The organism is Sphingomonas sp. ABOLH (assembly GCF_003951715.1).
GTDB lineage: Bacteria > Pseudomonadota > Alphaproteobacteria > Sphingomonadales > Sphingomonadaceae > Sphingomonas > Sphingomonas hankookensis_A.
Window position 1 is genome coordinate 57,672 of sequence record NZ_QQWV01000002.1, and the last position, 54,929, is coordinate 112,600.

At 67.3% G+C, this 54,929-nt stretch carries 58 protein-coding genes, 1 other RNA gene and 1 pseudogene (2 of these 60 cut by a window edge); 29 read left to right on the forward strand and 31 right to left on the reverse strand.

The window, feature by feature from the left end; all coding sequences use genetic code 11:
* The 9 genes from CA237_RS01210 to CA237_RS01250 all read left to right on the forward strand — a co-directional run.
* Positions 1-29: the end of a P-II family nitrogen regulator gene (locus CA237_RS01210; protein ID WP_066692331.1), read on the forward strand. It extends 310 nt beyond the left edge of the window; 29 of the gene's 339 nt are visible here — the last part of the coding sequence; its start codon lies beyond the left edge, outside the window; its stop codon occupies positions 27-29.
* A gap of 11 nt (positions 30-40) precedes the next feature.
* Positions 41-1,405 carry an ammonium transporter gene (locus CA237_RS01215; protein ID WP_066692804.1) on the forward strand — a complete coding sequence of 455 codons (1,365 nt, stop codon included), beginning with the start codon at positions 41-43 and terminating at the stop codon, positions 1,403-1,405.
* A gap of 328 nt (positions 1,406-1,733) precedes the next feature.
* Positions 1,734-2,528, forward strand: coding sequence for a thymidylate synthase (locus CA237_RS01220; protein WP_066692334.1), 795 nt, complete (start codon positions 1,734-1,736; stop codon positions 2,526-2,528).
* A complete protein-coding gene (locus tag CA237_RS01225; protein WP_066692336.1) occupies positions 2,525-3,004 on the forward strand; it encodes a dihydrofolate reductase in 480 nt (159 codons plus the stop codon). The genes CA237_RS01220 and CA237_RS01225 overlap by 4 nt, the downstream gene beginning before the upstream one ends.
* A gap of 43 nt (positions 3,005-3,047) precedes the next feature.
* Positions 3,048-4,319, forward strand: a complete 1,272-nt coding sequence (locus CA237_RS01230; protein WP_126012448.1) for a dipeptidase — start codon at positions 3,048-3,050, stop codon at positions 4,317-4,319.
* 9 nt (positions 4,320-4,328) lie between these two features.
* Positions 4,329-5,255: a bifunctional riboflavin kinase/FAD synthetase gene (locus CA237_RS01235; RefSeq protein WP_126012451.1), complete on the forward strand. Its 927-nt coding sequence runs from the start codon at positions 4,329-4,331 to the stop codon at positions 5,253-5,255.
* A gap of 428 nt (positions 5,256-5,683) precedes the next feature.
* Positions 5,684-8,638: an isoleucine--tRNA ligase gene (gene ileS, locus CA237_RS01240; protein WP_126012454.1), complete on the forward strand. Its 2,955-nt coding sequence runs from the start codon at positions 5,684-5,686 to the stop codon at positions 8,636-8,638.
* Positions 8,635-9,144, forward strand: coding sequence for a signal peptidase II (gene lspA, locus CA237_RS01245; protein ID WP_066692346.1), 510 nt, complete (start codon positions 8,635-8,637; stop codon positions 9,142-9,144). The genes ileS and lspA overlap by 4 nt, the downstream gene beginning before the upstream one ends.
* Positions 9,137-9,541 carry a DUF3035 domain-containing protein gene (locus CA237_RS01250; RefSeq protein ID WP_066692349.1) on the forward strand — a complete coding sequence of 135 codons (405 nt, stop codon included), beginning with the start codon at positions 9,137-9,139 and terminating at the stop codon, positions 9,539-9,541. The genes lspA and CA237_RS01250 overlap by 8 nt, the downstream gene beginning before the upstream one ends.
* 367 nt (positions 9,542-9,908) lie before the next feature.
* Here CA237_RS01250 and CA237_RS01255 read toward each other — a convergent pair whose 3' ends face one another.
* The 4 genes from CA237_RS01255 to CA237_RS01270 form a co-directional block, all read right to left on the reverse strand.
* Positions 9,909-10,739 (reverse strand): TorF family putative porin, encoded by an 831-nt coding sequence (locus tag CA237_RS01255; protein WP_126012457.1) that lies wholly within the window; start codon positions 10,737-10,739, stop codon positions 9,909-9,911.
* 320 nt (positions 10,740-11,059) lie between these two features.
* Positions 11,060-11,524: a RidA family protein gene (locus CA237_RS01260; RefSeq protein WP_055757447.1), complete on the reverse strand. Its 465-nt coding sequence runs from the start codon at positions 11,522-11,524 to the stop codon at positions 11,060-11,062.
* Between the two features lie 31 nt (positions 11,525-11,555).
* Entirely contained in the window at positions 11,556-12,179 is a 624-nt protein-coding gene (locus CA237_RS01265; RefSeq protein ID WP_126012460.1) for an HAD family hydrolase, read from the reverse strand.
* Complete coding sequence (locus CA237_RS01270; protein ID WP_066692357.1) at positions 12,176-12,448, reverse strand: DUF3572 domain-containing protein; 273 nt, start codon at positions 12,446-12,448, stop codon at positions 12,176-12,178. The genes CA237_RS01265 and CA237_RS01270 overlap by 4 nt, the downstream gene beginning before the upstream one ends.
* Positions 12,449-12,490: 42 nt before the next feature.
* On the opposite strand from CA237_RS01270, the pseudogene CA237_RS01275 reads away from it, so the two are divergent.
* Positions 12,491-12,850: pseudogene (locus tag CA237_RS01275) on the forward strand (response regulator); the annotation flags it as partial.
* A 170-nt stretch (positions 12,851-13,020) separates the two neighbouring features.
* On the opposite strand, the gene CA237_RS01280 reads toward CA237_RS01275, so the two are convergent.
* Positions 13,021-13,677 (reverse strand): YoaK family protein, encoded by a 657-nt coding sequence (locus CA237_RS01280; RefSeq protein WP_066692360.1) that lies wholly within the window; start codon positions 13,675-13,677, stop codon positions 13,021-13,023.
* A 184-nt stretch (positions 13,678-13,861) separates the two neighbouring features.
* Between CA237_RS01280 and CA237_RS01285 the strand changes: the two genes are divergently transcribed.
* Entirely contained in the window at positions 13,862-14,491 is a 630-nt protein-coding gene (locus CA237_RS01285) for a trimeric intracellular cation channel family protein (protein ID WP_066692362.1), read from the forward strand.
* A gap of 385 nt (positions 14,492-14,876) precedes the next feature.
* Here CA237_RS01285 and CA237_RS01290 read toward each other — a convergent pair whose 3' ends face one another.
* The 4 genes from CA237_RS01290 to CA237_RS01305 all read right to left on the reverse strand — a co-directional run bounded on the left by CA237_RS01290 (position 14,877) and on the right by CA237_RS01305 (position 19,546).
* Entirely contained in the window at positions 14,877-15,440 is a 564-nt protein-coding gene (locus CA237_RS01290) for a GNAT family N-acetyltransferase (RefSeq protein WP_066692364.1), read from the reverse strand.
* On the reverse strand, positions 15,437-17,320 hold the full coding sequence (gene sppA, locus CA237_RS01295) for a signal peptide peptidase SppA (RefSeq protein ID WP_066692366.1): 1,884 nt from the start codon (positions 17,318-17,320) through the stop codon (positions 15,437-15,439). Before sppA ends, CA237_RS01290 begins: the two co-directional genes overlap by 4 nt.
* A 156-nt stretch (positions 17,321-17,476) precedes the next feature.
* A complete protein-coding gene (gene dnaN / locus CA237_RS01300) occupies positions 17,477-18,589 on the reverse strand; it encodes a DNA polymerase III subunit beta (RefSeq protein WP_066692368.1) in 1,113 nt (370 codons plus the stop codon).
* 300 nt (positions 18,590-18,889) lie between these two features.
* Complete coding sequence (locus CA237_RS01305; RefSeq protein WP_066692371.1) at positions 18,890-19,546, reverse strand: outer membrane beta-barrel protein; 657 nt, start codon at positions 19,544-19,546, stop codon at positions 18,890-18,892.
* A gap of 134 nt (positions 19,547-19,680) precedes the next feature.
* On the opposite strand from CA237_RS01305, the gene CA237_RS01310 reads away from it, so the two are divergent.
* The 3 genes from CA237_RS01310 to rlmN all read left to right on the forward strand — a co-directional run bounded on the left by CA237_RS01310 (position 19,681) and on the right by rlmN (position 22,160).
* On the forward strand, positions 19,681-20,346 hold the full coding sequence (locus tag CA237_RS01310) for a histidine phosphatase family protein (RefSeq protein ID WP_066692376.1): 666 nt from the start codon (positions 19,681-19,683) through the stop codon (positions 20,344-20,346).
* Positions 20,343-20,786 (forward strand): hypothetical protein, encoded by a 444-nt coding sequence (locus CA237_RS01315; protein ID WP_066692378.1) that lies wholly within the window; start codon positions 20,343-20,345, stop codon positions 20,784-20,786. The genes CA237_RS01310 and CA237_RS01315 overlap by 4 nt, the downstream gene beginning before the upstream one ends.
* A gap of 177 nt (positions 20,787-20,963) precedes the next feature.
* Positions 20,964-22,160, forward strand: a complete 1,197-nt coding sequence (gene rlmN, locus CA237_RS01325; RefSeq protein ID WP_066692806.1) for a 23S rRNA (adenine(2503)-C(2))-methyltransferase RlmN — start codon at positions 20,964-20,966, stop codon at positions 22,158-22,160.
* Between the two features lie 54 nt (positions 22,161-22,214).
* Here the strand turns inward: rlmN and CA237_RS01330 are convergent, their stop codons facing one another.
* A complete protein-coding gene (locus tag CA237_RS01330) occupies positions 22,215-22,778 on the reverse strand; it encodes a hypothetical protein (protein WP_126012466.1) in 564 nt (187 codons plus the stop codon).
* A 137-nt stretch (positions 22,779-22,915) separates the two neighbouring features.
* On the opposite strand from CA237_RS01330, the gene CA237_RS01335 reads away from it, so the two are divergent.
* The gene (locus CA237_RS01335; protein ID WP_066692383.1) at positions 22,916-23,674 is read left to right on the forward strand and encodes a TSUP family transporter; all 759 of its coding nucleotides are present in this window, start codon (positions 22,916-22,918) and stop codon (positions 23,672-23,674) included.
* Between the two features lie 66 nt (positions 23,675-23,740).
* Here the strand turns inward: CA237_RS01335 and CA237_RS01340 are convergent, their stop codons facing one another.
* Positions 23,741-24,346: a flavin reductase family protein gene (locus CA237_RS01340; RefSeq protein ID WP_066692386.1), complete on the reverse strand. Its 606-nt coding sequence runs from the start codon at positions 24,344-24,346 to the stop codon at positions 23,741-23,743.
* Between the two features lie 78 nt (positions 24,347-24,424).
* Here CA237_RS01340 and CA237_RS01345 point away from each other — a divergent pair, with 78 nt between their 5' ends.
* Positions 24,425-25,117 carry a cytochrome b/b6 domain-containing protein gene (locus tag CA237_RS01345; RefSeq protein ID WP_126012469.1) on the forward strand — a complete coding sequence of 231 codons (693 nt, stop codon included), beginning with the start codon at positions 24,425-24,427 and terminating at the stop codon, positions 25,115-25,117.
* Positions 25,114-25,866 carry a molybdopterin-dependent oxidoreductase gene (locus tag CA237_RS01350; protein ID WP_066692392.1) on the forward strand — a complete coding sequence of 251 codons (753 nt, stop codon included), beginning with the start codon at positions 25,114-25,116 and terminating at the stop codon, positions 25,864-25,866. The genes CA237_RS01345 and CA237_RS01350 overlap by 4 nt, the downstream gene beginning before the upstream one ends.
* A 391-nt stretch (positions 25,867-26,257) precedes the next feature.
* Here CA237_RS01350 and pnp read toward each other — a convergent pair whose 3' ends face one another.
* From pnp to rimP, 10 genes are all read right to left on the reverse strand, one after another.
* Positions 26,258-28,582 (reverse strand): polyribonucleotide nucleotidyltransferase, encoded by a 2,325-nt coding sequence (pnp, locus tag CA237_RS01355; RefSeq protein WP_126012472.1) that lies wholly within the window; start codon positions 28,580-28,582, stop codon positions 26,258-26,260.
* A gap of 251 nt (positions 28,583-28,833) precedes the next feature.
* The gene (gene rpsO, locus CA237_RS01360; RefSeq protein WP_056455357.1) at positions 28,834-29,103 is read right to left on the reverse strand and encodes a 30S ribosomal protein S15; all 270 of its coding nucleotides are present in this window, start codon (positions 29,101-29,103) and stop codon (positions 28,834-28,836) included.
* Between the two features lie 12 nt (positions 29,104-29,115).
* Positions 29,116-30,123 carry a tRNA pseudouridine(55) synthase TruB gene (truB, locus tag CA237_RS01365; protein ID WP_126012475.1) on the reverse strand — a complete coding sequence of 336 codons (1,008 nt, stop codon included), beginning with the start codon at positions 30,121-30,123 and terminating at the stop codon, positions 29,116-29,118.
* Positions 30,123-30,698: a thymidine kinase gene (locus CA237_RS01370; protein ID WP_066692399.1), complete on the reverse strand. Its 576-nt coding sequence runs from the start codon at positions 30,696-30,698 to the stop codon at positions 30,123-30,125. Before CA237_RS01370 ends, truB begins: the two co-directional genes overlap by 1 nt.
* Positions 30,699-31,109: a 30S ribosome-binding factor RbfA gene (gene rbfA, locus CA237_RS01375; protein ID WP_198158594.1), complete on the reverse strand. Its 411-nt coding sequence runs from the start codon at positions 31,107-31,109 to the stop codon at positions 30,699-30,701. It abuts the gene before it with no gap.
* Entirely contained in the window at positions 31,110-31,622 is a 513-nt protein-coding gene (locus CA237_RS01380; RefSeq protein ID WP_126012478.1) for a hypothetical protein, read from the reverse strand.
* An 89-nt stretch (positions 31,623-31,711) separates the two neighbouring features.
* Positions 31,712-34,573 (reverse strand): translation initiation factor IF-2, encoded by a 2,862-nt coding sequence (gene infB, locus CA237_RS01385; RefSeq protein ID WP_126012481.1) that lies wholly within the window; start codon positions 34,571-34,573, stop codon positions 31,712-31,714.
* Between the two features lie 4 nt (positions 34,574-34,577).
* Entirely contained in the window at positions 34,578-35,276 is a 699-nt protein-coding gene (locus CA237_RS01390) for a DUF448 domain-containing protein (RefSeq protein WP_241215409.1), read from the reverse strand.
* A gap of 37 nt (positions 35,277-35,313) precedes the next feature.
* Positions 35,314-36,936, reverse strand: a complete 1,623-nt coding sequence (nusA, locus tag CA237_RS01395; protein WP_126012487.1) for a transcription termination factor NusA — start codon at positions 36,934-36,936, stop codon at positions 35,314-35,316.
* A gap of 1 nt (position 36,937) precedes the next feature.
* Positions 36,938-37,498 (reverse strand): ribosome maturation protein RimP, encoded by a 561-nt coding sequence (rimP, locus tag CA237_RS01400; RefSeq protein ID WP_126012490.1) that lies wholly within the window; start codon positions 37,496-37,498, stop codon positions 36,938-36,940.
* A 187-nt stretch (positions 37,499-37,685) separates the two neighbouring features.
* Here rimP and CA237_RS01405 point away from each other — a divergent pair, with 187 nt between their 5' ends.
* Positions 37,686-38,852, forward strand: coding sequence for a PQQ-dependent sugar dehydrogenase (locus CA237_RS01405; protein ID WP_198158590.1), 1,167 nt, complete (start codon positions 37,686-37,688; stop codon positions 38,850-38,852).
* Between the two features lie 7 nt (positions 38,853-38,859).
* Complete coding sequence (locus CA237_RS01410) at positions 38,860-39,276, forward strand: DUF6508 domain-containing protein (protein ID WP_066692422.1); 417 nt, start codon at positions 38,860-38,862, stop codon at positions 39,274-39,276.
* Here the strand turns inward: CA237_RS01410 and CA237_RS01415 are convergent.
* Positions 39,259-39,678 carry a DUF1810 domain-containing protein gene (locus CA237_RS01415; RefSeq protein ID WP_066692425.1) on the reverse strand — a complete coding sequence of 140 codons (420 nt, stop codon included), beginning with the start codon at positions 39,676-39,678 and terminating at the stop codon, positions 39,259-39,261. The two genes, CA237_RS01410 and CA237_RS01415, sit on opposite strands and share 18 nt — an antisense overlap.
* Before the next feature lie 114 nt (positions 39,679-39,792).
* Between CA237_RS01415 and CA237_RS01420 the strand changes: the two genes are divergently transcribed.
* The gene (locus CA237_RS01420) at positions 39,793-40,335 is read left to right on the forward strand and encodes a hypothetical protein (RefSeq protein ID WP_066692428.1); all 543 of its coding nucleotides are present in this window, start codon (positions 39,793-39,795) and stop codon (positions 40,333-40,335) included.
* A gap of 132 nt (positions 40,336-40,467) precedes the next feature.
* Here the strand turns inward: CA237_RS01420 and ubiG are convergent, their stop codons facing one another.
* The gene (ubiG, locus tag CA237_RS01425; RefSeq protein WP_126012493.1) at positions 40,468-41,235 is read right to left on the reverse strand and encodes a bifunctional 2-polyprenyl-6-hydroxyphenol methylase/3-demethylubiquinol 3-O-methyltransferase UbiG; all 768 of its coding nucleotides are present in this window, start codon (positions 41,233-41,235) and stop codon (positions 40,468-40,470) included.
* A gap of 53 nt (positions 41,236-41,288) precedes the next feature.
* Between ubiG and CA237_RS01430 the strand changes: the two genes are divergently transcribed.
* On the forward strand, positions 41,289-42,536 hold the full coding sequence (locus CA237_RS01430; RefSeq protein ID WP_066692430.1) for an aspartate kinase: 1,248 nt from the start codon (positions 41,289-41,291) through the stop codon (positions 42,534-42,536).
* Between the two features lie 158 nt (positions 42,537-42,694).
* Here the strand turns inward: CA237_RS01430 and CA237_RS01435 are convergent, their stop codons facing one another.
* Positions 42,695-43,111 (reverse strand): secondary thiamine-phosphate synthase enzyme YjbQ, encoded by a 417-nt coding sequence (locus CA237_RS01435; RefSeq protein ID WP_126012554.1) that lies wholly within the window; start codon positions 43,109-43,111, stop codon positions 42,695-42,697.
* An 89-nt stretch (positions 43,112-43,200) separates the two neighbouring features.
* Here CA237_RS01435 and CA237_RS01440 point away from each other — a divergent pair, with 89 nt between their 5' ends.
* Positions 43,201-44,187, forward strand: coding sequence for a nitronate monooxygenase (locus CA237_RS01440; RefSeq protein ID WP_084401733.1), 987 nt, complete (start codon positions 43,201-43,203; stop codon positions 44,185-44,187).
* 445 nt (positions 44,188-44,632) lie between these two features.
* On the opposite strand, the gene CA237_RS01445 is transcribed toward CA237_RS01440, so the two are convergent.
* Positions 44,633-45,025, reverse strand: coding sequence for a hypothetical protein (locus CA237_RS01445; RefSeq protein WP_066692436.1), 393 nt, complete (start codon positions 45,023-45,025; stop codon positions 44,633-44,635).
* Positions 45,026-45,120: 95 nt separating this feature from the next.
* Positions 45,121-46,134 (reverse strand): polyprenyl synthetase family protein, encoded by a 1,014-nt coding sequence (locus CA237_RS01450; RefSeq protein ID WP_066692439.1) that lies wholly within the window; start codon positions 46,132-46,134, stop codon positions 45,121-45,123.
* Positions 46,135-46,239: 105 nt separating this feature from the next.
* On the opposite strand from CA237_RS01450, the gene CA237_RS01455 reads away from it, so the two are divergent.
* The gene (locus CA237_RS01455; RefSeq protein WP_066692442.1) at positions 46,240-46,530 is read left to right on the forward strand and encodes a chorismate mutase; all 291 of its coding nucleotides are present in this window, start codon (positions 46,240-46,242) and stop codon (positions 46,528-46,530) included.
* Positions 46,527-47,636: a glycosidase gene (locus tag CA237_RS01460; RefSeq protein ID WP_126012496.1), complete on the forward strand. Its 1,110-nt coding sequence runs from the start codon at positions 46,527-46,529 to the stop codon at positions 47,634-47,636. The genes CA237_RS01455 and CA237_RS01460 overlap by 4 nt, the downstream gene beginning before the upstream one ends.
* A gap of 184 nt (positions 47,637-47,820) precedes the next feature.
* Here CA237_RS01460 and CA237_RS01465 read toward each other — a convergent pair whose 3' ends face one another.
* Complete coding sequence (locus tag CA237_RS01465) at positions 47,821-48,594, reverse strand: TSUP family transporter (RefSeq protein ID WP_066692445.1); 774 nt, start codon at positions 48,592-48,594, stop codon at positions 47,821-47,823.
* Positions 48,595-48,806: 212 nt separating this feature from the next.
* Positions 48,807-49,216: a transfer-messenger RNA gene (ssrA, locus tag CA237_RS01470) on the reverse strand.
* 44 nt (positions 49,217-49,260) lie between these two features.
* Here ssrA and CA237_RS01475 point away from each other — a divergent pair.
* Entirely contained in the window at positions 49,261-49,692 is a 432-nt protein-coding gene (locus CA237_RS01475; protein ID WP_055759141.1) for an Rrf2 family transcriptional regulator, read from the forward strand.
* 90 nt (positions 49,693-49,782) lie between these two features.
* Here CA237_RS01475 and mscL read toward each other — a convergent pair whose 3' ends face one another.
* Positions 49,783-50,244, reverse strand: coding sequence for a large conductance mechanosensitive channel protein MscL (gene mscL / locus CA237_RS01480; protein WP_126012499.1), 462 nt, complete (start codon positions 50,242-50,244; stop codon positions 49,783-49,785).
* A gap of 76 nt (positions 50,245-50,320) precedes the next feature.
* On the opposite strand from mscL, the gene CA237_RS01485 reads away from it, so the two are divergent.
* From CA237_RS01485 to CA237_RS01500, 4 genes are read left to right on the forward strand one after another with little or no spacing between them, the layout of a single operon-like run.
* On the forward strand, positions 50,321-50,914 hold the full coding sequence (locus CA237_RS01485) for a LemA family protein (protein WP_066692450.1): 594 nt from the start codon (positions 50,321-50,323) through the stop codon (positions 50,912-50,914).
* Between the two features lie 11 nt (positions 50,915-50,925).
* The gene (locus CA237_RS01490) at positions 50,926-51,807 is read left to right on the forward strand and encodes a TPM domain-containing protein (protein ID WP_066692452.1); all 882 of its coding nucleotides are present in this window, start codon (positions 50,926-50,928) and stop codon (positions 51,805-51,807) included.
* Positions 51,807-52,475 carry a hypothetical protein gene (locus CA237_RS01495; protein WP_084401704.1) on the forward strand — a complete coding sequence of 223 codons (669 nt, stop codon included), beginning with the start codon at positions 51,807-51,809 and terminating at the stop codon, positions 52,473-52,475. The genes CA237_RS01490 and CA237_RS01495 overlap by 1 nt, the downstream gene beginning before the upstream one ends.
* Entirely contained in the window at positions 52,472-52,996 is a 525-nt protein-coding gene (locus tag CA237_RS01500) for an NUDIX hydrolase (protein WP_066692456.1), read from the forward strand. Before CA237_RS01495 ends, CA237_RS01500 begins: the two co-directional genes overlap by 4 nt.
* Before the next feature lie 330 nt (positions 52,997-53,326).
* Here the strand turns inward: CA237_RS01500 and CA237_RS01505 are convergent, their stop codons facing one another.
* On the reverse strand, positions 53,327-54,097 hold the full coding sequence (locus CA237_RS01505) for a methyltransferase domain-containing protein (protein ID WP_241215406.1): 771 nt from the start codon (positions 54,095-54,097) through the stop codon (positions 53,327-53,329).
* Positions 54,087-54,929 carry the 3' portion of a peptide chain release factor 2 gene (gene prfB / locus CA237_RS01510; RefSeq protein ID WP_066692462.1) on the reverse strand. 285 nt of this gene lie beyond the right edge of the window, so 843 of the gene's 1,128 nt are visible here — the last part of the coding sequence; its start codon lies off the right edge, out of view — the gene reads right to left on this strand; it ends in the stop codon at positions 54,087-54,089. The genes CA237_RS01505 and prfB overlap by 11 nt, the downstream gene beginning before the upstream one ends.

Below are 54,929 nucleotides of genomic sequence, written 5' to 3' on the forward strand. Positions count from 1 at the left end.
CCGGCGAAACCGACCTGACCGCGCTGTGATGGGGGGCATCATGCAACATCCGAAGAAACTGATCGCCGGCATGGGCCTCGGCCTGTTCGCGGCGCTGCCCGCCTGGGCACAGGACGCCGCGCTGCAGGCACCCGCCGCCGCCGCCGCGCCGGTCGCGACCGTGAACAAGGGCGACACCGCGTGGATGATGGTGTCGACGGTCCTCGTGCTGATGATGATCGTGCCGGGCCTCGCGCTATTCTATGGCGGCCTGACGCGGACCAAGAACATGCTGTCGGTGATGACGCAGATCGGCGCGGTCGCGGCGCTCGCGATGCTGATCTGGGTCATGTACGGCTACTCGCTGGCCTTTGGTCCCGACGTGTCGAGCGCCACGCTGGCGAACTTCATCGCCAGCCCGGGCAAGGCGTTCCTGGCGGGCGTCACCTCGGCGTCGCAGGCGGCGACCTTCACCGCCGGGGTCGAAATCCCCGAATATGTCTTCATCAGCTTCCAGATGACCTTCGCCGCGATCACCATCGCGCTGGTGCTGGGGTCGGTGGTCGAGCGGATCAAGTTCGCTGCGGTGATGGTCTTCGCCATCGTCTGGCTGACGATCACCTATTTCCCGATCGCGCACATGGTGTGGGCATCGAGCGGCTATTTCTTCAAGGCGGGTGCGCTCGACTTCGCCGGCGGCACGGTGGTGCACATCAATGCCGGCGTGTCGTCGCTGGTCCTCGCCATCCTGCTGGGCAAGCGGCTGGGCTTCCCGACCGAGCGCATGGCGCCGCACTCGCTGACGCTGACCATGGTCGGCACCGGGCTGCTGTGGGTGGGCTGGTTCGGGTTCAACGCCGGGTCGGCGCTGGAAGCCAATGGCACCGCCGGTCTGGCGATGATCAACACCTTCGTCGCCACCGCTTCGGCAGGGCTGTTCTGGATGCTGGCCGAGAAGTTCTCGGGGCATAAGGGTTCGGCGCTGGGCTTCTGCTCGGGCATCATCGCCGGCCTCGTCGCGGTGACGCCGGCGGCGGGCAATTCGGGTCCGTTCGGCGCGATCGTGCTGGGCGCCGTCGCCTCGGTCGTGTGCTTCTTCGCAGTGACCGTCGTGAAGCCCAAGCTCGGCTATGACGACTCGCTCGACGCGTTCGGCATCCATGGCGTCGGCGGCATCATCGGCGCGATCGGTACGGCGGTCGTCTATGCCCCGTCGCTGGGCGGTCCGGGTGCGGCCGACTACGACATGGGCGCCAAGCTCGGCGTGCAGATATTCGCGGTGCTGGTCACCATCGTGTGGGCATCGGTCGGCACGACGATCGCATGGTTCGTCGCCAAGGCGCTGACCGGTGGCCGGGTGTCGAAGGAAGTCGAGCTGGAAGGCCTCGACCTCGGCGAACATGGCGAGCGCGCCTACAATTACTGAGTTTCCCTACCGGGCGGCGGCCTAGTCCCCTGCCGCCCGGAACCACAGTTTCCTCCTGCGGAAAAACCCCTGGGCCGGTGCGGTGACGCATCGGCCCTTTTTTTGGTTTCCGGTGCCCGGGAAGAAGAAGGGAGGGGTTCACGCGGAGGCGCGGAGACGCGGAGGGGTTTCGCACGCTGGCCCGTTACCCGCGCCAGCGGCCTTATCCCAGTTGACGGCGGAGGAACGGAAAGCGCTGACGCGCGACGGCACCCCCTCCGCGGCTCCGCGTCTCCGCGCGAACCTCTTCCTTCTTCCCAGCCCACAACCCGCAGCCTAAGACGCCCCCATGACCCCTTATCTCGATCTGATGCAGCGCGCCCTGAACGATGGCGTACCGACCGACGACCGCACCGGAGTCGGCACAAGGTCGGTGTTCGGGCACCAGATGCGCTTCGACCTGTCGGCCGGCTTTCCGGTGCTGACCACCAAGAAGCTGCATCTGCGCTCGATCATCATCGAGCTGTTGTGGTTCCTGCGCGGGGATACCAATGTGCGCTGGTTGCAGGAGCAGCGGGTCAGCATCTGGGACGAATGGGCCGATGCGAACGGCGACCTCGGCCCGGTGTACGGCAAGCAGTGGCGCGACTGGGTGGCGGCGGACGGGCGGCATATCGACCAGATCGCCGAGCTGATCCACACCATCCGCACCAACCCGGCCTCTAGGCGACAGATCGTGACCGCGTGGAATCCGGGCGAGCTGCACGCCATGGCGCTGTCGCCCTGCCATTGCCTGTTCCAGACATACGTCGCGAACGGGAAATTGTCGTTGCAGCTGTACCAGCGCAGCGCCGATATCTTTCTGGGCGTGCCGTTCAATATCGCGAGCTATGCGCTGCTGACGCATATGCTGGCGCAGCAATGCGATTTGGCGGTCGGCGAGTTCATCTGGACCGGCGGCGACTGCCATTTGTACGAGAATCACCTCGATCAGGCCCGCGAGCAGCTGTCGCGCACCCCCGGCCCCCTGCCCCGGCTGGAGATCGTGCGGAAGCCCGAGGCGATCGACGGCTATGCGCTCGAAGATTTCGTGCTGCATGACTATGTCGCCCAGCCGCATATCAAGGCGGCGGTGGCGATATGATCGACGCGATCCTCGCGCGGGCCGACAATGGCGTGATCGGGGTCGATGGGCAGCTGCCATGGCACCTGCCCGCCGACCTCAAGCGGTTCAGGGCGCTGACCATGGGCCGGGCGATGGTGATGGGGCGCAAGACGTTCGAGAGTTTTCGCTCCCCCCTGCCCGGCCGGCGCCATATCGTGCTGACCCGCGACCGCGACTGGCGGTCGGACGGGGCGGAGGTGGTGCATGATCCGGAGGCCGCGCTGGCGCTGGCCGGTGGGCAAGCCGCAGTCATCGGCGGGGCGGAAATTTTCGCCCTGCTCCTGTCGCGGATCGAGCGGGTCGAGCTGACCGAGGTCCATGCGACCCCGGCGGGCGATGCGTTCGTCCCGCCCTTTACCGGCTGGGTCGAGGCGTGGCGCGAGGACCACAGTGCCGAGGGAGAACGTCCGGGGTACAGCTTCGTCACATTGCTCCGTCAGCCCACGACCGCGTAAGGGGCGGCAGCGCCGGGCAACGGCGCGTGGGGGAACGGAGCGGATGCGCAGGGCGATCTGGTGGGGCGTGGCATTGCTGGCGATTCTGGCCGCCGGCTTCTTTGCGTTGGCGCCCGGCATCGTCGAGCGGTCGATGAACAAGGTCGAGCCGACGCCGGCGATCGAGCAGCGCATGGGCGCCGATATCGATCCGGACGCGCTCGCCCGGGAACTGGCCAAGCCGACCCCCGAACCGGTTTTCGCCGACCCGATCGTGGATTTGCATGCCGACACGCTGCTGTGGTCGCGCGACCTGTTGACGCTCGGCACGCGGGGTCAGGTCGACCTGCCACGGTTGCAGCGGGGCAATGTCGCGCTGCAGGTCTTTTCGTCGGTAACCAAGACGCCACGCGGGCAGAATTACGACTCGAACGGCGACGACAGCGACAATATCACCCCGCTGGTGATCGCACAGTTGCAGCCGGTCCGGACCTGGGGATCGCTGCTCAACCGGTCGCTGTGGCACGCGACGAAGCTGCGCCGCGCGGCGCGGGCATCGAACGGGGAATTGCGGCTCATCACCAGCCCGCGCGAGCTGGACGCATTGCTGGTCGCGCGGGCGAATACGCGGCCTTGCCCGCATCATGCTGCGCCCGATTTCCCCTGCGTCAAACCGACCGGTGCGCTGCTGTCGATCGAGGGGCTGAACGGGCTGGAGGGGAGCCTGGCCAATCTCGACCGGCTGTATCGCAGCGGGTTCCGCATGGCCGGCCTGACCCATTTCTTCGACAATGAGATTGCCGGGTCGATGCATGGCCGGGCCAAGGGCGGCCTGACCCCGTTCGGGCGACAGGTGGTCGCGCGGATGGAGGACAGGGGCATGATCGTCGATGTCGCGCATCTGAGCCATGCCGGCATCGCCGACGTACTGAAGGTCGCAAGGCGGCCGATTGTCTCCAGCCATGGCGGGGTGCAGGCGACGTGCCGAGTCAACCGCAACCTGACCGATGACGAGGTGCGCGGCATCGCCCGGACCGGCGGGGTGGTCGGCATCGGATATTGGGCGGGCGCGGTGTGTTCGACCGATCCCAAGGCGATCGCGAAGGCCATCGTCCATGTCCGCGACGTGGCCGGGATCGATCATGTGGCGCTCGGGTCCGACTTCGACGGCGCGGTGACGACCGCGTTCGATACCGCATGGGTCGCGCTGGTCGCCGAGGCGCTGCGCGATGCCGGGTTGCGGCAGGACGAACTGGACAAGGTGATGGGCGGCAACGCCATCCGCGTGCTGCGCGCCGGGATGCAGCCCCTTTCGCCGGCAGCGCCCGCCCGCTAAGGGGCGGCGATGCAGCGTCTGGACGGTGGCGCGGCGGTTCCCGCGTCGTTGCGCGGGGGCATCGTCGCGCTGGGCAATTTCGATGGATTCCATGCCGGGCACCAGGCGGTGGTCGGGCGCGCGGTCGAACGGGCGCGCGCCGAAGGCCGGCCGGCGATCGTCGCGACGTTCGACCCGCATCCGCGCCGCTATTTCCAGCCGGGGCTGCGGCCGCTCCGGCTCACCAGCCTCGACCAGCGCGAGCGGCTGTTCGCGCAGGCCGGGGCCGATGCGATGCTGGTGTTCACCTTCGACGCGGCGCTGGCCGGGCTGTCGGCGCAGGCGTTCGCGGCCGAGCGGCTGGTCGGGATGCTGGGCGTCGGCGGGGTGGTGACCGGCACCGACTTCACCTTCGGCAAGGCGCGCGGCGGCGATGTGACGACGCTGAGGGCGCTGGGCGAGGCGCATGGCTTTTCGGCCGAGACGGTCGCGCCGGTCGGCGACGGACAGGCGGTGGTGTCGTCGTCGCGCATTCGCGATGCGCTGCGCGAGGGGCGTCCGCGCGAGGCGACGGCGCTGATGACCCGCCCGTTCGCGGTCGAGGGCGTGGTGGAACATGGCGCGAAGCTCGGGCGGCAGCTGGGTTATCCGACTGCCAACTTGTCGATGGGCGGCTATCTGCGCCCCGCTTACGGCATCTATGCGGTGACCGGGCGGTTGGCGGACGGGCGGGTGCTCAATGGCGCGGCCAATCTGGGCATTCGTCCGACGATCGCGGGCGAACCGGTCGAGCTGCTGGAGCCGTATTTCTTTGATTTTGCAGGCGATCTGTACGGGCAGACCATCGAGGTCGCGCTGATCGACTATCTGCGCGGCGAGGAAAAGTTCGAGTCGCTCGATGCGCTCAAGGTGCAGATGGCGGCGGATTGTGACCGTGCTCGGACGGTGCTGGGGTAGCTTCGGAAGTTGGCGAAGGTTGCGGTACGTTCGTTTTTGGATGGGCGGCTGGTTCGTTTGTTTTCAATGGGTTGAAGGGTTGCGCAGGGCCGTTCCGGGCGCGGAAGTTGACGCTGGTGGCGTGAAGAAGAAATCGGTTCACGCGGAGGCGCGGAGGCGCGGAGGCGCGGAGGGGTTGCGGTCCGGGCGAGCGCATCCGCGCCAGCGGCCTTGTCCTGCGGTTGCAGCGGGGTTGGTGTCTCCCGATCGTGGGCGGGGGGCCGCAGGTGGGACATCCTCCGCGTCTTCGCGCCTTCGCGTGAACCATTCTGCCCTCGCGGAGCAGGGATATCGACGATGCAAAGAGCGCCGCGATCCTGACCTGATGCGCCCTTGTAGGAAAGCGGTTTGCGTGGGGCCGCGCATCGGCTAATCGCTGGCGCAATCCTATGACCGACACCAGCGAACCCACGCGCGACTGGCGCGACACCGTCTTCCTGCCGAAGACCGACTTCCCGATGAAGGCCGGCCTGGCCGCCAAGGAACCCGCGATCCTCGATCGCTGGGCCAGGATGGGGCTGTATGAGCGGCTGCGCGCCGAGCGGCAGGGCCGCGAGCGTTTCCTGCTGCACGACGGCCCGCCCTACGCCAATGGCGACATCCATATGGGCCATGCGATGAACAAGGTGCTGAAGGACATCGTCGTCCGCACCCAGTCGCTGATGGGCAAGGATGCGCCGTATATTCCGGGGTGGGACTGTCACGGCCTGCCGATCGAATGGAAGATCGAGGAGGCGTATCGCGCCAAGAAGCGCAACAAGGACGAGGTCCCCCCGGCCGAGTTCCGCGCCGAATGCCGCGCCTATGCCGCCAAATGGGTCGAGGTGCAGAAGGGCCAGTTCCAGCGGCTCGGCATCCTCGGCGACTGGGAAGACCCGTACCTCACCATGAAGTTCGACGCCGAGGCGACCATCGCCGAGGAGTTGCTGAAGTTCGCCATGTCCGGCCAGCTGTATCGCGGGGCCAAGCCGGTGATGTGGTCGCCGGTCGAAAAGACCGCACTGGCCGAGGCCGAGGTCGAATATGAGGATGTCGTGTCGACGCAGATCGACGTGGCGTTCGAGATTGTCGACGCGCCGAATGCGCCGGAACTGGTCGGTGCCCATGCGGTGATCTGGACGACGACTCCGTGGACGATCCCGGTCAATCAGGCTTTGGCTTATGGGCCGGAGATCGAGTACGGAATCGCTCGAGTAACGTTGCAGAACGGTGACGTTAAGCGTGTCCTCACGGCGACACAGCTCTGGCCGCAGTTTTACTCGCGCGCAAATGCTGGCCAGCAAGGCATGTTCGCAGGAGAGTATGTCGCCAAGGTAGAAGTTGAAGGAGTCATCAAGGGCTTCGACCTCGCCGGCGCTACCGCGCGCCACCCGATGCACGCACGCGGCGGATTCTTCGCCAAGCCGCGTCCGCTGCTGGCCGGCGACTTCGTGACGACCGATGCCGGTACGGGCCTCGTCCATATGGCCCCCGATCATGGCGAGGACGATTTCGAGCTGTGCAAGGCGAACGGCATCGAACCGGTGTTCGCGGTGCAGGGCGATGGCCGCTACCGCGACGACTGGGCGTGGCTGGGCGGCGAAGGCAGCGTCATCAACCCGAAATTCGTTGCCGCCGGGCGTGGCGGCAAGCTGGAGGAAGGGCCGATCTGTCGCGACCTGCGCGAAGCGGGCGCGCTGCTGGCGGCGTCGGACGACTTTGCGCACAGCTATCCGCATAGCTGGCGGTCGAAGGCGAAGGTGATTTTCCGGGCGACACCGCAGTGGTTCATTCCGATGGACCGTTCTTCTAAGCCCTCTCCCCTTCAGGGGAGAGGGTTGGGAGAGGGGGTGTCGGGTGATCCGTTGCTCTCGGTGACCCATCTCGACGGCAGTCCCCTCTCCCCGACCCTCTCCCCTGAAGGGGAGAGGGAGGGTAACGGCGCGACTCTGCGCGAAATCGCGCTCGATGCGATCGAACGCACGCGGTTCGTGCCGGAGAAGGGGCGCAACCGGATCGGGGCGATGGTGTCGGGGCGGCCCGACTGGGTCATCAGCCGCCAGCGCGCCTGGGGTGTGCCGATCGCGCTGTACGTCAACCGGGCGACCGGCGACTATCTGCGCGACCCCGCCGTCAACGAACGCATTCTGACCGCCTTCCGCGAGGGCGGGGCCGATGCGTGGTATGCGGCGGATCATCAGGCGCTGCTGGGGGCGGACTACGCCCTCGCCGATTATGAGGTCGTGACCGACATTCTCGACGTGTGGTTCGATTCGGGCTGCACCCATGTCTTCACCATCGAGAAGCGCTTCGGGGCAGGCACCCGCGCGAACCTGTATCTCGAAGGGTCGGACCAGCATCGCGGCTGGTTTCAGTCGTCGCTGCTCGAAAGCTGCGGGACGCGGGGGCAGGCACCCTATGATGCGGTGCTGACGCATGGCTTCGCGCTGGACGGCAACGGGCGCAAGATGTCGAAGTCGCTCGGCAATGTCGTCGATCCGTTGAAGGTGATCGGCGAATCCGGCGCGGACATCCTCCGCCTGTGGGTCGCGCAGACCGATTATTTCGAGGATGTGCGGATCGGCAAGGAAGTGCTGGCCGGCACGGGCGATACCTATCGCAAGCTGCGCAACACCTTCCGCTATCTGCTGGGCGCGCTGGACGGCTTCAGCGAGGACGAGCGGGTGCGGGTGGCCGAGATGCCGGGGCTGGAGCGCTATGTCCTGCACTTGCTGGGCGAGCTGGATACCGAGCTGCGCGCGGCAGCGGAAGCGTTTGAGTTCAACCGCTATGCCCGCGCGCTGACCGATTTCGCCAACGAGGACCTGTCGGCGTTCTTCTTCGATATCCGCAAGGATTCGCTGTACTGCGACGCGAGCGAAGATGTGCGGCGGCGGGCATATCGCACCGTGCTGGACGTGCTGTTCCACGCGCTGGTCCGCTATGCCGCGCCGATCCTGGCGTTCACGGCGGAAGAGGTGTGGCAGGCGCGTTTTGCCAGCGAGGACGGGTCGGTCCATCTGCTCGAATGGCCCGAACTGCCGCAGCTGCCCGCCGACCAGCCGCTGGGCACGGCATGGGCCGAGGTGCGCGTGCTGCGCCAGCAGGTAACCGAGGCGATCGAGCCGCTGCGCCGCGCGAAGACGGTGCGGTCGAGTCTGGAGGCCGAAGTGACGGTGCCGTCGCTGCCGCTGCCGGCGGACGAGCTGGCCGAGCTGTTCATCGTCGCGAAGGTGCGCCAAGCCGATGGGCCGATCACGGTAGCGCGGACGGAGGAGGCCAAGTGCGGGCGCTGCTGGCGGCACCTGCCCGATGTGGCAGTCGATGGCGACCTGTGCGGTCGCTGTGCGGAGGTGGTGGCATGAGCCTGCGCAAGATGTCGGTGGGGATCGCGCTGCTGGTGCTGATCGTCGACCAGTTCGTCAAATACTGGGTCACTGGTCCGATGGGGATCGATTATCCGGGAGCGGAACTGAACCTGTTGCCCTTCTTCACGCTGCGCTTCGTCCAGAATTTCGGCGTGTCGCTGGGGTTATTGCAGGCCGGCAGCGAATTCGCGCGCTGGGCACTGGTCGCGATGACCGCGATCATCGCCACCGGCGTGGCGGTATGGATCCGGCGCGAGACGCAGAAGCCCGAGCTGATCGGCCTGGGGCTGGTGCTGGGCGGGGCGCTGGGCAACATCATCGACCGGGTCCGTTTCGGCTATGTCGTCGACTATGCCGACTTCCATGTTTTCGGCTACAGCCCGTTTCTGGTATTCAACATCGCCGATGCGGCGATTTCGATCGGTGTCGTGATCCTGCTCGTCCGCGCGCTGTTCACGCCGAAGCCGAAGCACGATGTTCCTGTGGAGAAGGCCAATGCGTAAGTTTGTCGTCATCAGCAGCCTCGGCCTGATCCTTGCCGGGTGTCAGGGCAATGCCCTGAACCGCCAGCGCCCCGACGAATTCGCCGTCGCGCGCCAGGCGCCGCTGGTGATCCCGCCCGATTATGCGCTGGTGCCGCCGCAGCCGGGCGCACCGCGTCCGCAGGACACCGCCGCCTCGACCCAGGCGATGCAGGCGCTGTTCGGCGGCCCGGCGCAGCGTAGCGCGACCGAGCGGCTGACGCTGGAACAGGCCGGCGGTGCCGGTGCGGCCGATGCGGGGATCCGCTCGGGCGTGGCCGATCCGGGGACGAACGTCGTCGACAAGGGTTCGACGACCCGCGACATCATCGCGGCGCCGGCGGGTGACGGGCAGACGGCGCGGACGACCACGCCGTAAGGGGTTTGGTTTCGGGTTTGGGAAAGGCCGGTTGCCCCACGGGGTGACCGGCCTTTCTTTTGCCCTACCTGCTCCCCGCCCCCCTTCGTTTGCTTCGAGCGCAGGTTCGAGCCTGTCGAGAACCATAGTCGAGAAGGCGGTGTCCCCAAACGGGGTGTTCTCGACCGACGCTTCTCGACAAGCTCGAAGCTGCTCGAACCGAATGGGATTTGGTTTGGTTAAAGCTCTTTGCGTTTGCCCTGAGTAGCCATTGAGCGAAGTCGAAATGGCGTATCGAAGGATTGCCTGAGGCGGGTGCTTCGATACGGGTCTTCGACTGCGCTCAGCCCCTACTCAGCACGAACGGGGTTTACGTTTCTTCGTCCCTTCAGAACGCCGCGGTCAGCGACACCACCACCGTGCTGGCGCCGATCGGGCTGCCGTTGGTGGTCTTGCTGAAGTTCGGCTGGAGATAGGCGACTTCGCTGTTCGACAGGTCGGTGTCGACATAGGCGACGCCCAGCGTCAGGTTCTTGTAGGCGAAGTCGGCACCGAGCAGCCAGTCCCAGTATTTGCCGGTCGGCGCCATGCTGGTGCCGTTGGGGCCGAGGCCGGGATTGCCGTCCGAATAGCCGATATGCGCCTTGAGTGTGACGGGCGTGTTCGGCACGCCGGCGGCGGCGTCACCCGACAGGTAGATATTGTCTTCCTTGCGCCCGTCGCCCGGGATCAGCGGGGTGGCCGAGGCGGTGACGTAGCTGAGCGAGGTCTGCTTGGGCGCATAGAACACGCCGGCGGTCAGCGTGGCCGGGCCGGCGGTGCCCGAGACCTTGCCATAGAATTCGACGACGTCGGTTTCGTCGAAGCCGCCCGGATAGGTGTACCAGGTGACGCCGGCATCGACGGTCGCGTCGCCGAAGCTGTGCTTGTAGCCGGCGATCAGGTCGAGTTCGAGATTGGCGCCGCCGAACGTGCCCCAGCCGGCGAGGTTCGAACCCCAGGTACCGATATAGACGCCGCTTTCATGGGCGACGGTGATGCCGCCCTGGACCGCGACATTCTTGTCGGTCTGCGACACGCCGCGGAAGCGATAGTCGGACGCGACGGTCGCGCTGCCGCTGATGGTGATCGGTTCGGGCGGCGCGGTGTCCTGCGCAAAGGCGGGCATGGCGGTGGTGGCGGCGAGGATCGCGGCCGGGAGGAAGGTCGAGAATCGCATCGTAAACCCTTTCTAGGTTCCGTGGTGATTCTCCTGCGTTCGAAGGTCGCCGCGATTCGGTGGACCTGCTGGCCCGGGCGGTCTGACCCTCTGCGACCGAATATGTCGAAGCGTGCCGCGCCGCACAATGGAAATTGCGTAGGGTACGGATACGACACACCCGCTGTTGCAGGGGCGCAACAGCGGGTGGGCTTGGCTGGATCTCCTGGACGACGTCACCCCAGCGGACGCTGGGGTCTCCTGCGGCTAGGCGCAGGCTTCATTACCGGGAGATCCCAGCCTTCGCCGGGATGACGTATCGAGCAGGATCCGGCCGGGGGTCAGGCGCGGATGGCGAGGATCGCGTCGATCTCCACGACGGCGCCGAGCGGCAGGACCGGCACGCCGACCGCGCTGCGGGCGTGGCGGCCGGCATCGCCGAACAGCTCGACCATCAGTTCCGATGCGCCATTGGCGACCTTGGGCTGGTCGGTGAAGCTGCCGGCCGAGTTGACGAACACGCCGAGCTTCACGACGCGCTCGATCCGGTCGAGGCTGCCCAGCGCCTTTTCGGCCTGGGCGAGGATCATCAGCGCACACTTCTGCGCCGCGCTGGTGGCATAGGCGAGGTCGCGGTCCTCGCCGGCGCGGCCGGTCATCAGGTTGCCGTCCTCGAAGGGCAGCTGGCCCGACAGGTGGAGCAGGCCGCCGGCCTCTACCGCGGGGACATAGGCCGCGACGGGGGCGGCGGCGACGGGGAGCGACAGGCCGCGTTCGGCCAGCTTTGCGGGGATATCATAAGCCATGGAGCGTTCCTTTCGTGGATAGCGGATGGGGTCAAGCCTGCGCGGGCCGTCCCGTGGCGAAGCGGGCCTCGATCCACGCCTGCGCCTCGACCCAGTCGTCGATGCGGGCATGGGCGGCGGCGGCGGGGGGCACATGGATGGCGAGGTCGGGTTCGGACACCATGTGCAGCCGGTACACCTGCGGCGCGGTGTCGGCTACCGACTGATGATGCACCGCCAGGTCGTCGACGAACACCGCGACGCTGGGGTCGTATTCGGCCAGCAGCCGCGCGACCGGCGGCCCCTTGCCCCCCTGGTTGCATTCGACGCGGTGGACGATGCCGTGCTCGGCCAGCTGGTCGATACGGTGGGCGCGGCAATGGTCCTGCAGGTTGGTCAGGACGACGATATCGGCCTGGGTCGCCAGCGCCGCCAGTGCCTCGCGGGCATGGGGGACGAGGGTCTGGCGCGCCATCTGGCCGGGAAAGAAGCCGTCGAGATAGCTCCACATCTCCGCGCGGTCGAGCACGGTGCCGTCGGCGCGGGTCATCGACGTCGCGAAATCGCCCCCGGCCATGTCGAACGCGATCGCATGTTCCTCGCCCAGCCAGGTCCCGAAATGGCGGACCATGTGCAGCAGGACTTCGTCGCAATCGGTGATGAGCAGGGGTTTCATGCGGTCTCCAGTTCGGCGCGCGCCCGGACCAGGGCGGTCGGGGGCACGGCCAGCGCCTCGGCACAGGCGATGAGGTCGGGTTCGTAACTTTCGAGATGGCTGAGCAGTTGCGCGAGGAAGCCGGGGTCGCCCGCCCGCGCGCGCAGCTCGGCAGGGTCGATGCCGGTCAGCGCGAGGAACCGGTCGCGCCGGCTATCGTCGCCGATCACCCACACCAGCGCGTTGAGGCCCAGGGTCGCCGCGTCTTCATTTGTTTCCGGCCTGCGCATCGCCTAGACAGCCTTTCGAACTTCCAACGGGATGTGATGCGCGTGGCAAAAAGGGTACTCGTTGTCGAGGACAACGAACTGAACCTGAAGCTGTTCTGCGACCTGTTGCGCGCGCATGGCTTCGAAACCGAACCGGTCCGCGACGGGCGCGAGGCGGTGGCGAAGGCACGGGCGTTCCTGCCGGACCTGATCATCACCGACATCCAGTTGCCGCACATGACGGGGCTGGAGCTGATCCAGATGCTGAAGGCCGATGCGCGCTTACGCACCGTGCCGATCATGGCGGTCACCGCCTATTCGGGGCGCGACGACGAGGACCGGGTGCGGACCGCGGGCGCGAACGCCTATGTGACCAAGCCGATTTCGGTGGTGCGCTTCGTGGGCGAAGTGCGGGCGTTGCTGCCGGTGGAGGAGGTTCGGCGGGTGGAGGGCGAGTCGGACAACGACACCCCGCCCTTACCGTCACCCCGGACTTGATCCGGGGTCCCGCTTGTTAGCCGACCGTCGTAGAAGAAGAAGCGGGACCCCGGGTCAAGCCCGGGGTGACGGTGGGGTTAGGCCGGTGGCCGACCTCACTCCCAATCGACCCGCGCGACCAGCATGGTGAGGGCGGCGGCCAGTGCCGCGACGACCCAGAGCGCCGCCAGGCCCAGCCAGTTCCAGCCAACCCCGCCGATCGCCACCCCGGCAACGAAGCCGAGCCACAGCAGCAGGTCGCGGCGCGGGCCCGGTGCGGTACGGTCACCCATCAGGCGGCGGGCGAGGCGCTGGCCGATGCGGACCAGCGTGCCGGTCATGTAGGTCAGCCCGACGCGGACCTCGCCATCGGGCGCGACGACGCCATTCTGCGCGCCCATCGCGGCGGCGAGCAGCAGCATGGCGAGGGTCAGCGGCGCAAAGGTTGCGAGGGCCGCGCCCAGCGCCAGCAGGATGGTGACGAGCCCCATCACCGCCTCCGCCCGACGCGCAGGCCCCAGCCGCTCGCTCGCCGCCGCGCCGGCGATGGTGCCGAACATCGCGCCGGCGACGAACGACAGCACCAGCGCGGCAGCGGTCGCGGCGGCGCCGTTCCAGCCATGGGCGAGGCCGACGCCGAAGCGGGTCGAGTTGCCCGACATGAACGAGGCGAAGAAGCCGCCGAGGCCGCTGAAAGCCAGCGCATCGACAATGCCGGCCAGCGCGGCGAGCAGCATGGTGACGAGGGTGGCGGCGGGGGTCAGACGACGCATGATGCTCCTATTGCCCGATCGGCGGGGGGCGGGGCAATGCCCCCGTCGCCCGATCCGCCGGCGTGGACGCGGCGCCGGCCGCTCCGACACCCGCACCCGATCCTTTCCGGGTGGGAATGGGGGCGGCCACCGCCTCGACCCGGCATCACTGGATCAGACCCTGCAGGTACGATAGCGAGGCGGGATGGTTCCCTCTCCGCAGGCGCTGGGGCAGATGCTCGGCGCGCTCGACATGATCGGCATCGCGGTGTTCGCCGCGTCGGGCGCGCTGGCGGCGACGCGCGCGGCGCAGACCTTCGTCACCGCCGCCTTCTTTGCGCTCATCACCGGGGTCGGCGGGGGGACGGTGCGCGACCTGCTGATCGGCGCGCCGGTATTCTGGGTGCACGGGTCGCCGGTCGCGGCGATCTGTGTCGGGATGGCGCTGCTGGTGTGGTTCACCCCCGAACATTGGTGGCACGACAAGGCGCTCGACTGGCTCGATGCCGCGGGCCTCGCGGCCTATGGTGTGTTCGGCGCGGCCAAGGCGCTGAGCTATGGCGTGCCGCCCCTGCAGGCGGGGATGATGGGCGTGCTGACCGCGTGCGTCGGCGGCATATTGCGCGACGTTCTGGCGGGCGTGCCGTCGATCCTGATGCGGCCGGAGCTGTATGTGACGGCGGCGGCGCTGGCGGCGGGGCTGCATGTCGTGCTGGTGGGCTGCGGGCTGCCGCCGTTCGTCGCGGCGCTGCCGGCGGCGGCGGCGGGGTTCGCGTTGCGCGGGGCGGCGATCCGGTTCCGGATCGCGCTGCCGGCGTATCGGGGGAAACGGTAGGGTTGCCCGGCCCATCCTGCCCCCGCCGTTCGTCCTGAGTAGCCGCTGAGCTTGTCGAAGCGGCGTATCGAAGGACTGGCCCCAAGTGCTTCGATACGGGCCTTCGACAAGCTCAGTCCCTACTCAGCACGAACGGTTGGGGTGTGAAGCCATGCCGATAGGATACTCTCCGGCCCTGACCTCTTACCCGTTTGCTTCGAGCGTAGGTTCGAGCCTGTCGAGAACCGTAGTCGAGAAGGGGGTTGCCCCAAGAGAGGCGTTCTCGACGAGGGTTGGGTCGGATTGTCCCCCGGACAATCCTGAACCATGCGGGGCATGGTTCACCCAACCCTCTTCTCGACAAGCTCGAAGCTGCTCGAACCGAACGGGGAGGTAGGAGGCGGGGTCAGCCCCGCACCACCCCCGTCTCACTGAACGGCTTGGGCTCCCTTGGCGGCACCGCGCTGTCGTTCAGCTGGCATTGCCAGAAGCCGACATCGATCCAGCGCCCCTGCTTGAAGCCGATCTCGCGATACACCCCGGCGCGGCGGAAGCCGACCGCTTCGTGCAGCGTGATCGAGGCGTCGTTGGGCAGCGACAGCACGCCGATCGCCTGGGTAAAGCCCTGCGCCCTGAGCGTGTCGACCAGCGCTTCGTAGAGCAGCCGCCCTGTCCCCTTCTGTTGCGCGCCGCCGGCCATGTAGATCGAGGTTTCGACGACATAGCGGTACGCCGGGCGGTCGCGGAAGCGGGTGGCATAGGCATAGCCGAGCACCGCGTCGCCATCCGCCTCCCCCGTCGTCGCGACCATCCAGGGGTAGAAGCCATCGCTGGCCGCCATCCGGTGGCGGATCGCGCGGGCGTCGGGGGCCTCGGTCTCGAACGAGACGGTGCCGCCCAGCACATAGGGGGCATAGATCGCGGCGATGGCGGCGGCGTCCTCGCTGCGGGCGGGGCGGATCGCGATCATGCGAACCACCGCGCGACGATCAGGTCGAACAGCGAGGCATCCTCCGCCGATGCCCGGACCGGCCCCAGCCCGCCGCATTCGAGGCAGCGCGCCTGCACCCCCGCCGGCGCGGTCAGCATCCGCCGCGCGTCGCCCAGCGCCTGCGCCAGGACGCTGCGCTGTTCGATCGCGACGCGGCCGAGCAGGTCGGTCGCCGCCTGGTCCGGCGCGTCGCCGCGCTGACGGTCGGCAAAGCCCTTCAGCGCCTTTTCCAGCGGCGAGGGTTCCTTTTCGAGATAGACGGTCTGCACCTTGGCCGGATCGAGCCCGGCGCGGCGGGCGGCTTCGCCGACGGCATCGGTCAGGTTGCCGAACCGGTCGACCAGCTTCAGCTGACGCGCGGTGCCACCGTCCCACACCCGGCCCTGCCCGATCTGATCGACGCGTGCCTGGGGCAGCCCGCGCGACTGGGCGACCATCCCGGTGAAGCGGGCATAGATATGCTCGACCCCGCTCTGCATGATCGTGTCGAACGCCGGATTGGTGCCGCGCAGCACGTCGGGCTGGCCGCTCAAGGGCGTAGTGCCGACGCCGTCGGCGGTGACGCCGATCTTGGACAGCGTGTTCTCGAAGGTGGGGATGACGCCGAACACGCCGATCGACCCGGTGATGGTGTTGGGTTCGGCGAAGATCACGTCGCCCGGGGTCGACACCCAATAGCCGCCCGACGCGGCGAGGCCACCCATCGACACCACGACCGGCAACTTCGCCGCCTTGGCCTGCAGGATCGCCTGGCGGATGCGTTCGGAGGCCAGCACCGAGCCGCCCGGCGAATCGACGCGGACGACCAGCGCCTTGAGGTTCTTGGTAGCGAGGCCGTCGAGCAGCAGCTTGGCGATGGTGTCGCCGCCCGCCGTGCCGGGCTTCGCCTCGCCATCGACGATCGTGCCGGCGACGGTGATGACGCCGATCGCATCGCCCGAGGTCGGCGCGGGGTTCGCCGCCAGCCAGCTGGCATATTTGATCGTGCGGAAGCTGCCCGCCGCCTTGCCCTTGTCCTCGCCCGCCAGTTCGGCGACGCGCTTGCCGAAGGCGAGACGGTCGCCCAGCTTGTCGACGATGCCGCCGCGCAGATTGGCCTGGGCGATGTCGCCGCCCGCCGCCTGGATCACCGCATCGGGGCGGGTGAGGAAGGCGTCGAGCTGCGCCTTGGGCCGGGCCTTCTGCACCGCCGCGCGCCACTGGTCGAAGATCGCGCCGTACAGCGCCTGATTGGCGGCGCGGGCCGGTTCGGACTGGTCGGCGCGGGTGAAGGGCTCGACCGCCGACTTGAACTGGCCGACGCGGTATACATGGGCGTTGACGCCCAGCTTGTCGATCAGCCCCTTGTAATAGAGCTGCGCCCCGCCGGGACCGCGAAACATCGTGCCACCGAACGGGTTTTCCCACACTTCGCTGGCGTTCGACGCGATGCGATAGGCGCCGTCGGTGTAGAGCGTGGCATAGGCCAGCACGGGCTTGTTGCTCGCGCGGACGCGGGCGACGGCATCGCCGACCTCGGCCAGTGCGGCCGGATAGCCGCCGGTGAACCTGTCCATGTCGAGCACGACCGCCTTGACCCGCGAATCGGTGCGGGCGGCGTCGAGCGCGCGGACCACGTCGCGCAGGCGCAGCTCCTGCGCTGCCGGCTGACCGCTGAGCAGCGCGACCGGATCGGCCTCCGCCGGTTGCTCGACGATCGACCCGGCGAGGTCGAGGACCAGCGCGCCGTCGGTGATGCGGGTATTGGGCTTGGCCGACAGGGCCGCGAACAGGGCGCCGAAGAACAACAGCATCAGGATCAGCACGAGGCCGTCCTTGATCCCGACCAGCAGCTTCCACGCACCCCGGACCAGTTTCACGGCAATTCCTTCTTTATCGTCTAGCGATAAATAGCGGACGGATACGGGGAGTAAAGCGGAGTCCGCATCATCGGGCCGACTGCGCTATGAACGCTCTCCAACAAGCGTCATCCCGGCGCAGGCCGGGATGACGTATTTGTCCGTAGCCCCGCTGCGTCAGACGCGCATCGGCATCAGCACATAGAGCGCGGGCGAGGCGTCGCTTTCGCGGATCAGCGTCGGCGCGGCGGCGTCCGACAGGTGCACTTCGCACAGGTCGCTGTCGATCTGGCCCAGAATGTCGAGCAGATAGCGGCTGTTGAAGCCGATTTCGAACGGCAGCGCGGTATATTCGCCGGGCACTTCCTCCGCCGCCGCGCCGTTTTCGGGGCTGGTGACCGACAGGGTGATCTTGTCGCGGTCGAGCGCCATCTTGACCGCGCGGGTCTTTTCGGTGGCGATGGTCGACACGCGGTCGACACCGGCCATGAAGCTTTTCGGGTCGAGCTTCAGCAGCTTGTCGTTGGCGGTCGGGATGACGCGCGAATAATCGGGGAAGGTGCCGTCGATCAGCTTGCTGGTCAGGATCGCCTGCCCCAGGTCGAAGCGGATCTTGCTGCCCGACAGCGACACGCCGACCGAGCCGTCGACTTCGTCCAGCAGCTTGCGCAGTTCGGCAACGCATTTGCGCGGCACGATGACGTCGGGCATCTTGTCGGCGCCCTCGGGCCGTTCGACGGTCATGCGCGCGAGGCGGTGGCCGTCGGTCGCGGCGGCCTTGAGCACCGGCTTTCCGTTGTCGTCGGCGACGTGCAGGAAGATGCCGTTCAGATAATAGCGCGTCTCCTCGGTCGAGATCGCGAAGCGGGTCTTGTCGATGATCGCCTTCAGCGTGGTCGCGGGCAGTTCGAATTGCGTGGGCAGCTCGCCTTCCGCGATCACCGGGAAATCGTCGCGCGGCAGCGTCGACAGGTTGAAGCGCGCGCGTCCGGCGACGATGGTCAGCCGGCCCTCGGCGGCGGTCAGCTGCACCTGCGCGCCGTCGGGCAGCTTGCGCGCGATGTCGAACAGGGTGTGCGCCGACACGGTGATCGCGCCGGGCTGGTCGATCGCCGCGGCGATGGTTTCGTCGATCTGCAGGTCGAGGTCGGTCGCCATCAGGCGGATGCTCGATTCGCCCGCCTCGATCAGGACGTTCGACAGGATCGGGATGGTATTGCGCCGCTCGACCACCGACTGGACGTGGCTGAGGCCCTTCAACAGGGTCGCGCGTTCGATCGTCGCCTTCATGATGTTCCCCCGCGCGGATGCGCTCGCACTTGGGCCGGCGGATTCGGTGCCGACCCCATAGAAAACCGAGCAGTGTGTCTAGCGCAAAGAAGGGCCGGAGCAAACTGCTCCGACCCTCCTCGCGCAACTTGGTTACTGAGAAGTAAACAGGTGCGTTTGATCGCTCTCTCGCGCGACTTGCGGTGCCGGCCCGCTCCCCCACCCGGCCACCCATTCAGGATGCTGTCGTGGGTGGCCGGGTGGGGGAGCGGGCCGGCACCGCCTGCGGGAACGCGCCCTTAGGCGCGTTCCCGCCAAGCATCAGAACCGGATGCCGACGCCGGCGACGACCTGGTGGCGGTCGGTGTCGATGTCGAACTGCGACGTCACGCTGCCGTTGCGGGCCTGGAAGTCGGCATTGTTGTAGTTCGAATAGCGATATTCGAGCTTGGCATAGGCACGGTTGCCCAGCGACTGTTCCACGCCGGCGCCCAGGCGATAGCCGTTCAGTTCGAAATTCTCGCGCGTGTCGACGCTGCCGTCGCTGGCGACGACGTTCAGCCGGGCGTTGGTGTAGCCGCCCTTGGCATAGACCAGGGTCTGCGGACCCGCCATCAGGCCGGCGCGGGCGCCGACATAGAGGTCGCGGCCGGTCTTCACGCTGCCGAAGCCGAAGAAGTTCGGGTCGGTGCGCGCGGTTTCGACCTTTCCGGTCGACCCGGTATATTCGCCCTCGACACCAATCAGGAAGTTGCTGAGCGCGAAGTCGTAGCCGGCGTCCACGCCGTACACCATGCCGTTCACGGTCTGGTTATCGCCGTCGAGATCGCTATCCTCGGTGCTGCCCGGGCGGATACCGTCATAACCGGCCAGCGCCCCGACGCGGAAACCGGTGAAGGCGGGGTTCACGTCCTGCGCGAAGGCAGGGGTCGCCAGCATCGTGCCGGCAGCGGCAAGACCAAGAATGAGGGTACGCATCGTCTAAACTCCATTATCACCGCCCATGGTCAGGGCGCGGGGGTTCAATGGACGTTTTGGCCGGGCGTTGCATGAACCTCACCTAAACAGCAAAATCCGTTGCAATTGCGCAACACCGGCTTGAAAGCAGGACCATGGCAACCCAATCCCCGCCCGCTCGAAAAGGTCGCGACTTCATCGCCCGGCATGGCGAGACCGTCTATAACATCGCGCAGCGGATGCAGGGCGATCACCCCCACACCCCGTTGACCCGCGCCGGTTTCGCGCAGGCCGATGCGATGGGCGCCGCGCTGCGCGAGATGCTGGGGGTCAGGCCCGCGATCACCTTATGGGCGTCGAGCGCGGGACGGGCGCTCCAGACGCTGGCGATCATCGCCGAACATCTGGAACTCGACTGGCACGCGGCGCGGCGCGACGACCGGCTGGTCGAGATCGGCATGGGCGAATGGTCGGGCCGCTATTATCGCGAGCTGACCGGGGCGGATGCCGATTTCCTCGATGTCGAGGCGCGGCTGTACCGCCGCCCCGCCCCCGGCGGCGAATGGTATGACGCAATCGCCGCGCGGGTGGCGAGCTGGGCGGCGGATACGGCGGAGGATCCCGGCGACCGGCTGGTCATCATGCACGGCATGTCCAGCCGGGTGCTGCGCGGGGTGCTGACCGGCGCGCCGATCGACCCGCGCTTCGCCGCACCGGTCGCCGACGACCTGTCGCAAGGGTCGATCGCGCTGATCGAGGGCGGGCGCGAGAGCGTGCCGCATATCGGCCGGGGGCGGGCCTCGCTCGCCGCGCCTGCTTGATCGCGCTGCTGCTGGCGGTCGCGGCACCGCAGGCGATCGGCATTCACCAGCGCTGGGGGGCGTTTCGCGATGAGGGGCCGACGCGCTGCTATGCGATCAGCCGCCCGGTGCAGGGGAAGGTCGGCGCGCCGTTCGCCAGCGTCGCGACGTGGCCGGGCGCGAGGGTGCGCGGGCAGCTGCACGTGCGGCTCAGCCGGCCCAAGGCGGCACGGGCGGGCGTCGTGCTGGCGATCGGTGAGCGGCGATTCGACCTGACCGCCGGACGGATCGATGCGTGGAGCCCCGATGTCGCCACCGACCGCGCGATCGTCGCAGCAATGCGCGGCGGGCGTTCGATGAGCATCGAGAGCGTGGCCGCGAATGGGGCGGCATTCGTCGATGTCTATGCGCTGTCGGGCGCGGCAACCGCGATCGATGCGGCGGCGCTGGCGTGTTTGTAGGCTGACTGCCGCCCCGGTTCGTCATTCCCGCGAAGGCGGGAATCCATTGCCGCCGACGTTCGCGCTAAAGCCGCTACCGCTGCGTATATGGATCCCCGCCTGCGCGGGGATGACGGGTGGCGGAGCGGGTCTTACCCACCAGTGGAAATCCCACCCCAAATCGGCTATATCGCGTGCATGCTGACAGTCTCGACGCCGCCCATGCCGATTCCCGGCCATGTCGATCCCGTGCCCGTGCCGCGCGGCCTTGCGCCGCGTCCCGATGGCCGCACCGACCTGGTCGGGCTGTCCAAGGCAGAGATTCGCGCCGCGCTGGAGGCGGCCGGCTTCGATGCGCGTCAGGCGAAGCTGCGCGCCAAGCAGCTGTGGCACTGGATCTACAATCGCGGCGCGACCGAATTCGCGGCGATGACCGACATCGCCAAGGCGCAGCATCCGGTGCTGGACAAGCATTTCGTCATCGGCCGGCCGGACGTGAAGGAAGCGCATGTGTCGACCGACGGCACGCGCAAATGGCTGCTGACCTCGCCCGACGGGCAGGATTACGAGATGGTGTTCATCCCCGATGCCGATCGCGGGACGTTGTGCGTGTCCAGCCAGGTCGGCTGCACGCTCAACTGCACCTTCTGCCACACCGGCACGATGCGCCTCGTCCGCAACCTGACCGCGGGCGAAATTGTCGGACAGGTGATGCTCGCGCGCGATTCGCTGGGCGAATGGCCGAGCCAGCCCGAGGGGCGGATGCTGACCAACATCGTGATGATGGGCATGGGCGAGCCGCTGTATAACTTCGATTCGGTGCGCGACGCGCTGGGCGTCGTGATGGACGGCGACGGGCTTGCCCTGTCGAAGCGGCGGATCACGCTCAGCACGTCGGGCGTGGTGCCGATGATGGCGCGCGCGGGCGAGGAGATCGGCGTGAACCTTGCCGTCTCGCTGCACGCGGTGACCAAGGAAGTCCGCGACGAGATCGTCCCGCTTAACCGCAAATACGGCATCGACGAGCTGTTGCAGGCGTGCGCCGACTATCCCGGCGCCAACAATGCCCGGCGCATCACCTTCGAATATGTGATGCTGAAGGACAAGAACGACAGCGACGACGATGCGCGCGAACTGGTGCGGCTGCTGCGCAAATACCAGCTGCCGGCCAAGGTCAATCTGATCCCGTTCAACCCGTGGCCGGGCGCGCCCTATGAATGCTCGACGCCCGACCGCATCCGCGCGTTCAGCGACATCGTGTTCGAAGGCGGCATCTCCGCCCCCGTCCGCCGCACGCGCGGGCAGGATATCGGCGCGGCCTGCGGCCAGTTGAAGACGGCGGCGGAAAAGAAGAGCCGGGCGGAGCGCGACCGTGAGGCGGCGGAAGCGGCGTGAAAGCCGGGTTGTCGGTGACCGCCCGTCGCGGCGCGGGTCACCGGCATCCTCCCCTCAGCCGCACGCTGCTCCATCGCGCAAGCGGACGTACACGATGAACCTGCTATCCGACGCGTAAAGGCTGAACCGGCCACCATAGTCGGCCGGAGTATGCAGGCGTCGGGGATCGTCGGAATCACCCGTCAGCAACGGCCAGAAATAGCCACCGCCCCGCTGTTGTGCGAAGACATAGGTGCCGGCCGGGGAAGGTTGCGGTAGAAGGGCTGGGCGCACGGTCAGTCGATAGCCTTGCTTTGCCGGTTCCGCGACGTATCGCAGGCTACGCCCGGTGCCATCCAGGATACGGATACGATCCCGATCGACCATGAGCGGAGGGGCGCCGTTGGCGACATAGCATCCCCAAACCTGCCTTTGATCGATCGGGTCCGGCCGTAGAAAGATCATTCCGATCAGGAACAGGACGAACAGCGGGCCGATCATGATCCCAAGCCCGATGATGCGGGCTTTGAGAGGCACCTGATGAAACGGCCACCGGCGCTGCATCAAGCGGCCTCGCTCGGCGATGATATCCGTCGAACCATCAGCGGACGGACAAACGGCCTTGCTTGGTGACGACATGCGCCGCCTGTCCTGCGGGTGGTGACGCCGTTCTCCGGCAAATACGGCAAGGCATCCACCAAATCGCTCTACTGCATCGGTCCGGCCACGGCCACCGCCCCCTCGACAGCGCCGCGGCGATAGTATCTAGCGCGACCATGCTCGATGCGACTTCCCTTGCCCTTGCCGCTGGCGCCGGCGTGCTCGGCGGTGCGATGAACGCGCTGGCCGGGGGCGGGACGTTCGCGACGATGCCCGCGCTGATCGCGTTGGGGTTGCCCGGATCGGTCGCCAACGCGACCTCCAACGTCGCGTTGCAGCCGGGTGCGATCGCCAGCGCCTGGGCCTATCGCCGGGGGCTGGGGCCGCTGGGCGGGATACCGATCCGGGTGTTGGCGACCATCACCTTCGTCTCCGGCCTGCTCGGCAGCCTGTTGCTGGTGTGGACGCCCAGCACGTTGTTCGACGTGATCGTGCCGTGGCTGCTCCTCCTCGCCTTCCTCGCCATCGCGTTCGGGCGGCGGGCGGCGGACTGGTTGCACGACCGCGTCGCGATCGGGCCGACGACGCTGGTCGTGGCGCAGGTGTTGCTCGGGATTTACGGCGGCTATTTCGGCGGTGGCGTCGGCATGATGGTCAGCGCGACCTATGGCCTGCTCGCCGGGCAGAGCGTGAAGTCGATGGCCGCGCCGCGCACGCTGATGCTCGCCACCGCCAACAGCGCGGCGGCGATCGTGTTCGTCGCGACCGGCATGGTGGTGTGGGCGGCGTGCGTGCCGATGATCCTCGGCGGCATCCTCGGCGGGTGGCTGGGCGCGAAGGTCGGCGCGCGGCTGACGCCCGGCCAGATTCGCGCGTGGACCTTGCTGGTGACGTTCAGCGTGACGGTCGTGTTCTTCGTGCGCGCGTACGGATAGCAGCCGGCCTGCGTACCGCCCCTCCACCATGCTGCGCGCGATCCCTCTGCCCGTGCCCGGGAGGATTCAGCCCGGCCGCCGCATGTCGAAGCGGTCGCCAAGCTCGAAATAGTCCCCCGCCCCGCCGCCGCGCAGGATCGGGCGCGCACGTTCGGTGCGATAGATGCCGTCCTCCAGCAGCGCCGGGTCGATATGGACCTGCACCACCTCGCCCAGCACCAGCCAGGTATCGATGTCGCCGCCATGGCTGTTGGTCAGGCGGACGATCTGCGTCGTGCGGCATTCGAACTGGACCGGCGATCCCGCGACGCGTGGTGGCGCGACGACGATCGAGGGCAGCGTGTCGAGGCCGGCGAGCGCGAACTCGTCCGCTTCGGTCATCGCCGAGGTGGCGTTCATCGCCTCTGCTTGGTGCCGGGTCGCGAGGTTCCACACGAACTCTTGCATATCGCGGGCATTGGCCAGCGTGTCCTTGGCCCCGGTCGAGGCGAAGCCGATGATCGGCGGGCGATAGTTGAATGCGTTGAAGAAACTGTAGGGGGCGAGATTGCGTTTCCCTTGCCTCGAACACGTCGCGATCCAGCCGATCGGCCGCGGGGCGACGATCGCGTTGAACGGATCATGCGGCAGGCGATGGCCCTCCGCCGGGGCATAGGAGTGAAAGTCGGTCATGGCGGTTCCCAACGCACGATCCGGACGCAGGGTGCAACGCCCTTTCGCCGTGCCCCGCTCGCGGCATAGGATGCCGGCATGACGACGCGAACGATCCACCGCCATGCGCTCGCCACCCGGTTGTGGCACTGGGTCAATGCGGTCGCGGTGATCATCCTGATCGGCAGCGGGCTGATGATCCTGAACGCGCATCCCCGGCTCTATTGGGGGCGCTATGGCGCGAATTTCGACCGGGCATGGCTGACGTTCGACCGGTTTCCGGGGTGGGTGACGATCCCGCAGACCTACAACCTCGCGCTCGCCCGCAACTGGCACCTGACCTTTGCGCTGGTGCTCGGCTTCGGGCTGCTGGCCTATATGATCGCCAGCCTGAGCAACCGCCATTTCCAGCGCGATCTGGCGCTCAGGCGGGGTGAATTGTCGCGGCGGCACCTGCTGGCCGATATCCGCGCGCATCTCGCCTTCCGCTTCCACGATCCGGAGGCGCCGGGCGATTACAATGTGTTGCAGAAGCTGAGCTATGTGCTGGTGATCTTCGGCCTGCTGCCGCTGGTGATCCTGACCGGCATCGCCATGTCGCCGGGGCTGAACGCGGCATTTCCGTGGGTGCTGGAGCTGCTGGGCGGGCGGCAGTCGTCACGGTCGATCCATTTCCTCGCGGCCAGCGGCATCACGCTGTTCGTCATCGTCCATCTGGTGCTGGTGATCCTTGCCGGCGCGTTCAACGAGGTGCGATCGATGATCACCGGGCGCTGGCGGGTGCCCGAATGAGCCGGCTGATCTCCCGCCGTTCGGCGCTGGTGGTCGGGGCCGGCGGACTGGTCGCGGCGTGCGACCGGGTGGCACAGCTGCCGACGGCGCAAAGCGTGCTGGGCGGAGCGGAGGATGTCCATCGCGGCCTGCAGCGCGCGATCACCGCGCGCGACGCGCTGGCGGTCGAATATCGGCCCGATCAACGCTCGCCGATCTTTCGCGCCAACGGCACCAACAACCCCAATACGCCCGACTATAACGCGCACGCCGCGAACCGCTTCGCCGACTGGCGCGTGACGATCGACGGGCTGGTCGCCCGGCCGCTGTCGTTGCGACTCGACCAGATCCGGTCGATGCCGTCGCGGCAACAAATTACCCGACACGATTGCGTCGAAGGCTGGAGCGCCATCGGCAAATGGACCGGCCCAAGGCTGTCGCGGCTGCTCGATCTGGCGGGGTTGCGGCCCGATGCTCGCTATCTGGTGTTCCACTGCGCCGATGCGATCGGCGGGCGACCCTATTACGAATCGATCGATCTGGTCGATGCCTTCCACCCGCAGACGATCCTGGCGTGGGCGTTGAACGACCGGCTGCTGGGGGTGCCGAACGGCGCGCCGCTGAGGCTCAGGGTTGAACGACAGCTGGGGTATAAGCACGCAAAGTATGTGCAGCGGATCGAGGCGGTCGCGTCGCTGGGTGGGATCGCCGGGGGCAAAGGCGGCTTCTGGGAGGATGTCGCGGGTTATGATTGGTATGCGGGGATTTAGGTAGAAGAAGGCTGGTTCACGCGAAGGCGCGGAGACGCGGAGGGGTCGCACTCGGGGTGACGGCATACCGCGCCAGCCGCCTTATTGCATGTTAAAGCGAGCGAGCCGGTCTCCTGATCCCGCCGGCGTTTCCCGGTGCGGGCCCCCTCTGCGCCTCCGCGTCTCTGCGCGAAATACTTCCTTCTTCTCCGCGTCTTCGCGCCTTCGCGTGAAACCGATCTTCTTCTCCATTCGAGAGAGACCCCAGCCTGCGCTGAGGTGACGTTTGGGCTGGGGGGCGGTGTGTCGCTCTGGACCCCCGCCTGCGCGGGGATACGCCTACGGAGCGCGTACGAAAAAGGGGCCCGCGTCGCCGCGAGCCCCCTTCCCTGTACGCCGAAGCGTAGGCCGATCAGTTGTCGGTGATGAACGACGGCAGGCCGGCGTTGCCGCCGTCTTCCTTCGATTCCTCACGACGCGGACGGTCGCCACGGTCGCGGCGCGGGCCTCGGTCGCCGCCGTCACGACGGGGGCCACGATCGCCACGGTCGCCGCCGTCCCGCGGACCACGGTCGCCACGCGGGCCACGGTCCGAACGCTCACGCGGTTCGCGCGCCGGGCGGGTGTCTTCCAGCTCGGCACCGGTTTCCTGATCGACGACGCGCATCGACAGGCGCACCTTGCCGCGCGGATCGACTTCGAGGACCTTGACCTTCACTTCCTGCCCTTCGGACAGGACGTCGGCGACCTTCTCGACCCGCTCGTTGCGGATTTCGGAGACGTGGACGAGGCCGTCCTTGCCGCCCATGAAGTTCACGAAGGCGCCGAAATCGACAAGGTTGACGACCTTGCCGTTGTAGATCTTGCCGACCTCGGCCTCTTCGACCAGGCCCTTGATCCAGTTGACGGCGGCTTCGATCTGCGCCGGATCGGACGACGACACCTTGATGACGCCCTCGTCGTCGATGTCGACCTTGGCACCCGTGGTGGCGACGATCTCGCGGATCACCTTGCCGCCGGTGCCGATGACTTCGCGAATTTTCGACTTGTCGATGGTGAAGGTTTCGATGCGCGGCGCGTGCGCCGACAGCTCGGTGCGGGTCTCGCCCAGCGCCTTGGCCATTTCGCCGAGGATGTGGGCGCGGCCTTCATTGGCCTGGGCCAGCGCGACCTTCATGATCTCTTCGGTGATGCCGGCGATCTTGATGTCCATCTGCAGCGAGGTGATCCCCTCGCTGGTGCCCGCCACCTTGAAATCCATGTCGCCGAGGTGATCCTCGTCGCCCAGGATGTCGCTGATGACCGCGTAATCCTTGCCTTCGAGGATCAGGCCCATGGCGATGCCCGACACCGGACGCTTCAGCGGCACGCCCGCGTCCATCATCGACAGCGAACCGCCGCACACCGTTGCCATCGACGACGAGCCGTTCGACTCGGTGATGTCCGACAGGACGCGGATGGTGTAGGGGAACTCGTCCTTCGACGGCAGGACCGGGTTCAGCGCGCGCCACGCCAGCTTGCCATGGCCGACTTCGCGGCGGCCCGGCGCACCGAAACGACCGACTTCACCGACCGAATAAGGCGGGAAGTTGTAGTGCAGCATGAAGCGTTCGTAGTGCAGGCCGTTCAGCCCGTCGATCATCTGCTCGGCGTCCTTGGTGCCCAAGGTCGTGGTGCAGATCGCCTGCGTCTCGCCACGGGTGAACAGCGCCGAGCCGTGCGCACGCGGCAGGAAGTGGACCATCGCCTCGATCGGGCGGACCGTCTTCGTATCGCGACCGTCGATGCGGCGGCCGTCCTTTAGGATGGCGGTGCGGACGATCTCGGCTTCCAGCTTCTTCACGAGCTTCAAGGTGCCGAGATACTGGGCCGGATCGCTTTCCTTGAGGTCGGCGAAGGCGTCGCGCGCCTTGGTCCGCGCCTCGTTGATCGCGTTCTGGCGGGCCTGCTTGTCGGTCAGCTTGTAGGCGGCAGTCAGGTCCTTGCCGATCAGCGACTTCAGCTTCTTCTTGGCGGCCGACTGGTCGGCGACCGGCGCCAGTTCCCACGGGTCCTTGGCGGCCTGTTCGGCGAGGTCGATGATGCAGTCGACGATCTTCTTCGACGCTTCGTGCGCGAACACGACGGCGCCCAGCATGACCTCTTCCGACAGCTCCTTGGCTTCGGATTCGACCATCATCACCGCGTCGCCGGTGGCGGCGACGACCAGGTCGAGATCGCCTTCCTTCACCTGATCCAGCGTCGGGTTCAGGATATATTCGCCATTCTGATAGCCGACGCGCGCCGCGCCGATCGGGCCCATGAACGGCACGCCCGAAATGGTCAGCGCGGCGGACGCGGCGATCATCGCGACGATGTCCGGCTCGTTCTCGCCGTCATAGCTCAGCACCTGGGCGATGACGTTGATTTCGTTGTAGAAGCCTTCGGGGAACAGCGGGCGGATCGGACGGTCGATCAGGCGGCTGACCAGCGTTTCCTTTTCGGTGGCACCGCGTTCGCGCTTGAAGAAGCCGCCGGGGATGCGGCCCGCAGCCGAATACTTCTCCTGATAGTGGACGGTCAGCGGGAAGAAGTCTTGGCCTTCCTTGACCGAGCGTGCGGCGGTAACCGCGCACAGCACCACGGTTTCGCCGAGCGTCGCGATGACCGCGCCGTCGGCCTGGCGGGCGACACGGCCCGTTTCGAGGGTCAGCGTCTTGCCGCCCAGGTCCATGGTGCTTTTCTTGATATCGAACATTGCGTTTCCTTCGCGTCCGGCGGCCCTATGCACGCCGGGGCAGCTTGCAGATCAATGCCTGCGGAGTGAGCCGGTTCGGCTCGGACGGCGCTACCGAATTGTAGCGCGGTCTTATCGGTTTTCGTACCCCGGCGAAGGCCGGGGTCCAGTTGGTGTGGTTAGCGTGGAATGCGCTGCCGCGCATCGGTTTTCCTGGATCCCGGCCTCCGCCGGGATGACAAAAAGGGCGGCCTTTTGGGCCGCCCTTCCCGTCACTTCCGAAGGCCGAGCTTCGCGATCAGCGCGCTGTAGCGCTCCGCGTCCTTCTTCTTCAGATAGTCGAGCAGCGAACGCCGCTTGTTGACCAGCATCAGCAGACCGCGACGCGAATGATTGTCCTTCGCATGGGTCTTGAAGTGTTCGGTCAGGTTCTGGATGCGGGTGGTCAGGATCGCAACCTGCACTTCGGGGCTGCCGGTGTCGCCTTCGGCGCGGGCATGTTCCTTGATGAGGGCCTGACGGTTTTCAGCAGTGATCGACATCGAACGTCCTTTCTATTCGAGGTTGAAGCCGCGGACGACACGGGTTTCCCCGCCTTCGGTCTCGACCAGCGCCACCGGCACATCGTCCAGTGTCGCGAAGCCCAGACCGTCGTCCGCTGCAAACCCGATCAGTCGAAGCCCCTTGCGGAGCCGCCCTGCCTGATCGGGGTCGAGGGACAGAGCCGGGATGTCGTCCAGCCCCGCCCCCAGTGGCAGGAGCGTTTCTTCAAGCGCGTGGCCCTTACCCAATTCCGCCAGTTTGTCCAGCGAAATGGCCGATTGGAGGGTAAACGGCCCGGCCTTGGTCCGGCGGAGCGTGGTGACATGGCCGACCGTGCCGAGTGCGAGGGCGATGTCGCGGGCGAGGGAGCGGATGTACGTGCCCTTGGAAACGAAGGCCGAGAGGGTGATTTCCTCCAGCTCCTTCCCGCTCACGGGGAGGGGGACCGCCGGCGCAGTCGGGGGTGGAAGGGGGCTGGCGACATCCACAGCGGTTGCGTTGCGAGGCGATCCCCCTTCACCAGCTTCGCTGGTCCCCCTCCCCGTGCCGGGGAGGATTTGCAGTGAGAACACCGTCACCTTGCGAGTCGCAAGGACCACCTCCTCACCCTTGCGCGCGAGGTCATAGGCACGCTCGCCATCGATCTTCAGCGCCGAATAGGCCGGTGGCACCTGCTCAATCGGTCCGGTGAAGCGCGCCAGCACCGCCTCGACCGCCGCGAGCGTCGGCCGCACCGCCGATTCGGCGATCACCTTCCCCTCCAGGTCCAGCGTATCGGTCTGCGTGCCGAAGCGGATGGTGAAATCGTACCGCTTCGACGCATCGAGCATCCGCCCGGCAAGCTTCGTCGCCTCGCCGATCGCGACCGGCAGCACGCCGCTTGCCAGCGGGTCGAGCGTACCGCCATGGCCGACCTTGTGCTTGCCATAGCCGCCCTCGCGCAGCGCCCGCTTGACCGCCGAAACGACCTGCGTTGATCCCGGCCCCAGCGGTTTGTCGATGATGATCCAGCCGTGCATCAGCGCATCGCGTCGCAGAAATGGCGGCGGCACAGCGCGACATAGCGGTCGTTGCCGCCGATCTCGGTCTGCTGCCCGTCGCGGACGGCGTGGCCCTGTGCATCGACGCGCAGGTTCATCGTCGCCTTGCGTCCGCAGGTGCAGACCGATTTCAGCTCGATCAGCGCGTCCGCAATCGCCAGCAGCCGTGCCGAGCCGGCGAACAGCTCGCCGCGGAAATCGGTGCGCAGGCCGTAGGCGAGGACCGGCACGCCGAGATCGTCGGCGACCTGCGCCAGCTGGTCGACCTGAATGGCAGAGAGAAACTGCGCCTCGTCGACCAGGACGCAGCCGACCGCATGCTGGCGGTGCTGGGCGGCCACGCTTTCGAGCAGGTCGGTGTCGGCATCGAACGGGGTCGCGGGGGCGGACAGGCCGATGCGCGAGCCGATCGTTCCCGCGCCCTCGCGCGTGTCGATCGCGGCGGTGAACAGCAGAGTGGTCAGCCCGCGCTCGCGATAGTTGAAATCGGCCTGCAGCAACGTCGTCGATTTGCCGGCGTTCATCGACGCATAATAGAAATAGAGCTTGGCCACTCAGCCCTCGGCCTCACCCTCGCCCGGCTCCAGATCGCGGGCGACCTTGGGATCGCGCAGCAGCTGGTCGATACGGGTGCCTTCGTCGAAGCTCTCGTCGATCAGGAATTTCAGCTTGGCGGCATATTTCAGGTTCACCCGCCGTGCGACCTCCGACTGGAGATAGGCGGTGTTGGTCCTGAGCGCCTTGAGCACGACCTGCTCGTCCTTGCCGAGGAACGGCTTCACGAAGACGGTCGCGTGGCGCAGGTCGGGCGACATGCGGACTTCGGTGACCGAGACGAGATGCTTTTCCAGCACCTCGTCATGCACGTCGCCGCGCGCGAGAATGTCCGACAGGATGTGGCGGACCTGTTCGCCGACGCGCAGCAGGCGGACGGAGCGGGTTTCGGGCGTGGTGTCTGACATGATCTAACCGAATTGACAGTGGAACCAGTGGCTGTCGAGTCGCTGGCACCAGATGGTGTTGTTGCCGAAGATGTTTCGAATGTCGGCGGCGACCGGTCCGCCGTTCCAGCCGCGTGCAGCTGCAATGCGGTCGGTGGGGTCGTGAACGATGCCGGCCCATTCGCCATTGACGCCGATGATGGTGCGGAAGGCGGTGCGCGGCGGAGCACGGAAGATGCCGGTAATGCCAGTCGGTATCGGACCACCGGCCAACGCCCCGTCAAAGGCGGCACGGTCGGACCGGAGCATCATCCACGACGGTGCGACATGCGACCAGTAGAGGACATGATTGGCTGCGAACGCCGCGAACATCAGGGAAAGGACGGGAACGAACACCAGCAACAATGCCGGGATGCCCGCCGATCGCCAGCGCCATGCCTGAACGGCACCTTCCAGCATGAGCGCCGGCCACGACGTGGCCAACACCGGCACGACAACCAACATTGCAGTGCCCGACAGGGCATTGGCGACGAACAATGCCGCCGCCCCGCCGATCACCCATGCAACCGCGAAACGGAGCCGAGGGCGAAGCGTGGCGGCAAGGGTTGCCCCCTGCCGCCCGTTACTCACAGCGTGCGATCGCGCAGTTCGACTTCGTAGGTTTCAAGGAAGTCGCCCGCCTTGATGTCGGTGAAGTTCTGCGTGAACGTGACACCGCATTCCAGACCCGCGCGCACTTCGGGGACATCGTCCTTGAAGCGACGCAGCGACGCGATCTCACCCTGGTAGATGATGACGTCGTTGCGGGTGATGCGTGCCTTGAGCGCCTTGCGGATGATACCTTCGACGACCAGCAGACCGGCAGCCTTGCCATGCTTGCCCGCCGAGAAGACCTCGCGGATTTCGGCACGGCCGACGACGGTTTCGAACGCTTCCGGCCCGAGGGTACCGGCCATGCCCGCACGGATGTCGTCGGTCAGCGTGTAGATGACGTCATAATATTTCAACGCCACCTTGTTCCGCTCGGCGATCTCGCGTGCCTTGGCGTTCGGACGGGTGTTGAAGCCGATGATCGGCGCACCCGATGCCGCTGCCAGCGTCACGTCGCTCTCGGTGATGCCGCCCACTCCCGAATGCAGGATGCGCACCCGGATATCGTCGGTCGAGATCTTGTTGAGCGACCCGACAATGGCTTCGACCGACCCTTGCGTATCAGCCTTGACCACCAGCGGATATTCGATCGCCTGCTTCGACTTCAATGCCGAGAACATGCTCTCGAGGCTGGCCGGCGCCTGGGTGGTGCGCTTCTGGAGCAGCACGCCCTGACGATATTCGGCGACCTCACGGGCGCGTGCCTCGCTCTCGACGACCTGCAGCGGATCGCCCGCCATCGGCACGCCCGACAGGCCCAGCACCTCGACCGGAGTCGACGGGCCGGCTTCCTTCACCTGACGCCCCTTGTCGTCGATCAGCGCGCGGACCTTGCCGCTTTCCGCGCCGACGACGAACACGTCGCCGACCTTCAGCGTACCGCGACGGACCAGCACGGTCGCGACCGGACCACGGCCCTTGTCGAGCTTCGCCTCGATCACGCTGCCTTCGGCGGCGCGGTCGGGGTTGGCCTGCAACTCGAGCAGTTCGGCCTGAAGCTGGATCTTGTCGATCAGCTCCTGCAGGCCGGTCTTCTTGAGCGCCGACACTTCGACGTCCTGGGTCTCACCGCCCATTTCCTCGACCTGCACGTCATGTTCGAGCAGGCGTTCGCGGATGCGCTGCGGGTTCGCCTCGTGCTTGTCGACCTTGTTGATCGCCACGATCATCGGCTTGCCGGCGGCGCGGGTGTGATGGATCGCCTCGATCGTCTGCGGCATCAGGCCATCGTCGGCCGCGACCGCGAGGATCACGATGTCGGTGACGTCGGCACCGCGCGCGCGCATTTCGCTGAACGCTTCGTGGCCCGGCGTGTCGAGGAAGGTGATCTTCGACTTGTCCTTCATCGTCACCTGATAGGCGCCGATATGCTGGGTAATGCCGCCGGCTTCGCCGCGCACGACATCGGTGCCGCGCAACGCGTCGAGCAGCGAGGTCTTGCCATGGTCGACGTGACCCATGATCGTGACGACCGGCGGACGCGGACGCAGCGCTTCGGCCGAATCCTCGGTCGTGTCGAGCGCGAGGTCGATGTCCGAATCGCTGACGCGGACGATGTTGTGGCCAAATTCGGTCACCAGCAGTTCGGCGGTGTCCTGATCGATCGTCTGCGTCATCGTGACGGGCATGCCCATCTTGAACAGCGTCTTGACGAGGTCGGCACCCTTTTCCGCCATGCGGTTGGCGAGTTCCTGCACGGTGATCGCTTCGGGCACCTGCACGTCGCGGACCTGCTTGACCTGCGGCTCGCGCGGGCCACCAAAGCCACGCTTTTCCTTCTCCCGCGCACGCTTGAGCGCGGCGAGGCTGCGCGAACGCGCCCCGTCGTCGCCCAGCGCGCGGGTGACGGTCAGCTTGCCCGACTGGCGACGATCGTCCCCCTTGCGGTCGCGCGACGGTGCCGCGCCCCGCGCCGGTTCGTTGCGACGCGGAGTCGCCTGACCGGTGCCCGACGGAGTCGGACGTGCCGTCTGACCACCAGCTGCCGGACGTGCCGTAGCGGCGGCCGGAGTCGGCGCAGGCGCCGGTTCGGGCTTGGGCTGCGGCTTGGGGATCTCCGGACGCTGCACCGGGGTGAAGCGACGCGGCGCCGGCCGGTTGGGGTCGGCGGTCAGGATGATCGGCTGCGGCGCGGGAGCCGGAGCCGGTGCGGGACGTGGCGCGGGCTTCGCCTGCACCGGTGCCGGGGCGGGCTTCGCCTCGACCGGAGCGGGCGCAGGTGCGGGCGTCGGCGCAGGAGCCGGCGTGTCCGCAACCGGTGCCGGAGCCGGCGTCGCCTCGACCGGAGCAGGCGCAGGGGTCGGTTCGGGCGCAGGCGTCGGCGCGGCCTCGACCGGCTTCGGCGCGGGCGCCTCGGCGGCCGGAGTCGGCTCGGGTGCGGGAGCCGGCTTCGGCTCGGACGCGGCACGGGCCTTTTCCTCGGCGCGCGCACGTTCGGCCTCGGCGGTTTCCCGCGCGATCCGTTCGTCGCGACGACGATTTTCCTCGGCTGCGTTCATGCGGGCCTCTTCGGCCTCGCGCAGCAGCTTGGCCTGCAACTCGTGGCGCGACAGGCCGGCATTGCTGCTGGCCGCCGGGCGCGGTGCGGGGGCCGCCGGAGCGGGAGCCGGCGCGCGCTGCGGGGCGGGTGCCGCCGCTTCGGGGGCGGCCTGCTGTTCGGTGCCCTGCTGTTCCTCGCCGGGACGGCCGAGCACGCGGCGGCGCTTCACCTCCACGACCACCGTATTGGAGCGGCCATGGCTGAAGCTCTGCTTCACCTTGCCGGTCTCCACGGTGCGCTTGATGCCGAGCGGCGCGCGGGTGCCCAGCTTCGGCTTGTCGTTGTCGATGTCGCTCATCCGGTTACTCAGAGTCCTGCTTCAATTGGTCGACGCCCATGTGTCCGGCATCGTCCATGCCGGAAAATTGCGCCGTCGATGCGCCCTGCGAAGGTGTTTCGCAAGCCGCAGGGATAGGTTCGGGTCCGATAAAGTGCAGCCAGCGGGACAGCGCGTCATTGGCTCGCTGTGCCGCCCGTGCGTCGGTCAGGCCGACATGTACCACATTTTCGCGCCCAAGCGCCAACGACAATATGGTGCGTGGGACGGGCAATGCCAATCCCTTGCGCCCGGAACCTTCGTCATCGGTTCCGACACGCCATGCCTGTGCCAGTTTCCCGGCGCCGTCGGGGGCGGCGTCGGACGCATGGCACAGCGCGTACAGCCTGCCGCTGCGCGCCGCCTTGTCGATCGCGGTGCCGCCGATGACGACGAAGCCGGACTTCGCCTCCAGCCCCAGCCGGTCGAGCGCATGCCGCCGCAGCGCATCCTCGACCAGTTGCGGCAGGTCGGCCGGGATCGTCAGCGCAGCGCCCTTGAACGCCCGCGCCAACGCACCCTTCAACTTGCCCTTGGCCATCGCCGTTTCCAGCTCGGCGCGGGTGACGCCGATCCACGCGCCGCGGCCGGGGGCCTTGGCGCGGACGTCGGGCAGCACGTCGCCATCGGGCGACAGGGCGAGCCGCACAAGCCCGTCGCGCGAGCCATGCTCACGCGACAGGATGCAGCTGCGCTCGGGGCTGTCGGTTAGCCGCGCGGTGTCATTGTTCGGATTCCGCAACTGCGTCCTCCGATTCTTCGGTCGCCGCGTCTTCATCGGCGAACCAATGGGCGCGGGCGGCCATGATGATCTCGTTACCCTGCTCGTCGCTCAGGCCATATTCGGCGAGGATGCCGCCCTTGGGGGCTTCGCGCTTCGGGGCATCGTCGCCGCGACGGCGCGGTTCGGACTTCTTCTTTTCGACCAGTTCGTCGGTCGCGAGGTCGGCGAGATCGTCGAGCGTCTTGATGCCGGCCTTGCCGAGCGTGACCAGCATCGCTTCGGTCAGGTACGGCAGTTCGGCCAGCGCATCCTCGACGCCCAGCGCGGTCCGCTCTTCGCGGGCGGCCTGTTCGCGACGCTCGATCGCTTCCTGCGCACGGCTTTGCAGTTCCTGCGCAAGGTCTTCGTCGAAGCCTTCGATGCTCGCCAGTTCCTCGATTTCGACATAGGCGACTTCTTCGAGTTCGCCGAACCCTTCGGCGACCAGCAGCTGCGCCAGCGTCTCGTCGACGTCGAGTTCCTTCTCGAACATGCCCGAGCGTTCGATGAATTCCTTCTGCCGCTTTTCCGACGCATCGGCTTCGGTCAGGATGTCGATCGCCTTACCGGTCAGCTGGCTGGCGAGGCGGACATTCTGGCCGCGACGGCCGATGGCGAGGCTCAGCTGATCGTCGGGAACGACGACTTCGATGCGGTCCTCTTCCTCGTCCAGCACCACGCGCGCGACGTTCGCCGGCTGAAGCGCGTTGACGACGAAGGTCGCGGTGTCGGGCGACCACGGGATGATGTCGATCTTTTCGCCCTGCATTTCCTGCACGACGGCCTGCACGCGGCTGCCCTTCATGCCGACGCAGGCGCCGACCGGATCGATCGAGCCGTCATGGCTGATGACGCCGATCTTCGCGCGCGAGCCCGGATCGCGGGCGGCGGCCTTGATCTCGATGATGCCGTCGTAGATTTCGGGCACTTCCTGCGCGAACAGCTTCTTCATGAAGTCGGGATGCGCGCGGCTGAGGAAGATCTGCGGCCCGCGATTCTCGCGGCGCACGTTCAGGATCAGCGAGCGGACGCGGTCGCCGACGCGGACGGCTTCGCGCGGGATCTGCTGGTCGCGGCGGATGACGCCTTCGGCGCGGCCGAGATCGACGACGACGTGACCGAATTCGACCCGCTTGACGACGCCGGTGATGATCTCACCCTGACGGTCCTTGAATTCTTCGAACTGGCGCTCGCGCTCGGCGTCGCGGACCTTCTGCAGGATGACCTGCTTCGATGCCTGCGCCTGGATGCGACCGAATTCGATCGGGGGCAGCGGATCGACGATATAGTCGCCGACAGTCGCGCCCTTCTGGAGCCGCTGCGCGTCCTTCTCACCGATCTGCTTGAAGTGATCGTCGACCAGTTCGACGACTTCGAGCACGCGCCACAGGCGGAGATCGCCGGTCTGCGGATCGAGCTTCGCACGGATGTCGTTTTCCGACCCGTAGCGCGTCTTGGCGGCGCGCTGGATCGCGTCCTCCATCGCCTCGATCACGATGGCCTTGTCGATCATCTTTTCCGATGCGACCGAATTCGCGATCGCGATCAGTTCCGCCCGGTTGGCGGTGACGGCGGTGGCCATGTCAGTTCAGTCCTTCTGCGTCAGCCGGTTCGTCGTCGGCAGGTTCGTCTTCGAATTCGTCGGCACCCTCGGCAGAGAGCGGCGCGGTCGCCTTGAGCAAGGCGTCGGTAATCAGCAGCTTGGCATCGACGATCGCGGCGAAGGGGACGGTCATCGCCTTGTGCTTGCGCACGTCGATGCTGACCTGATCGCCGTTGGTGCCGAGCAGGATGCCGGTCAGCTGCTTGCGATTGTCGATCGGGGCGTCGAGCGTCACGCGCGCCTCGAACCCCTTCCAGTCGTCATAATCGGCAAGGCGCGTCAGCGGCCGGTCGATGCCGGGCGACGATACCTCCAGCCGATACGCCTCCTCGATCGGGTCGTTCTCGTCGAGTAGGTCGGAGATGCGGCGCGACAGTTCGGCGCAGTCGTCGATGGTCAGCTGGCGCGTGTCGGGGCGTTCGGCCATGATCTGCAGCGTCGGGTCCGACTTGCCGCCCATCATCTTCACGCGCACGAGCGCAAAGCCCAGCGCCTTGGCCTCCGGTTCGATCAGTCGCGTCAGTTCGGCGATATCCGCCATGCCGTCTCCATCAGATGCACCGCTTCGTTGCCGGTCCCTGTCGGGGCCGGCCTCGGCACGTTGGCGATGTCGAGGAAGCACGGTCCATATATGTAAAAAACCATGTCCGGGCAAGGGGCGCCGGATCGACCCCGCCCTGCGGCGCGTTGCCGCAGGCAAGAACGATGCTCTCGAGAGGATTCCCGTGATGTTGCCATTCCATGCGCTGATCCCCGCCGCGATGTTGCTGGTCGCGTGCAACGGCGGCGGGGCCGATGCGCCGGGCACGGTGTCGCCCGCGCCGACCGCCACTCCGACGCCCACGCCCTCCCCGACCGCCACCACCCCGACCGGCGGGGTGCCGTTCGCGACTCGCGAGGTCGCGACGTTCAACGCACCTTGGGCGATGACCTTCCTGCCCGACGGACGGATGCTGGTGACCGAAAAGGGGGGCACGCTGGTGCTGGTCAGTGCCGATGGCAGCCAGAAGACGACCGCCGCGACGATCCCGGTCGATTCGGCGGGGCAAGGCGGGCTGATGGACGTGGTCCTCGCCCCCGACTTCGCCAGCAGCCGGCGGGTGTATCTGAGCTATTCGGTGGCGGGTGACGGCGGCAAGGGCGTGGTGCTGGCGCGCGGGGTGCTCGACGGCAATCGGGTGACCGGAATCAGCGAACTGTTCCGCGCGACGCCGTTCGTCAGCGGCGACGGCCATTATTCGGGCCGCATCGCCTTTGCCCCCGATGGCCAGCACCTGTTCTTCACCAATGGCGAACGGCAGAAATTCGATCCGGCACAGGACCCCAAGGCGACCCTGGGCAAGGTGCTGCGCCTGACGCTCGACGGAAAGCCCGCGGGCGATCCGGGACTGACAGCCAAGGGCTTCCATCCCGCCGTCTGGTCGTACGGCCACCGCAACCTGCTGGGCATCGCGTTCGACGCGCAGGGCAATTTGTGGGAGCAGGAAATGGGGCCGAAGGGCGGCGACGAGGTCAATCTGATCCTGCCCGGCCGCAATTATGGCTATCCTTTGGTGTCGGAGGGGGACCATTATGACGGCCGGCCGATCCCGCGCCATTCGACCCGCCCCGATCTGGAGGCGCCCAAGGTCGCGTGGAACCCGGTGATCTCGCCGGGCGGGCTGATCGTCTATTCGGGCAAGCTGTTCCCGCAATATGCCGGCGACCTGTTCATCGGCGGCCTGTCGAGCGAGGCGCTGGTCCGGGTCGATGTCAACGGCACCAATGCCGCCAAGGGCGACCAGTGGCCGATGAACGCCCGCATCCGCGAGGTGGAGGAAGGGCCGGATGGCGCGATCTGGGTGTTGCAGGACGGGAGCAATGCCAAGCTGCTGAAGCTGACTCCGCGCAGCTGACGCCGCCATGGTCGATCGCCTGCCGCCGCCCGACCCCGTGCCGCTCGCGCCGTTCGCAGCGGTGTTCGCCGATCCGGGGTTCGCCTTCGGATCGTGGGGCGGCGGCGGATCGACCGATGGGGTGGTGGAGATGCCCTATTTCCAGCTGTCGGCAGAGGCCGGGGCCTTCGTCCAGGCGGCCTATGCCGCGCATTGGGTACGACCGGATATCGATTGGTCGACCTTTGCGGGCAGCGAAGCCTATCGGTCGCTGCGAGACGATCCGGCACGGGTCGCCATGGCCGATACCGACCTGCTGGCAAGGATGCTGACGATGCTCATCCGGGGCGATCGGTTCAGCGAGGGGTTGCTCGCTGCCGCCTTTGCGGACGGAACCCTGCCCGCCATCGCCCGGCGTATGGCGGTGTTAGCCGAGCAGGCGTAGCGTCACCGGGTCGCGCGCGCCTGCGTAAAAAGCGTCGAGGACTGCGGCGAAGCGCGGTTCGGTATTCGCCGTCGCACGCTCGAACAGGGTCATCGACGAGCGCAGCTTCATCGCGTCGATGCTGCCGAGGATGGCGACGATATCCTTGCCGCGATGTGCCAGCAGCGCCTCGGCCGATTCGACCAGCCGCGCGCCGAGCACCGGATGGGCCAGATACGCCCGCGCCTCGGCGAGATCGGCGATGCCATAGGTCTCAGCCATCGCGCTCTGCCCCAGCCCGCGCAGCTGCGGAAAGATGTACCACATCCAGTGGCTGCGCTTGGCCCCGGCGCGCAGTTCGGCGAGCGCGGTGGCATGGTCGCGCTGTTGCGCGATGACGAAGCGGTCGAGCGATCCGGTCATCGGTTCCAGATGGGCACGCGCCGTACCAAGATCAAATTTCTGACAACGCTGACGGTTGATCGGAAGATGTGGATACGATTACGATGGCCGCCTATAATTTCCTTGGGAGGGGATATGCACAAGAGCTGGATGGCGGCCGCGCTGGTTGCCATGGTCGCCGCGCCGGTCGTCGCGCAGAGCGCCGAGGACATGGCCGCCAAGGTCATCAATGCACCGATGCCGGCGAGCCTGAACGTCTATGGCCTGCCCAAGCCGCCGCTGACCCGCGTCAAGGAAGTCGATGGCGGCAAGGTCATCCGCCTCGCCATTCCCGGCGCCGACAAGGATGCATGGAAGATCCAGCTCCAGTCGCCGACCACCGAACCGGTGAAGCAGGGCGACCGCCTCGTCCTCGCCTTCCACGCGCGCGCACACGGCATGGCGCCGGGCACCAAGGCGCGGATCGCGGTGGCCGGTATCCAGCTGAACAAGGAACCGTACAGCCAGGTCATCGGCGGCCCGATCGAGGTCGGCGAGGCGTTCGAGTTCCATCAGGTGACGGGCAAGGCGGATCGCGACTATGCGGCGGGCGAGCTGATGGCGTCGTTACAGCTGGCGACGGGCAAGCAGGTGTTCGAGTTCGGGCCGATGTTCGTCATCAACCTCGACAAGAAGTGACTGCCGGGGGCCGATCCGCCTGACCCGCAAACGTCATTCCAGCGCAGGCTGGAATCTCCCGGTGGCAGCACGCAGCAAGAGCCGCGGGAGACCCCAGCCTTCGCTGGGGTGACGTACGGTTCGGGTCGGAGATCAGCCCCGCGTCGCGGTCAGGAAATAGTCGAGCGCGATATCGTCGGACAGGGTGAAGCCGCGCGCGGCGGAGAAGGACAGGCCGGCGGGCGGCGACACCGTCATCCCCGCCGCCTGCAGATGCGCGGTCAGTTCCGGCGGGGTGAGGAACCGGTCCCAGTCGTGCGTGCCGCGCGGGATCATGCCCGTCCCCTCGGCGACTGTAATCATGGCGAGGCGCGACAGCGCGGTGCGGTTGGGCGTCGACACGACCAGCAGCCCGCCCGGTGCGACCGCATCGGCCAGCCCGCGCACGAAGGCGGCGGGGTCGGCGACATGCTCGATCACCTCCAGCGAGGTGACGAGGTCGAACTGCCGCCCGGCGATCGCTTCCACGCCACCCGCCAGATACTCGATCGACAGGCCGGTGAGCGCCGCATGGGCGGCGGCGGCCCCGATATTTTCGGGCGCGGCGTCGACGCCGGTCACCTGCCCGCCCAACCGGGCGAGCGGTTCGGCGAGGAGCCCGGCGCCGCAGCCGACATCGAGCACCGTCTTGCCGGCCAGCGGCGTGAAGCCGGCCGCATCGCCGTCCCAATGCGAATCGATCGCCGCGCGGAGGTACGCCAGCCGCACCGGGTTCAGCCGGTGGAGCATCGCCGAGCTGCCCTTCGGGTTCCACCAGTCGGCCGCCATCTCGCCGAAATGGGCGGCTTCGCGCGCGACGACGCTTGATTGCGTGGGCGCGGCTTTTTCGGACATAAAGATTGCGTTGCTTGCGTTCGTCATGGCGCTCTCCTATCAGCCGCCGCCATTCCCCCCAAGGATGAATGGCAAAACGCATGGCGCGGATCGTGATGAAGTTCGGTGGCACCTCGATGGCGGGGATCGAACGTATTCGCAACGTCGCCCAGCGCGTGAAGCGCGAGGTGGAGGCCGGCAACCAGGTCGCAGTGGTCGTGTCGGCAATGGCGGGCGACACCGACCGGCTGGTCGGCTTCTGCCGCGAGGCATCGGCGCTGTACGACCCGCGCGAATATGACGCGGTGGTGTCGTCGGGCGAGCAGGTGACCAGCGGGCTGCTGGCGATCGCACTCCAGGCGATCGGCGTGCCGGCGCGCTCGTGGCTCGGCTGGCAATTGCCGATCCGCACCAGCGACGCCCATGCGACCGCGCGGATCGAATCGATCGACACGGCCGCGCTCGACGAGTCGCTCGCCAAGGGCGAAGTGGCGGTGATCCCTGGATTCCAGGGCGTGACCGACGCCAACCGCATCACCACGCTGGGGCGCGGCGGGTCGGACACGTCGGCGGTGGCGATGGCGGCGGCGATGCAGGCGGACCGCTGCGACATCTACACCGATGTCGACGGCGTCTATACTACCGACCCGCGGATCGTGCCGCGTGCGCGCAAGCTGGCGCGGGTGACGTACGAGGAAATGCTCGAACTCGCCTCGGTCGGGGCGAAGGTGCTGCAGACCCGCTCGGTCGGGCTGGCAATGAAGGAAAAGGTCCGCGTGCGCGTGCTGTCGTCGTTCGACGATACCCGCGACGAGGACGGTTATCGTGGAACGCTGATCGTCGGCGAAGAGGAAGTGACGGACATGGAACGGCAGCTCATCACCGGTATCGCCCACGACAAGAACGAGGCGAAGATCACGCTGGTCGCGGTGCCCGACCGCCCCGGCGCGGTGGCATCGATCTTCGCGCCGCTGGCCGGCACCGGCATCAACGTCGACATGATCGTGCAGAACATCGCCCATTCGACCGGGTCGACCGACGTGACCTTCACCGTGCCGTCGGCCGAACTGGCCCGCGCGCTCGACACGCTGGAAAAGGCGAAGGACGATATCGGCTTCCAGAAGGTGCTTCACGACACCCGCGTCGCCAAGGTGTCGGTGGTCGGCGTGGGCATGCGCAGCCATGCCGGCGTCGCCTCGACGATGTTCACCGCGCTGGCCGACCGCGGCATCAATATCCAGGCGATCACCACGTCGGAGATCAAGGTCAGCGTGCTGATCGAAGAGGATTATACCGAGCTCGCGGTGCGCGTGCTGCATACCGCCTACGGGCTGGACGCGGAGGGGTAAGCTCCGAGCGGGACGTTGCAAACCCGGTCCGTTCGTCCTGAGTAGCCATTGAGCGCAGTCGAAAGGGCGTATCGAAGGACATGTGCTTCGATACGGGTCTTCGACAAGCTCAGTCCCTACTCAGCACGAACGGTTTGGTCCCAAACACCAGAACGTCATTATTCTCCGATCAGGTGGACAGCGATCCTTCGCCGGTGCGCCGCGCGGCGGTGTTCGAACAGGTAGATGCCCTGCCACGTGCCGAGCACCGGGCGGTGGCCGATCACCGGAATCGACAGCGATACGTCGGTCAGCGCGGTGCGCAGATGGGCGGGCATGTCGTCCGGCCCCTCCTCGTCATGGGCGTAGCGGTCGCTTTCGGGCGCGATGTGGCGGAAATAGCGTTCGAGGTCGTCGCGCGCCGCCTCGCTGGCGTTTTCCTGTACCAGCAGCGAGGCGGAGGTGTGGCGGCAGAACAGGGTCAGCAGCCCGCTGGCGATGCCGGTCGAATCGACCCAGTGCCGCACCTGTCCCGTGATCAGCACCAGCCCCTGTCCGTTGGTGGTGACCACCAGCTCGCCATGTTCCTGTCGCATCATCGTCCCTGCTTGCCCGAAGCGGTCGCCCCGCGCTAGGCGGAGGGATGACCAACGCATCGATCGGCGCCGAGCGCCTGGAGCGCCGCATGGCGCGCGGCTGTGACTTCCTGGGCTCCGAAACCGCGATCCTGTGCGGCGCGATGTCGTGGGTGAGCGAGCGCAACCTCGTCGCCGCGATTTCCAATGCCGGCGGGTTCGGCGTCATCGCGTGCGGGGCGATGACCCCCGAGCTGCTCGATGCCGAGATCGCGGGGACCAAGGCGCTGACGAGCAAGCCGTTCGGCGTGAACCTGATCACCATGCACCCGGCGCTGTTCGACCTGATCGAGGTGTGCGCGCGCCACCGCGTCACCCATGTCGTGCTGGCCGGCGGGCTGCCGCCCAAGGGGTCGCTGGAGGCGATCAAGGCGACCGGTGCCAAGGTCATCGCCTTTGCGCCTGCCCTTGCGCTGGCCAAGAAGCTGATCCGGTCGGGCGCCGACGCGCTGGTGATCGAGGGGATGGAGGCCGGCGGGCATATCGGCCCGGTTTCCACCAGCGTGCTGGCGCAGGAAATGCTGCCCGAGGTCGCGGACCAGGTGCCGGTGTTCGTCGCCGGCGGGATCGGCCGGGGCGAGGCGATCGCCGGTTATCTCGACATGGGCGCGGCGGGGGTGCAGCTCGGCACGCGCTTCGTCTGCGCGACCGAATCGATCGCGCACCCGGCGTTCAAGAAGGCGTTTTTGCGGGCGTCGGCGCGTGATGCGGTCGCCAGTGTCCAGATCGACCCGCGCCTGCCGGTGATTCCGGTGCGTGCGCTGAAGAATGCCGGGGGCGAGCTGTTCACCGCCAAGCAGCGCGAAGTGGCGCAGATGCTGGACGAAGGCGGCGTGGCGATGGCCGAGGCGCAGTTGCAGATCGAACATTATTGGGCGGGCGCGCTGCGCCGGGCGGTGATCGACGGCGATGTCGAACATGGCAGCCTGATGGCCGGGCAGTCGGTCGGCATGGTGACGAAGGAGGAACCGGCGGCCGAGATCATCGCGACGCTGATGGCCGAGGCGGCGCAGGCGCTGGAGAAGCGGGCGGCCTGAGGGTCAAAGTTCACTAAGTTCACACTAGCCACGGTTTTGCGCGTGGCGTTTGCGGGTGCCGCGACGGGCGGGCTCAGCCCAAAGTTCACCAAGTTCACACTCGCGGCGAGTTTGCGCGCGCCGTGGCGTTTGCCGTGGTGGCGGGCGGGTGGCGGTCACGATGGGAAAGAGCGTGACGGCAGCGTGGCAGGGTGTGGGCGTGTAGGAAAGCCGGCATTGGCGTGACGTCGATCTCGTGCGGCGTCTGCTGCGTGCTGTTACCGGGAGACCCCAGCCTGCGCTGGGATGACGTTCGTGGTGGGCGGATTTTCGTCGCCCCCCGCCCCTTCACCCCGGATTTCTACTGCCGCCGTAGAAGAAGCGGGACCCCGGGTCAGGCCCGGGGTGACGGGTGGGGCTGGCTATTGTGCCAGTCGACCGGCGCGGCGTTGGGGTGACGCGCGCTTCAAGCCGGCCCATCCTCGCGCAACCAGGCCAGCGCCGCTTCGCGCGAATCGAACATCCGCAGGTGCGGCAGCGCACGTTTCGCCTGCATCGACAGCAGCGCGCTGCTGCGGACCAGCGCGATCTTGCGCGAGGTGGTGCGCGACCGGTCGGCGATCTCGCCCAGCGCGGCGAGGACTTGGGGCGACTGGACGGCGAAGCCGGTAATGTCGAACAGCGCGACCTGCTCGCCCGGACGGACGCCCAGCGCCGGCAGGCGCGTCACCGCATCGCGGATCCCTGCGCCGAAGCGCTGGACGGTGTCGAGGTCCCAATGGCCGAACAGCGCGAAGTCGAGCATCCACGGCGCGGAGGTGATGGCTCCGCGAAAGGCGGGATCGTCGGCGATACGCATGGGAGTCCTGTGCATGGCGGCGCCCGTCGTGTGGCACGGGCCGCAATGTCACAGCATATTGTTTATAAAGCGTTTCTTAAAGAATCGTATCCGTTTCAGTAGGCCCGGCGGATGGCGAATTCGACCGCTTCGATCATCGCATCCTTCGCCGGACCATTGGGAAAGCGGCCGATGGCGTCGATCGCCCGCTGCCCATAATGCCGCGCCCGCGCGAGGGTGTCGTCGACCGCGCGGGTCGAACGGATCAGGGTGATGGCATGCGCCAGATCGGCGTCAGACGCCCGCTTGCCCGACACCGCGTCGCGCCAGAAGGCACGCGATTCCTCGTCGCCGCGGGCATAGGCGAGGATGACGGGCAGCGTCATCTTGCCTTCGCGGAAATCGTCACCGGCGTCCTTGCCCATGGTGTCGGCGTCGGAGACGTAATCGATCGCATCGTCGACCAGCTGGAACGCGATGCCAAGGTTGCGGCCATAGGCGTCCAAGGCGGCCTCGTCGGCGTCGGAGCGGTCGGCGACGATCGCGGCGATGCGGCAGGCGGCGGCGAACAGCGCCGCGGTCTTGGCCCCGATGATGTCGAGATAGCGATCCTCGGGCGTGTCGATGCGGCGGATGGCGGTCAACTGGTTGACCTCCCCTTCCGCGATCACGGCGGAGGCGCCCGACAGGACGCGCAGCGCCTTCAGGCTTTCCGCCTCGACCATCAGTTCGAAGCTCTTGGAAAACAGGAAGTCGCCGACCAGCACGCTGGCGGGATTGCCCCAGATGATGTTGGCGGTGCGCTTGCCCCGGCGCAGGTCGGACCCGTCGACCACATCATCGTGCAGCAGCGTCGCGGTATGGATGAATTCGACCGCCGCCGAGAGCAGGTGGTGGCGCGTGCCACCATAGCCAATCAGCTTGGCACAGGCGAGCGTCAGCATCGGCCGCATCCGCTTGCCCCCGCCGGCGATCAGGTGACCGGCCAGTTCGGGGATCAGCGGGATTTTCGACTGCATGCGATCAAGGATCACCGCGTTGACGCGGTTCATGTCGTCGGCGACCAACGCCATCAGCGGATCGAGGGAGGGGTCGGTCCGCTTGTCGAGGCGGTGCAGGGTAGCCGTCATGTCCCAGCGATGTGGCGGTTCACGCTCTCGAACGCAAGGGAAAGGCGGGGTTGCGCCGCCCGTCCCGTCGCGCGAAAGGGGCGGCACGAACCGGAAGAGGACGCCATGGCCGACGCGACGCTGCAACGATTCCGCCAGAGCATCGACAATATCGATGCCGCGCTGGTGTTCCTGCTGGCCGAACGGTTCAAGGTGACGCAGGCGGTCGGCGAGTACAAGGCCGAGAACGGCCTGCCCCCGGCCGATCCCGGGCGCGAGGAAGCGCAGATCGCACGGTTGCGGTCGCTGGCGCGCGATGCCGATCTCGACCCCGAATTTTCCGAGAAATTCCTGCGCTTCATCATCGACGAGGTGATTCGGCATCACCGATCGCTGCAGGACGGGGACGCGGCGTGAGCGACGACCGGATCGTTTTTGCGCCGGACGATGTCGATCTCACCCGTTCGCCGCTGCGGCGCGACCTGTCCGAGCCGACCTATGTGCTGGGTGCGTTCAACCCGGCGCTGACGCGGTTGCCCAGCGGCAATCTGCTGCTGCTGGTGCGGGTGGCGGAGGCGTTGCGCGAACCGGTGCGCCATGGCTGCGTGCGATCGATCCGCTGGACGGGCGGGCGCTATGTGCTCGACGCGTTTCCGGCCGATGCGGCGGATGTCAGCGATCCGCGGTTCTTTTCCTTGAAGGGCGGGGCCTATCCGTTCCTCGGGCTCACCTCGCTGTCATGGCTGTTGCCGGTCGAGCTGTCGGCGGACGGGCAGCGGGTGGTGGCGGTCCATTACGACCGCGCGGTCGAGCCGTCGGCGGACTATGCCCAGTACGGCGTCGAGGACCCGCGCATCGTGGCGATCGACGGCACGTACTGGATGACGGTGTGCGGCGTGTCGGGCGGGCGGCTGTGTACGGTGATGTACCGGTCGGACGACGGCTTTGCCTGGCGGTCGCAGGGGATCGTGCTCGACCATGGCAACAAGGACATGGTGCCGTTCGAGGGGCGGGTCGGCGACCGGTTCGTGTCGCTCACCCGGCCGCTGTCGGATGCGTGGTTCGTCGCAGCGCCCGATGGCGCGGAAGGGAGCGGACCGAGCATCAACCTCGCGACCTCCCCCGACATGCTGCACTGGCGGCCTTTGGCGGAACCGGCTTTGCAGCCGTTGAAGGGCGCGGCGGCGTATAAGCTGGGCGGCGGGACCCCGCCGGTGCGGACGAAGCGCGGGTGGATGATGCTGTATCACGGCGTCGAGAAACAGGGCGCGGTCGGGGTGTATCGGACGTACCGGGCGTTGATCGATGCCGAGGCTCGCGAGGTGCGGGAGCGGGACGAGACGCGGCCGGTGCTGGAGGCGGCGTCCGCGTTGATCGCGCCGATCGCGCATCAGGCGTATCTGCCGCAGCCGGTGGTGTTCACGACGGGAATCGTGGCGGATGGCGAGGACTGGATCGTGGCGTCGGGCGAGGCGGATCTGGCGTGTCGGTTGACGCGGGTGGCTGGCGCGCGGTTGGACTGAGCGCCCTGCCCCTGCCCCTTCCCCGTTATCCCCACCCCGTTTGCTTCGAGCGCAGGTTCGAGCCTGTCGAGAACCGAAGTCGAGAAGGGGCTGCCCCAAACGAGCAAGTTCTCGACGGACGCTTCTCGACAAGCTCGAAGCTGCTCGAACCGAACGGGGTGGGATGAAGGGGTGGTGTGTGAGGTCAGATCCCCAACCACACCCGCAGCGGATTGGCCGGGTCGGCCACCAGCTTCACCGTCAGCGCCAGCGACACCACCACCAGCAGCGGGCGGATCGCCCTGCCCCCGAACCGGATCGCCAGCGCCGCGCCGAGTTGTCCGCCGGCCACGCTCGCCACCGCCATCGACAGCCCCAGTACCCACCACACATGGCCGCCCGCGACCAGTACGATGACGCCGGCGAGATTGCTGGCGAGGTTCAGCAGCTTGGTATGCCCGACCGCCCGCGTCGCGCCCATGCCGGCGGCAGTGACGAGCAGCAGGGTGAAGAAGGAGCCGGTGCCGGGACCGAAGAACCCGTCATAGGTGCCGATCGCCGCCACCGCGAGCAGCAGCCCGGCGGGCGCGAGGCGGGTGTGGGTGTCGACGTCCGACAGGCGCGGGCCGAACAGGAAATACAGCGCCATCGCGACCAGCAGCACCGGCAGCAGCCCGGCAAGGAACTGCGGGTCGATCGCCTGCACCAGCGCCGCGCCGACCGCCGCGCCACCGAACGAGGCGAGCGCCAACCGCCACGAGCGGCGCAGGTCGATATGCCCCTTGCGCCAGAAGGCGAAGGTCGCGCCGGCGGTGCCGAACGCGCTTTGCAGCTTGTTGGTGCCGAGCGCCATGACCGGCGGCACGCCGGCGGCGAGCAGCGCGGGGATGGTGATGAGCCCGCCCCCGCCCGCCATCGCGTCGATGGTGCCGGCGCAGAAGGCGACCAGCATGAGCAGGGCGATGAGGTCGATGTCCATGGGGTGCGCGTAGCGGGGAAGGCGGCTGCGGGGAACCTCCCGGCTAGCCCTTATCCTTTCGTCACTCCCGCGAAGGCGGGAGTCCATAGACGCTGCCGCCGCGGCTCCATCGCCGACCTCGGCGTGTATGGATTCCCGCCTGCGCGGGAATGACGATGATGGGAAGGCCCGCCCGGTCGACAAGGCGACATACCCGGTCAGAGAATGGGATCAGTGGGGAGCTTCTGTTGCCCGGTGCTCCCCGTACCGCTGGAATCCGATTCTGTTGCCCGGTTCGGTCCAACCGCGCTATTTTGGAGTAACTTCAGGCCGTGAGGCCCTTAGTTACGCCGCAATCGCGAGTGCTTCGTTATCGTTGGCACTTGTGTGTATGGGCCGTTGCGGTGGTCCCATTCCGAACGAAAACAGCGCTTTTCAACACACGTCGATCCTGGTTCGGCCCCATCAGCTGAGCCGCTGGGTCGGCACGCTTCACGCGTGTCGACCATCCGGCGCAGGTGGTGGAGCCGCCGGGTACTGCCCCCGGGTCCGCTGCGTCTATTGCACGCCGCCATTTATCGTCATAGCCGGCTGGAAGCCGGCGAGAGGGGATATAGGCGCTTGTCCCGGCTTTGAAAAGAAGCGGACTTCCCTTGCGCGCGATGCGGTGGCATGGGCGACAGGATCATGCTGACCCAGCGTTCCCGCTATGCGCTGCGCGCGATGCTGTTCCTTGCCGAACAGCCGGCGGGCGAGGCCCCGATGCCGATGCACCGCATCGCCACCGCCGCGAACGTGCCGCGCAAGTTCCTCGAACTGATCCTCGCCGACCTGCGCGAGGCGGGGTTCCTGTCGTCGACGCGCGGCAAGGCGGGGGGCTATCACCTCGCGCGGCCAGCGCACCTGATTTCGCTGGGCGAGATCATCCGCGTGATCGAAGGGCCGCTGGCGCTGGTGCCCTGCGTCAGCCGCACCGCGTACCGCCCGTGCGGCGACTGCAAGGACGAGGCGAGCTGCGCCATCCGTCATGCGATGGCGCGGGTACGGGACGAGACGGCACGAATCCTCGACGGGACCAGCCTGGCGGCAGCGGCGGCGCAGGAGCTGGCGGCGGCATAAGCGTATCCCCGCGCAGGCGGGGATCCAGGGTTACAGGCGGCGAGCGTCGCTTTCTTGGCTCTGGACCCCCGCCTGCGCGGGGGTACGGCATCATTCCGACAGCGTCTTGCCCGCGCGCAATTCGTCGCGGATTTCGCGCAGCAGCGCGATTTCGGGCGGGTCGGCGGCGGGGGTGACGTCGCCGGTCTTCTGTTCCTGATGCACCGTCGCGATGGCACGGTTCACGAACTTGACCAGCAGGAACACGATGAAAGCGAGGATGACGAAATTGATCACCACGCTGACGAACTGGCCGTAGCCGAACAGCGGCACGCCAGCGGCCTTCAGCGCGCTATAGCTTTCCGGGCTACCCTTATAGGTCGCCGGGATCGGGCCGAGCTTGATGAAATAGCTCGAAAAATCGAACCCGCCGAAGATGTAGCCGATCACCGGCATGATGATGTCGTCGGTCAGCGATTTGGTGATCGTGCCGAACGCCGCGCCGATGATGACCCCGACCGCGAGGTCGAGCACGTTGCCGCGCGCGACGAACGTGCGAAATTCCTTGAGCATGGACCTGGCCCTCCCGTCTCTGCTTGAGGGTGGCATAGTGCTTCGATACCATGGTGCCAGGCAAGCACCGGACAGGATGATATACATGCGGCGGGCGATGGTGGTGATGATGGCGGTGCCGCTGGCGGCATGCGGCGTGAACAGCGTGCCGACCGCCGAGGAAGAGGTGAACGCCCGGTGGGGCGAGGTGCAGAACCAGTATCAGCGCCGTGCCGACCTGATCCCCAACCTCGTCGCGACGGTGAAGGGATTCGCCGGACAGGAGGAACGCGTGCTGACGCAGGTGACGCAAGCGCGCGCGAACGCGACGTCGATCAACGTCACCACCGACGACCTGTCCGACCCGGCGACGTTCCAGCGGTTCCAGGCGGCACAGAACCAGCTGACCCAGGCGCTGGGCCAGTTGCGCACGGTGGTCGAGGCGTATCCACAGCTGACCAGCAACCAGAATTTCCTGTCGCTGCAATCGCAGCTGGAGGGTACCGAGAACCGCATCGCGATCGCCCGGCGCGATTATAACGAGGCGGTGCAGGCATATAACACCCGCATCCGCACCTTCCCCGACGCGGTCGGCGCGCGCATCTTCTATGGCGCCAAGCCCAAGCAGAGCTTTCAGGCGCAGGCCGGGGCGGAGGTCGCGCCGCAGGTCAATTTCGGCAATTCGAACTGACGCGCGGCCCGATGCGGCGCCTGTTGATCTGCCTGTGGATAAGTTTGTGGACAGTCTGCGCACTGCCCGCCGCCGCGCAGACATTTCCGAAGTTCACCGGGCTGGTCGTCGACGATGCCAACGTCCTGCCGGCGGAAACTCGCGCCGACCTTACGCAGAAATTGCTGGTTTTACAGAAGGATACCAAGCGGCAGTTCGTCGTGGCGACGATCGGCGACACCCAAGGCTATCCGCTGGAGGAGTATGGCTATCGGCTGGGCCGAGCCTGGGGCGTGGGCCTCAAGGATGTGGATAACGGCGCGATCCTGTTCATTGCGCCGAACAATCCCGCGGGGCAACGCGGACCGCGGCTGGAGGTCGGTTATGGCCTCGAACCGATCCTGACCGACGCGATATCGAGTGCGATCATCCAGCAGCAGATGATGCCGAAGCTGAAGGACGGCGACGTGCCCGGCGCGATGACCGCCGGAGCGGATGCGGTGATCGCGCAATTGCGGCTGAGCCCCGAGGAAGCGCAGGCGCGGGTCGATGCCGCGGCGGCGGCGTTCGACCGGGGCCGGCGTCAGCAGCCACGATCGGGCGGGAGCGGCCTGCCGACCGGCGCGATCTTCTTCATCGCGATCGGGGTCATCATCTTCTGCATGCTGGTCTTTTCGGGACGGCGGCGGCGCGCCGGGCCATGGGGCCGGACGCATCGCAGCAGCACGGCGGGCGACGTCGCGCAGGTCGTGTTGTGGTCGATCGCCGACGAACTGGCGCGTGGTGCCGCACGCGGCGGCAGCCGTGGCGGGGGCTGGTCGGGCGGCGGATCGTCGGGCGGGTGGGGTGGCGGCGGCTTTACCGGTGGCGGCGGCGGATCGTTCGGCGGCGGCGGCGCTTCCGGGAATTGGTGATGCACCTGAACGATACCGACCGGGCGCGCATCCGCGATGCGGTGGCGCAGGCCGAATCGGCGACCGAGGGCGAGATCGTCGTCGTGCTCGCCCGGCGGTCCGACGCCTATCATGATGTAGGGCTGCACATGGCGGTGCTGGCGATGCTGCTGGTGCTGGTCGGCACCGCATTGTGGCCGGGCTGGCTGCTCGCCTTTCATGCTTGGGTCGAGCCGTGGGGCGATGCCCCTACCCCGCTGTTCCTGCTGTCGACACTGGCGTGGGTGCAGGGCGCGGTGTTCCTGATCGTGCGCTATGGCTGTGCGTGGATGCCGCTCCGCATGGCGCTGACCCCGGCGGCGACCAAGGCGCGGCGGGTCCATGCGCGCGCGCTGCTGCTGTTCCGTGCCGCCGCCGAACGCCGCACGGTCGCGGCGACGGGCGTGCTGCTGTACCTGTCGCTCGACGAACATCGCGCCGAACTGATCGCCGAGGCCGCGATTCACGACCGGGTCGATCCGGCACTATGGGGCGATGCGCTGGCGGCGTTGCTGGTGGCGTTGAAGCAGGACCGGCCGGCCGACGGGATCGTCGCGGCGGTGGGCGCGATCGGCGCGGTGCTCGCCGAACATTTTCCGACAGGAGCCAGACCGATGAACGAACTTCCCGACCGGTTGATCGAACTATGATCGATGCCGATGCCCCCGAAGAGGTGATGTGGGCCGGGCGCTTCATCACCGCGAAGAAGCGTGGCCGCTGGGAATATGTCGGGCGCGCGAACGGGATCGGCGCGGCGGTGATCGTCGCGATCGATGACGGCCATGTGCTGCTGGTCGAGCAATATCGCGTGCCGCTGGGGCGCAACTGCATCGAACTGCCCGCCGGACTGGTCGGCGACGATGCGGCGGGCGAAGCGGCGGCGGTGGCGGCGACGCGCGAGCTGGAGGAGGAGACCGGCTATCGCGCAGGGTCGATGGTGCCGCTTGGCGAATATCATTCGTCGCCGGGGATGGTGTCGGAGAGTTTCACGCTGTTTCGCGCCGGTGATCTGGTGAAGGTCGGTGAGGGTGGCGGGGTGCCCGGCGAGGATATCGTCGTGCATCGGGTGCCGCTGGAGGGCGTGGCCGGGTTCGTGGCCGGGCAGCGGGCGGCGGGCAAGGCGGTCGATGTGAAGTTGTTGCTGTTGTTGGCGCCGGTTCTGTTGGGGTGAGTTTCAGGCGAAGGTTAGCCCGGGGTACTACCCGTCACTCCGGACTTGATCCGGGGCGACGCTTTTTGGACTGGCGATTGTAGAAGGAAGAAGCGGGACCCCGGGTCAAGCCCGGGGTGACGGGTGGGGTTGGGGTTGGAACCCACACGCCGTTTGCGCTGCCTCGATCCCGTCTCCGTCCCCTACGCCCTCCGTTTGCTTCGAGCGGAGGTTCGAGCCTGTCGAGAACCGTAGTCGAGAAGGGGTGCCCCGAGAAACGCGTTCTCGACGGACGCTTCTCGACAGGCTCGAAGCTGCTCGAACCGAACGGGGGGCGTGGGAACCGGCCGGTCAGCCCTTGTGGGTGCCGCTGGGACCCGCACTCGGCGTGGGCGTCGGCACCCCGCAGGGCACGATATTCTTCGGCTCCGGTCGCGGGCCTTCGGGGGTGAACATCGCGATATAGCCGCCGGCCGAGGGCATCTTCTGCAGCTCGACCATCCGGTAGCCGACCGCCTCGAACTCGCATTTCAGCAGCGCAGGCGGGGTGCCGTGATTCTGGGTGCGGCGGTCGGCGTCGACCACCACCACGCGCCCGCCGGGGCGCAGCGAGGGGCGCAGGTTCCACAGGAAGGCGTAGGGCTCGGCGATCTCGTGGTACATGTGGACCATCAGCACCCGGTCGAAGCTGTCGACCGGCAGCTTGGCATCGTCGGGTTCGCCCAGCCGGACGCTGACATTGTCGAGGCGTTCGCGCGCGACCCGGTGCGCCAGCGCGTCGCGGATCTGCGGGATGATGTCCTCGGCCAGCACGCGGCCGTCGTCGCCGACCCGCTGTGCCAGGCGGATGGTGTAATAGCCCTCGCCCGCGCCGATATCGGCGACGGTCATGCCTGGCGCGATGCCGGCCTTGTCCATCACCAGCTCGGCCTCGTTCAGCCGGTCGCGCGCTTCCTCGGTCGACCAGCGCGCCGACACGATCGTCGCCACGGGCCGGTCGGCCTTGGGAAAGTCCGGCTTGTCCTCCCGCTGCGCATTGGCGATCGGGTTCGGCTGCGTCGCGTCGCAGCCGGCCAGAATCAGCAGCGCGGGGAGGACGGCGCGGTGCATCTCAGTCGACATCCTCGACATCGACCTTCTCGCCCGTGACCCGTTGCGACAGCGCCGCCGCCATGAACGGGTCGAGCGCACCGTCCAGCACGTCGCCGGGCGCGGTCGAGACGACGCCGGTGCGCAGGTCCTTCACCATCTGATAGGGTTGCAGGACATAGGAGCGGATCTGGTGGCCCCAGCCGATATCGGTCTTGGTCGCGTTCTCGGCATTGGCCTCCGCCTCGCGGATCGCCAGCTCGCGCTCATACAGGCGGGCGCGCAGCTGGTTATAGGCCTCGGCCTTGTTCTTGTGCTGCGACCGCTGGTTCTGGCACTGCACCACGATGCCGGTCGGGATATGGGTGATGCGCACCGCCGAATCGGTGGTGTTGATGTGCTGCCCGCCGGCGCCCGACGCGCGATAGGTGTCGATGCGCAGGTCGCTTTCGTTATACTCGACCTCGATATTGTCGTCGATCACCGGATAGACCCAGACGGACGCGAACGAGGTGTGGCGCCGTGCCGCGCTGTCATAGGGGCTGATGCGGACGAGGCGGTGGACGCCGCCCTCGGTCTTGGCGAAACCGTACGCGTTCTCGCCCTTCAGCAGCAGCGTCGCCGACTTGATGCCCGCCTGTTCGCCCGAATGCTGGTCGACCAGCTCGACCTTCAGCCCGCGGCGTTCGGCCCAGCGGGTGTACATGCGTTGCAGCATGCCGGCCCAGTCCTGGCTCTCCGTCCCGCCGGCACCGGCGTTGATCTCGATATAGGTGTCGTTGGCATCGGCCTCGCCCGACAGCAGCGCCTGCACCTTGTCGTGATCGGCACGCTTCGCGAGTTCGGCGAGGTTGGCGACGCCTTC

Excerpts from the sequence above, each read along its gene's own strand:
- CA237_RS01215 (WP_066692804.1), top strand. The coding sequence starts at position 41 with ATGCAACATCCGAAGAAACTGATCGCCGGCATGGGCCTCGGCCTGTTC.
- CA237_RS01220 (WP_066692334.1), top strand. The coding sequence starts at position 1,734 with ATGACCCCTTATCTCGATCTGATGCAGCGCGCCCTGAACGATGGCGTA.
- CA237_RS01225 (WP_066692336.1), top strand. The coding sequence starts at position 2,525 with ATGATCGACGCGATCCTCGCGCGGGCCGACAATGGCGTGATCGGGGTC.
- CA237_RS01230 (WP_126012448.1), top strand. The coding sequence starts at position 3,048 with ATGCGCAGGGCGATCTGGTGGGGCGTGGCATTGCTGGCGATTCTGGCC.
- CA237_RS01235 (WP_126012451.1), top strand. The coding sequence starts at position 4,329 with ATGCAGCGTCTGGACGGTGGCGCGGCGGTTCCCGCGTCGTTGCGCGGG.
- ileS (WP_126012454.1), top strand. The coding sequence starts at position 5,684 with ATGACCGACACCAGCGAACCCACGCGCGACTGGCGCGACACCGTCTTC.
- lspA (WP_066692346.1), top strand. The coding sequence starts at position 8,635 with ATGAGCCTGCGCAAGATGTCGGTGGGGATCGCGCTGCTGGTGCTGATC.
- CA237_RS01250 (WP_066692349.1), top strand. The coding sequence starts at position 9,137 with ATGCGTAAGTTTGTCGTCATCAGCAGCCTCGGCCTGATCCTTGCCGGG.
- CA237_RS01255 (WP_126012457.1), bottom strand. The coding sequence starts at position 10,739 with ATGCGATTCTCGACCTTCCTCCCGGCCGCGATCCTCGCCGCCACCACC.
- CA237_RS01260 (WP_055757447.1), bottom strand. The coding sequence starts at position 11,524 with ATGGCTTATGATATCCCCGCAAAGCTGGCCGAACGCGGCCTGTCGCTC.
- CA237_RS01265 (WP_126012460.1), bottom strand. The coding sequence starts at position 12,179 with ATGAAACCCCTGCTCATCACCGATTGCGACGAAGTCCTGCTGCACATG.
- CA237_RS01270 (WP_066692357.1), bottom strand. The coding sequence starts at position 12,448 with ATGCGCAGGCCGGAAACAAATGAAGACGCGGCGACCCTGGGCCTCAAC.
- CA237_RS01280 (WP_066692360.1), bottom strand. The coding sequence starts at position 13,677 with ATGCGTCGTCTGACCCCCGCCGCCACCCTCGTCACCATGCTGCTCGCC.
- CA237_RS01285 (WP_066692362.1), top strand. The coding sequence starts at position 13,862 with ATGGTTCCCTCTCCGCAGGCGCTGGGGCAGATGCTCGGCGCGCTCGAC.
- CA237_RS01290 (WP_066692364.1), bottom strand. The coding sequence starts at position 15,440 with ATGATCGCGATCCGCCCCGCCCGCAGCGAGGACGCCGCCGCCATCGCC.
- dnaN (WP_066692368.1), bottom strand. The coding sequence starts at position 18,589 with ATGAAGGCGACGATCGAACGCGCGACCCTGTTGAAGGGCCTCAGCCAC.
- CA237_RS01305 (WP_066692371.1), bottom strand. The coding sequence starts at position 19,546 with ATGCGTACCCTCATTCTTGGTCTTGCCGCTGCCGGCACGATGCTGGCG.
- CA237_RS01310 (WP_066692376.1), top strand. The coding sequence starts at position 19,681 with ATGGCAACCCAATCCCCGCCCGCTCGAAAAGGTCGCGACTTCATCGCC.
- rlmN (WP_066692806.1), top strand. The coding sequence starts at position 20,964 with ATGCTGACAGTCTCGACGCCGCCCATGCCGATTCCCGGCCATGTCGAT.
- CA237_RS01330 (WP_126012466.1), bottom strand. The coding sequence starts at position 22,778 with ATGTCGTCACCAAGCAAGGCCGTTTGTCCGTCCGCTGATGGTTCGACG.
- CA237_RS01335 (WP_066692383.1), top strand. The coding sequence starts at position 22,916 with ATGCTCGATGCGACTTCCCTTGCCCTTGCCGCTGGCGCCGGCGTGCTC.
- CA237_RS01340 (WP_066692386.1), bottom strand. The coding sequence starts at position 24,346 with ATGACCGACTTTCACTCCTATGCCCCGGCGGAGGGCCATCGCCTGCCG.
- CA237_RS01345 (WP_126012469.1), top strand. The coding sequence starts at position 24,425 with ATGACGACGCGAACGATCCACCGCCATGCGCTCGCCACCCGGTTGTGG.
- CA237_RS01350 (WP_066692392.1), top strand. The coding sequence starts at position 25,114 with ATGAGCCGGCTGATCTCCCGCCGTTCGGCGCTGGTGGTCGGGGCCGGC.
- pnp (WP_126012472.1), bottom strand. The coding sequence starts at position 28,582 with ATGTTCGATATCAAGAAAAGCACCATGGACCTGGGCGGCAAGACGCTG.
- rpsO (WP_056455357.1), bottom strand. The coding sequence starts at position 29,103 with ATGTCGATCACTGCTGAAAACCGTCAGGCCCTCATCAAGGAACATGCC.
- truB (WP_126012475.1), bottom strand. The coding sequence starts at position 30,123 with ATGCACGGCTGGATCATCATCGACAAACCGCTGGGGCCGGGATCAACG.
- infB (WP_126012481.1), bottom strand. The coding sequence starts at position 34,573 with ATGAGCGACATCGACAACGACAAGCCGAAGCTGGGCACCCGCGCGCCG.
- nusA (WP_126012487.1), bottom strand. The coding sequence starts at position 36,936 with ATGGCCACCGCCGTCACCGCCAACCGGGCGGAACTGATCGCGATCGCG.
- rimP (WP_126012490.1), bottom strand. The coding sequence starts at position 37,498 with ATGGCGGATATCGCCGAACTGACGCGACTGATCGAACCGGAGGCCAAG.
- CA237_RS01405 (WP_198158590.1), top strand. The coding sequence starts at position 37,686 with ATGTTGCCATTCCATGCGCTGATCCCCGCCGCGATGTTGCTGGTCGCG.
- CA237_RS01410 (WP_066692422.1), top strand. The coding sequence starts at position 38,860 with ATGGTCGATCGCCTGCCGCCGCCCGACCCCGTGCCGCTCGCGCCGTTC.
- CA237_RS01415 (WP_066692425.1), bottom strand. The coding sequence starts at position 39,678 with ATGACCGGATCGCTCGACCGCTTCGTCATCGCGCAACAGCGCGACCAT.
- CA237_RS01420 (WP_066692428.1), top strand. The coding sequence starts at position 39,793 with ATGCACAAGAGCTGGATGGCGGCCGCGCTGGTTGCCATGGTCGCCGCG.
- ubiG (WP_126012493.1), bottom strand. The coding sequence starts at position 41,235 with ATGACGAACGCAAGCAACGCAATCTTTATGTCCGAAAAAGCCGCGCCC.
- CA237_RS01430 (WP_066692430.1), top strand. The coding sequence starts at position 41,289 with ATGGCGCGGATCGTGATGAAGTTCGGTGGCACCTCGATGGCGGGGATC.
- CA237_RS01435 (WP_126012554.1), bottom strand. The coding sequence starts at position 43,111 with ATGCGACAGGAACATGGCGAGCTGGTGGTCACCACCAACGGACAGGGG.
- CA237_RS01440 (WP_084401733.1), top strand. The coding sequence starts at position 43,201 with ATGGCGCGCGGCTGTGACTTCCTGGGCTCCGAAACCGCGATCCTGTGC.
- CA237_RS01445 (WP_066692436.1), bottom strand. The coding sequence starts at position 45,025 with ATGCGTATCGCCGACGATCCCGCCTTTCGCGGAGCCATCACCTCCGCG.
- CA237_RS01450 (WP_066692439.1), bottom strand. The coding sequence starts at position 46,134 with ATGACGGCTACCCTGCACCGCCTCGACAAGCGGACCGACCCCTCCCTC.
- CA237_RS01455 (WP_066692442.1), top strand. The coding sequence starts at position 46,240 with ATGGCCGACGCGACGCTGCAACGATTCCGCCAGAGCATCGACAATATC.
- CA237_RS01465 (WP_066692445.1), bottom strand. The coding sequence starts at position 48,594 with ATGGACATCGACCTCATCGCCCTGCTCATGCTGGTCGCCTTCTGCGCC.
- CA237_RS01475 (WP_055759141.1), top strand. The coding sequence starts at position 49,261 with ATGCTGACCCAGCGTTCCCGCTATGCGCTGCGCGCGATGCTGTTCCTT.
- mscL (WP_126012499.1), bottom strand. The coding sequence starts at position 50,244 with ATGCTCAAGGAATTTCGCACGTTCGTCGCGCGCGGCAACGTGCTCGAC.
- CA237_RS01485 (WP_066692450.1), top strand. The coding sequence starts at position 50,321 with ATGATATACATGCGGCGGGCGATGGTGGTGATGATGGCGGTGCCGCTG.
- CA237_RS01490 (WP_066692452.1), top strand. The coding sequence starts at position 50,926 with ATGCGGCGCCTGTTGATCTGCCTGTGGATAAGTTTGTGGACAGTCTGC.
- CA237_RS01495 (WP_084401704.1), top strand. The coding sequence starts at position 51,807 with ATGCACCTGAACGATACCGACCGGGCGCGCATCCGCGATGCGGTGGCG.
- CA237_RS01500 (WP_066692456.1), top strand. The coding sequence starts at position 52,472 with ATGATCGATGCCGATGCCCCCGAAGAGGTGATGTGGGCCGGGCGCTTC.
- CA237_RS01505 (WP_241215406.1), bottom strand. The coding sequence starts at position 54,097 with ATGTCGACTGAGATGCACCGCGCCGTCCTCCCCGCGCTGCTGATTCTG.